This is a genomic window from Mycolicibacterium iranicum, from assembly GCF_002101705.1.
GTDB lineage: Bacteria > Actinomycetota > Actinomycetes > Mycobacteriales > Mycobacteriaceae > Mycobacterium > Mycobacterium iranicum.
Genome location: NZ_LQPC01000049.1, coordinates 55,882 through 113,388, shown reverse-complemented (window position 1 = coordinate 113,388; position 57,507 = coordinate 55,882). Strand labels below are relative to the sequence as shown.

Below are 57,507 nucleotides of genomic sequence, written 5' to 3'. Positions count from 1 at the left end.
CTCAAGAGGCACCGCACGCCAAAGTGATCCGACGGGAAAACTCGAGGGTGCTCAGGTGAAATCGGTTCGGTACCAAGCAGTGTGATGCTCTCGGGTCGCCACTGCTGGCCTTTGAGCAGGACGCGGTCGAAGCGGACATGGCGATTCTTGCCGGTGTTGTCGTACCGCATGTCGTTTATCGAGGTGTCCTCGGTGTAGCCGTCCTCGCCGGGCCGCAGAGTCGGCCAGACGTCGCGAAAAGGCCTTTCGATGAGGTGGTTTTCTCGGTCGCGCATGTTGAAGTCGCCGAGCACGACCGCATCGGAGTCCGCATCGAGTGCTCGGAAGATCCGGCCGAGCTGCCGTTCACGAAGCGGAGCCGACCGTTTGCCGCTGTCAAGGTGAACCGAGCACACCACGGTGCGGGCGTTGTTGACGAGGAGTGCAGCGCGCAAGAAGCCGCGGCGGGCATCGCTCGGCAGGCCTGTGTATCTCACTGCCGACACCGGCACCCGTGACAGCAGCAGCATGCCGTAGGTCCCAACTCCTGCACCGATGACCGACGCGCTCAGGTAGTGCTCGCGAATCCAGCGCTGAGCCAAAAAATTTTCGTGCGCGACGTCGGTGACCTCTTGGAACACCATGACATCCGGCGGATCCGCGGCCAGCAGGTCGGCAATTGCCTGGTACCTGCGATCGCTGAAAAACGGGTCGAACCAGACGTTGAACGTCGAGATGGACAGGTGGGACCGACGTACGTGGCGCGTCGGAGTTGCCGCCACCCACCCTGCGCTGGCGTCAAATCTGCGCACACGGATCCGACTGCTGCGCCGCCACGCACCGAGCTCTCGGATCAACTGCACGATCGCACGATGGTATCCGGCGTCCGTGTCTTGACGTGGTCCATGCTCAATCGCTTTGTCGTCGAGCGCATCTCGTCGCTGGGGGCGCTCAGGGAAGCGCGACGCGAAACCGTCGTTGCAAGGAAAACATCGGTCAAAGCGCGTGACGTCGATTACCGTGCTGCTGTGCCCGAATTCGACCGCCGTAGTGCATTGCTGATGATGGGGCTGGGTGTGGCCGCCGTGGCGACACCGCCCGCTGCCCACGCTCAGCCACCCGTCGTGCCCGTCGAGCCCGCGCCGGAACTCGCTCAACCAGCACCGGTGATGCTGTTTCAGGATGAGTTCAACGGACCAGCGGGGTCTCCGCCCGACCCGGCTCGGTGGTTCATCGTTCCCGCCCGCGAGACGATCCGGAACCCCGTCGAATGGGACAAGCCGTTCAATATGGGCCGCTACGTCACCGACCAGGAACACGTGTTTCAGGACGGCAACGGAAATCTCGTCATCCGTGCCACGCGTGGCGAGGGTGCCAACATCCAGGAGAAGTACGCCAGCGCGAAGATCATGGGGCTGTGGCGAGGCGGTATCGGCACGACGTGGGAGGCGCGGGTCAAACTGGACTGCCTAACCGACGGTGCGTGGCCGGCGTTCTGGCTCGTCAACGAGAATCCCGTCCGCGGTGGCGAAGTCGACCTCGTGGAGTGGTATGGCAACAACGATTGGCCGTCGGGGACGACGGTGCACGCACGGCTTGACGGCACGGCGTTCGCGACCAACCGCCATCCGGTCGACAGCGCGTGGCACACCTGGCGGATGACCTGGCAGCCCACCGGCATGTACTTCTGGAAGGACTATGAGCCGGGCATGGAGCCGTTTTTCACGGTCCCGGCCAACTCCCTCCCGGACTGGCCGTTCAACGACCCCGGTTTCACGATGGTCCCCGTCTTCAATATCGCAGTCGGCGGTTCCGGTGGACGCGAGCCCGCCGGGGGCACCTACCCCGCCGAGATGCGGGTCGATTGGATTCGGGTGTTCGCCAGCTAGCTCCGAGGCCGTCTTTCACATCGCAGATGGTGTGCGTCGGAAGGGTGCGGATGAGATCCATGCCCGATCAGAGGGGGATCCAGATTCCGTAAAACCAGAACCCCCAGGCGTTGAAGCCGGGATCGAAGACCGGCGTGACCCACTGCCCGAAGTAGTCGAACGGTGGCGGGGGCGGCCCCCAGGGTGGCGGCAGCGGTCCATGCGGCGGCGGTGGGGGAGGTGGTCCCCACCCCCACGGCGCCGGGCCCCCATCCCAGGGCGGCGGATGGCCTCGCCACCCCGGCCCGCCGGGTGGCCCAAGGTTCGGGGGCGGCCCTTGCCTGCCGGGACCGCCAGGACCGTCGGGCCCGCCAGGCGGAGGTGGGGGCGACCCGTTTCGACCAGGTCCACCGGGGCCGTCAGGGCCCGGACCACCGGGCGGCGGCGATTGCCACACGTGGCCAGGTCCGTGGCCGCCAGGCTGGGCGAGAGCCGGTGCTATTCCGATGCCGAGCGCGGCGGCGCCCACGCCCGCCGTGACGGCTGCGCCTGCGATCAACGATGTCAGCTTCATCAAGTGCTCCTAGTCTCGAGCTCCCCGACGCCTCCGCGACGGTAGTGGCCGAGATTGGCCAGGTGCTGCGGGATTGCTGCCGACCCGCTGGCATCCGCGGCGGACGGCCGCGAGCACTAGCTCACGCGGTGAGCCATTCGCGGATCTTGACGTAGATCTCGGGATGGTTGAGCAGATCGAAATGGTGCAGCCCGGTGAGCGTGAGTCCCGCGTCGTCGTCGAACGGGAGACGCCGACGACGGCCGCGTCCGGCGGCGCTGGACGGGCGTACGAGGTGGTCACCGAGTAGCACTCCCAACGCCGCCGGAGCCGCGGACGTCGCCACGAAGTGGTATGTGGCGGCGGGGAGGAAAGGAACCTCCGTGCAGCGGTCCCGCAGAAACTCGTCGGGGTCGATCGCGTCCCAGTCGTCGTCGAGGAGCGACCCGTACCGGAGGTCCTTGATCCCGTCGCTGCGGAGATTGAGCAGCTCGGCAACGGCACGGCTTTCGCCGAACTTGGCCATGACCCAGGTCGCGACGTTCACACCTTTTTCCAGGTCGGCGCCCAAGTGTGGAGATCCGAGACAGATGACCTGCCGTGTACTTCTGGTCCAGCGGCGGTTCTGCTCGTGGCCGTAATGACAGGCGCTGCGCACCACCAGACCGCCCATCGAGTGACCAATCAACGCGATCCGGCGCACGGGCACGGGCCATACCTCCACCAGCCGCGTCAGAATGGCATCGAGGCTGCGGCCATTGGTGGAGATGTGCAGGCCCGTGTTGTACCGGATGTCGATGGGGGTGAATCCGAGGTCCTCCGCGAGACGCTCACCGTAGTGACGCTCGTCGAAGTCGGCGGTCATCCGGGGTGGGCGGCGCCATGACGATTCCGTCTGGCACAGCCCGTGGACGAAGACTGCCAGCGCTTCAGTCGGTCTCGGGTAGGCCGCGGCGATCCCGTCGGGCGTGAGCGGGACCGGTCGTCCGTCTATCCGGATGGCCATCGGGGTCGCCAGGGGGCTGTCGCGCTCGGCGAGTTCGTCGCCGTAGATGCCGGTGAGTGCGGCGATGGCTTCGGCTACGCCTGGCCGTTCGTCCAATGCGGGGTCGTCGTCGAACGCCAGACCTGCGGCGGCCCACGTGCTGAGGGCAGGTGGGAGGTGGTGCCCAGCAAAATCGAGGGCGTCGTACACCGCGCCCGCGATCGCGTCGTGGACGAACTCGACGGGGCGCGCGGCCGGGCCGATCGACGTGAAGACGCGCCCCGCGATGCCGCGATGAGTGCCGCGGACCAGCGTGTTGAGGACGGTCAGGCCCTCGGCGGCAACATTCCCGAGCGCCTGCATGTCGGAGGTTCGCATGGCCATATCCCGGTTTCGGTGAACAAGTGTTCTCTGGAATATAGCCCGTAAGCGAGGTTTCCAATCTGGGCATTCTGTGACGTAGTGAACGGCGGGCCCGGCCGGCTTGTGCTCACGCTTGCGATGGTGGATCGCAGCGCTGGACCCAGCCCACCGATCATGCGGGCGCAGCCTCGACGGAGTCAGCGCCGGCGTCACCCCGGATCAACGCATCCACCTCGGCGCGCTGCTTGGGACCCCATGTCTCCTTGGTGGCCATCACACCCGCCAGCCCGATGAAGCCGACCGTGACGTAGAACAGCGCCGGCCCGATCCAGCCGAACTTGTCTGCCAACAGTACGGCGAGGAACGGGGCGAAGCCGGCGATGGAAGCGGCGACCTGATAGCCGATGGAAGCGCCGGAGGTGCGCGTACTGGTGTTGAACAGCTCGGCGAACCACGCGCCCTGGGTGCCGGTGAGCACCGCATGGATGAGACCGATGCCGATGATGAAGAGCAACACGATCAAGAACGGCTCGCCGGTGTTGGCCATCAGATACATCGGTATGCCGAATGCGATCGCCATGAGACACCCTCCCAGGTAGACCCGTCGCCGACCGATCCTGTCGGTGAGGCGACCTGCATAGAGCGTCGTGCCGACGGCGATGACGCTGGCGATGACGACGCCGGTGATGGCGATGGTTCGCGTCCCTTCGTTCTGTTTCGTGATGTACGACAGCAGGTACGTGGCGGTGAGGTAGTAGGCGCAGGATTCGACCACGCGAAGCGCAATGACACGCAGGATGTTTCGCCAATCGCGGCGCAGTGTGGTCAGGAACGGGTTCTTCACCACGTTGCCTTGAGCCTTGACCTGCTCGAACTCCGGCGACTCTGTGACCCGCAGCCGCACGTACAGACCGACGACGATGAGCAGGGCGCTGGCCAGGAACGGGACTCGCCAGGCCCAGTCACCGTCTAACGACACCGAAGCCAGGAAAGCTATGTTGGCCAACGCAATTCCGAGGGGGTTGCCGGCCTGTGGTATCGCGGCGAACCTTCCTCGCTGACGCCACGGTGCGTGTTCGAACGCCATCAGGACCGCGCCGCCCCACTCGGCGCCGAAGGCGAGACCTTGAATGACACGGATCGTCACCAGCAGGATCGGGGCGAGGATGCCGACCTGCGCGTAGGTCGGTAGACAACCGATCAGCACGGTGGCGATGCCCATCATGAGGAGGGCGCCGACGAGGACGGGTTTGCGGCCGTATCGGTCGGCGAGAAAGCCGCCAACGCTGCCGCCAATCGGGCGCATTAGGAAGCCCACTCCGAGCGTGGCGAACGACAACAGAGTTCCGGTCGTCGGGTCGGACTCGGGAAAGAAGACATCGCCGAAATAGAGCGCGGACGCAGTTCCATAGGCGACGAAGTCGTAGTTCTCCACGCACGTGCCGGCGGCAGAGCCCAGGGCGGTCTTGAGCTTTCCCGGTGATCCGTGTTCGGCTTGCCGCCGACGATCGTCCATAGCGGTGGTCATTGCGTTATCTCCTTTGATAATTCGCCGGCAAGTTGTCGCGCCGCGTTGCGTTCGAGTTCATGCAACTTGCGGACCCGGCGGACGGTGTCCTCGTCGTCGTCGAAGCGGGCGCCGAGAAACGACTCGATGACCTCGCCTGCAGTTGCCCGGCCAATCACCCACGCGCCCATCGCGAGTGCGTTGGCGTCGTCGTGCTCGACCGCCTGGTGCGCCGAATAGACATCGTGGGCGAGTGCGCACCTGATGCCGGGAATCTTGTTGGCCGCCATCACGGCACCCTGTCCCGTGCCGCACACCAACACTGCTCGGTCGGCGTCGCCTCTGAGAACCGGTTCGCAGGTGTCCCACGTGACGTCGGGGAAGTCGACGGGGTTGTCGTCCTGCGCGCCGGTATCGATCATTTCGTGCCCGAGATTTTCGAGTACCGCGCGGACATGTGCTTTCAGTGAGTAGCCCGCGTGGTCGTTTCCAAGTGCGATCCTCATCGCTCGTCTTCTCCTGTCGTTGCGCTGCATGTGAGTTCGCCGCCGTAGGGGATCGAGGAGATGGCTCCGCGGCGTGTCACGGCAACACCTGCAGCGAGCACCGCGGCGTCGACGGCATCAAGGAGGTCGTCGGTTCGAACCGCAAGCCAGGCCGCAAGATAACCGATGAAGGTGTCGCCGGCGGCGGTGGTGTCGATGGCATCCACATCGCACGCCGCGACGTGTTTGACACCTCCGCGGTGGGTAACGTCGACGCCGTCGGCGCCGAGAGTGCATATGACGGTGGAATTGGACTGTCGGGCAAGCGAAGTGATGTCGCCAGCGAGGTGACCGAGCTCGTGCTCGTTGACGACGAGGATATCGACGTCCTCAAACAGGCTGCCCGCGCTCTCGGGTACTGGCGTCGGGTTCATGATCACCGTGGCGCCGGCGTGTCCCGCGGCGCGAGCGGCGTGTCGAACGACGGATTCCGGCGTCTCGAGTTGGAGCAGTAGCAGATCGCCGGGCCCGATGTCGCTCAGTCCCTGGTCGATGTCGGTGTTCATCAGCTGGTTGTTGGCGCCGGCGACGACCACGATGGTGTTCTCGCCGTCATCGTCGACGGTGATGAGCGCGCGGCCGGTCGCCGCGTCCGGAACCAGCCGGACGCGCTGCGCATCGATGTCCTGTTCGGTGAGCGCGCGCTGGAGCAGCCTGCCGTCGGCATCATCTCCGACAGTTCCGATGATGGTTGTCGGTGCGCCTGCCCGTGCCGCCGCGACGGCCTGGTTGGCGCCCTTGCCTCCCGCGGTGACCGCCGCGTCTGTGGCCAGCACCGTTTCCCCCGCCGCCGGCAGACGGGTGACGTGGACTCGGTGGTCGGCGTTGAGGCTCCCGACGACGAACACCCGCGAACGGCGAGACTCCGTCACTGCACTACTCCCGCTGAGCGATCGATGAATGTGGTCGGCAGCACCACTGACTCGGGTTTGTCTCCGTTGATCACGCCTATCAGCAGTTCGACGGCGCACCTCCCGACCGCGGTTGCATCCTGTGCGATGACCGAGATGGGCGGGTCGAAATGTGCGAGCCACTCGATATCGTCGAAGGCGATCACCTCGATGTCGGCCCCCAGTCGTAAGCCGTGCATCCTGACTGCGGCGAGGGCGCCCAAAGCCATGAGGTTGTCCGCGGCGATGATGGCGGTCGGGCGGCTCGACATCGACAGAAGCTGATTGCCTGCCCGAACGCCGCTCTCCTCTTGGAAATCGCCGAAGGTGATCAGCGACGCGTCGTTGACAAGGCCATACCTGGGAAGCGCTTCGACGAAATCGTCATAGCGCTGCCTTCCGGTCGAGATCGACTGGGGGCCGCCGATATACGCGATTCTGGAATGCCCCGCGGCGACCAGATGTCGGATCGCCCCGTCGAGACCCGCCCGGCTGTCTGTGGTCACACTCGGCACGTCGATGCCCTCGACGGTGCGGTCGACGAAAACGAGGGGCATCCGGCTCTCGATGAGCGCGTCGAGGCTGCCCGAACCTCGACCCTGCGGTGCGAGCACTACTCCGTCGACGCGCTGGCTGAGGAACGTCTCGAGGTATCGATCCTGCTGTTCGACGTTCTCGTTGGCGTTGCCCAGAAGCGTGACGTAATCAGCTCCGAGTGCGGCCTGCTCGGCTGCGTGCGCGACATCGGCGAAGAAGGGGTTGCGGACATCCGAGAGGAGGAGGCCGACCGCTTGGGTGCGGGTGAGGCGCAATGAGCGCGCCTGCGCGTTCGGGCGGTAACCGAGCGCACTGACCGCCTCCCGGACTCGATCCCGGGCTTGCGGCGAGGTGGCCGGATGGCCAGAAAGGACCCTGGACGCCGTGCCGAGGGACACCCCCGCATACGCGGCGACGTCCCGGATCGTCACTCCTCGACCTGCCATTTCGCTCCTAGACCCCGTGGGAACGTTTCCATGGGAACGTTTCCAGGTAACCTAGGTCACAGTGAAGCGAGAGTCAACAGCCCGTACCCATCCATGACTCAGCCGGATCTCTCGAGCGGCGGTCGTTTATGGCCGGACTCGGTGACCGATGTCGCCGATCGCATCGCCCACTTAGCTGACCGGCACGATGTCGGCGGCGCCGAGGCGTGCGGCGTCGGCCGTCTCGTCGTCGGGCATCTCCTGGCTCTCCCGCTCGGCGGACACCCGTGCCTGGTAGTGCGCGATCTCGCGGGCCCGCTGCTCGTCAGACCACCCCAGCACCGGCGACATCAGATCCGCGACCTCCGGACAGGATTCGGTGCCCCGGTCGAATGTCTCGATCGAGATCCGGGTCCGGCGGCAGAGCACGTCGTCGAGATGCAGCGCTCCTTCGTGGGTCACCGCGTAGACGATCTCCGCCCGCAGGTAGTCGTCGGCCTCGGCCACGGGCGCGCCGAGCGTCGGATCGTCACCGATCAACTGCAGGATCTCGCCGATCATCGAGCCGTAGCGGTTCAACAGTGTCGAGATCCGCGCCTCGCTGAGGCCGGAGTCGGAGGCGAGCTGGCCGCGCGCATTCCACAGTGCGCGATAGCCCTCGGCGCCCAGCAGCGGGACATCGTCGGTGATACAGCCGGCGATCTTGCGGTCGAAGGTCTCGCCGAGACCGTGGACGGCCTCGTCGACGGCGTCCTTGGCCATCACCCGGTAGGTGGTGTACTTGCCACCCGCGATCACCACCAGACCCGGAACAGTATGTGCCACAGCATGTTCACGTGACAACGCCGAGGTGTCGGCGTTCTCCCCGGCCAGCAGCGGCCGCAGTCCGGCGAACACACCTTCGACGTCGGCCTCGGTGAGGGGGACGCGCAGCACCGTGTTCACCTGGTCGAGCAGGTAGGCGATGTCCTTGCGGCTGGCGGCGGGATGGGACTTGTCCAGTGACCAGTCCGTGTCGGTGGTACCGATGATCCAGTGTCGGCCCCAGGGGATGATGAAGAGCACGGATTTTTCGGTGCGCAGGATGATCCCGGTCGACGACCTGATCCTGTCGCGCGGGACGACGAGGTGGATCCCCTTGCTGGAGCGGACCTGAAACTGGCCGCGTTCGTTGGCCAGGCCCTGCGTGTCGTCGGTCCACACGCCGGTGGCGTTGATGACCTGGCGCGCGCGGATCGTGTGCTCGCGGCCGCTTTCCAGGTCGACGACGCGGGCACCGGTCACGCGCTCACCCTCGCGCAGCAGGTCGACGACGCGGGCGCGCGTGGCGACCCGTGCGCCGTACGCGGCTGCCGTGCGAGCGATCGTCATGGTGTGGCGGGCATCGTCGACCTGGGCGTCGTAATACTGCAGAGCCCCGACGAGTGCCTCCTTCTTCAGCGACGGCGCGGCCCGCAGCGCGCCGCGGCGCGTCAGGTGCCGGTGCAGCGGGACGCCGGCGCCGTGACCGGAGGCCTTCGACATCGCGTCGTACAGCGTGAGGCCGGCGCCGAGGTACAGGCGTTCCCAGCCGCGGTGCTTGAGCGGGTAGAGGAACTTCACCGGCCTGACAAGATGTGGCGCAAGCTTTTCCAGCATCAGTCCGCGCTCGGACAGCGCCTCGGCCACGAGACCGAAGTCCAGCATCTCCAGATACCGCAGTCCGCCGTGAATCAGCTTGCTGGAGCGACTTGAGGTGCCGGAAGCGAGGTCGCGGGCTTCGACCAGTCCCGTTCGCAGACCCCGTGTTGCGGCGTCGAGTGCCGCACCGGCACCGACCACACCCCCGCCGATGATCAAAATGTCCAGCGGTGCGTCGGCCATATCGGTGAGCGCGTCGTTGCGGGCTGCCGGGGAAAGGGGTTGAGCTCTCATGGTTTTCGCCTTTCGCGAATCGTGTTGTGGGTGAGCGCTTGTCAGCTGACATTGACCCAGTCGAGGGTGCGGGACACCGCCTTGGTCCATTGGGCGTGCCCGGTCTCGCGCTGCTCGTCGGTCCAGGCCGGTGTCCAGCGCCGGTCTTCCCGCCAGTTCTTGCGCAGTTCGTCGGTGTCCTTCCAGAAGCCGACGGCCAGACCAGCGGCGTAGGCAGCGCCGAGCGCAGTGGTCTCGGCGACCACGGGCTTGATCACGTCGACGCCGAGCACGTCGGCCTGGATCTGCATGCACAGTGCGTTGGCGGTGATTCCGCCGTCGACTTTCAAGACCTCCAAGTGCACACCGGAATCGGCTTCCATCGCATCGACGACGTCGCGGCTCTGGTAACAGATCGCCTCCAGCGTCGCCCGAGCGACGTGGGCATTGGTGTTGAACCGGGACAGGCCGACGATGGCGCCGCGGGCATCCGAGCGCCAGTGTGGGGCAAAGAGTCCGGAGAAGGCCGGCACGAAGTAGACCCCGCCGTTGTCCTCTACCTGTCGGGCGAGAACCTCTGATTGTGCTGCACCGCTGATGATTCCGAGCTGATCGCGCAGCCACTGGACCGCTGAGCCGGTGACGGCGATCGACCCCTCGAGCGCGTAGACGGCGTCGGCGTCACCCAGCTTGTAGGCGACCGTCGTGAGCAGTCCGGACTTCGAGCGGACGATGTCGGTTCCGGTGTTGATCAGCATGAAATTGCCCGTGCCGTAGGTGTTCTTGGCCTCTCCCGGGGAAAAACACACCTGCCCGACGGTCGCGGCTTGCTGGTCGCCGAGTGCACCGGTGAGCGGAACCTCGCCGCCGAGGGGACCGTCGGCGAGCGTCAGGCCGTAGGGCTCGGGGGAGGACGAGGGCACGATTTCGGGCAACATCTGCCGGGGGACCCCGAACAGGGCGAGCAGTTCGTCGTCCCAGTCCAGTGTCTCCAGGTTCATCAGCATGGTGCGGCTGGCGTTGGTGACGTCGGTGACGTGCACGCCGCCGTGGCTTCCGCCGGTGAGGCGCCACAGCAGCCAGCTGTCGGTGGTGCCGAAGAGCGCGTCACCGCGTTCGGCGGCTTCCCGGACACCGTCGACGTTGTCGAGGATCCATTTGATCTTGCCGCCGGCGAAGTACGTCGCGGGCGGCAGACCCGCCTTGTGTCTGATGGTCTCGCCGTGGCCCTGAGCTTCGAGTGCGCTGGCTATCCGGTCGGTGCGGGTGTCCTGCCAGACGATCGCGTTGTAATAGGGGCGGCCGGTGCGCTTGTTCCAAACCACAGTGGTCTCACGCTGGTTGGTGATGCCCAGCGCTGCGAGGTCGCTGCTGACGAGCCCGGCTTTCCCGAGAGCGGTCTGGATGACTGAGGAGGTGCGTTCCCAGATCTCCACGGGATTGTGCTCGACCCAGCCGGCGCGAGGCAGGATCTGCTCGTGTTCGAGTTGGTGTGCGGCGATGACGTTGCCGCCGTGGTCGAAGACCATGAAGCGGGTGCTGGTTGTTCCCTGGTCGACGGATCCGACGAAATCGGACATGGTTTCACTCCTTACGAGATGGTGGTGATGAATCGTCTGGTGGTGGAATGGCTCATCGGTCCTGAAGGGCGGCGCTCTCGGACACTCCGATCTCCTCGGGGGCGTCGGCCGGGGGCAGCAGCCGCTCGATGCCGTAGACGAAGAGCGCACCGCCGATCAGGCCGCCGACGATCGGCGCGACGATCGGTAGCCAGAAGTACAGTTCCGGGCCGTTTGCCGAGAACATGGCGTCGTGGTAGCCGGTCAGGTACGACGCCAGTCGCGGGCCGAAATCGCGGGCCGGATTGATCGCATACCCCGCATTGGTACCCCAGGCCATGCCGATCGCGACGACGAGAAGTCCGATCATCAGCGGTGCGGTGTTGGCCAGTGGTGGGTTGTTGATCGCGCTGGTGACGGCGAATATCACCATGACCAGCAGCGCCGTGCCGACGACCTGGTCGGCGAAGGCGGTGGCGATCGAGACGCCCTCGCCCGGTGAGGTCGAGAAGATGCCCTGTGTCGCCTTGCTGTGACCGGGATCGACGGCGGCGATCTGGTCCGCGTAGACCAGTCGGACGATGAACGCTCCCAGCATCGCTCCGACCATCTGAGCGCCTATGAACGGCAACACTTTCCGTCGATCGAAGCCGCGGAACGCCGCCAGCGCTATGGTGACCGCCGGGTTCAGGTGGGCGCCGCTGAGCCGGCCGGCGACGAATACGGCCATGGTCACGCCGAGGCCCCAGCCGAACGCGATCGAGTTGTGGTCGCCGGCGGAGACGGAGTCCGGGAACCCGCCGGTGATGACCTGGGCGACGACGCCGCACCCGAACAGGATCAGGACGGCGGTACCCAGCAGCTCGCCGGACAGTTCACCGAGTAGTGGATGTCTGGTCTTCATCGTTGGCCTTTCCGTGTCGTTGCGTCCCGCCGAACGGGCACTCGATTCCGATTGGTGACGTGTTGCGAACGTAAAGACCGAATGTGATCCACATCAATCGCCTACGTTCGACAATGTCGAACGGTGCGGAAAAGCTCTTGTCGGCGCCACAGTGAGGAGCACCATGCCGGGTTCCATTCAGGCGATCGTGCGCGCCACCGCGATCGTCGACCTGATCGCACGCAGTGATCGACCGATGCAGCTACGGGAAATCGCGGCGGACGTCGGCCTGTCCAAGACGACAGCACACGGTATTCTGCGCACCCTCGTCGATCTGGAGTACCTCGACCAGGACGACGAGGCCGGTAGGTACTCGCCGGGTGCGCGGCTCATGTCGCAGGAGGTGGTCGAACTCGATGGAAACGATCTGAGGTCGGCGGCCATGCCGTGGGCGGATGCGCTGGCGTCGGCCACGGGCTTGTCCGTGCTGATGACCACCCTCGAAGGGCAGGAAGCGCGGATCGTCCACCATGTCTTCCGTCCCGATGACACCCCGCAAACCCTGCGCGTCGGAGAACTGCTGCCGTTGCATGCCACCGGATGCGGAAAGTTGGTTCTGGCGTATTCGCCTCTGCGCGAACGACTTCTGCGGAACCTCACGCTGGAGCGCTTTACCCGTGGCACGTCGACCGACCGCGCCGGCCTGGCCGCCGCGATCGAACGGATCAGGGCTGAGGGGATCGCCACGGCCAATGCCGAGTGCGACCCCGATCTCGCCGACGTCGCCGTCCCCGTGCACGGAGGTCGCGCCAACGTCACAGCACTGGCCGTTCAGGGGCCGCCCGAAGAACTGCTGACCCGCCAGGGAGCGCCACCTGCCGATCTGCTCGCCGAATTGCGGCGCACCGCAGATGCCGTGCAGCAGTCGCTGGACGCGATCCGGTGAGCGATCAACGAGCCGTTGCCGCAATCGATCTCGGGACCACCTCGGCCCGATGCATGCTGTTCGACCAGCGTGGGCGGATGCTGTCGATCGCCCAGCGCGAGCAACGCCAGTCTTTTCCGCAGCCCGGGTGGGCAGAGCAAGATGCCCTCGAGCTGTGGCGCACGGTGGGCCGTGTGATCCCCGAGGCGCTGGCGAGCGCCGGACTCGACCCCTCCAACGTCGTCGCCCTGGGTATCGCCAACCAGCGGGAGACGACCGTGGTCTGGGATCGGCGTACGGGGCGCCCGGTGGCACCGGCCATCACCTGGCAGGACACCAGAACCGGGCCCATCGTGGAGCAGATCGGCGACCACGCCCAGGACTTCGACCGGATCGCGGGACTCTATCCCGGAACGTATTTCGCGGCCCCGCGCCTGCGCTGGCTTCTCGACAACGTGCGCGGTCTGGAGTCGAGAGCCCAGCGCGGCGAAGTCCTCTTCGGCACTCTGGAGTCCTGGCTGATCTGGAATCTCACCGGCGGACCCCGCGGCGGCGTCCACGTCAGCGATGTCACCAACGCCAGCAGGACGCTGCTGATGGATCTGCACTCGCTGCAATGGAGTTCGAAGCTGACGGGTGTCTTCGACATCCCGGAGGTGATGCTGCCCCGGATCGTGTCCAATGCGGAGGTGTACGGCCGGTGCACTACGGTGCTGCCCGGAGTGCCCATCGCCGCAGCACTCGGGGATCAGCAGGCGGCGCTGTTCGGGCAGATGTGCTTTGAGCCGCGAGAAGCCAAGTGCACGTATGGAACTGGAGCTTTTCTCCTGATGAATGTCGGGACGTCGATCGTGCGGTCGCGTCGCGGCCTGCTGTCCACGGTGGCCTACGCAGCACCGGGTGAAGAACCGATGTACGCGCTCGAGGGCCCGATCGCCGTCGCCGGTTCCCTGGTTCAGTGGTTCCGCGACACGCTCGGTGTCATCGGCACGGCTCCGCAGATCGAGACGCTTGCGAGCACCGTCGACGACAACGGCGGCTGCTACATCGTGCCCGCCTTCTCCGGAATGTTCTCTCCGCACTGGGATCCCGATGCTCGCGGCATCGTGGTCGGGCTGACGTCTTACATTACGAAAGGTCATCTGGCGCGGGCCGTGCTGGAGGCGACCGCCTGGCAGACCTGGGAGGTCGTCAACGCCATGACCGACGACTCCGGGGTGCCGCCGGCGCGACTGGCGGTTGACGGCGGTATGACCTCCAATCATCTGCTGATGCAGTTCCTCGCCGACGTGCTCGATATCCCGGTGGTGCGCCCGTTCGTCTCGGAGACGGTGTCACTGGGAGCCGCGTACGCCGCCGGCCTCGCGGTGGGCTACTGGCCGGATCGAGCCGCGCTGCGCGCCAATCGTCACGTCGCCGCGGCGTGGTACCCGAACATGGATGCCCGCGTCCGGCGCCGGGAGGCGGCCGGGTGGCGGTCCGCGGTCGCCCAGGCGTTGACCATCGAACCCGCCGGTGACCACTGAGGGTCCCGGTGGCTGCGGTTAGTTGAGCCTTGCGCCGAAGCGATCAGAGTTGTTGTGCCACAGAGGAGCTGAATCGGGAGACCAACTTGGATCGCTGAGTTGCCCCGAGGGGAGGATGGCGCGATGAACATAAGCGTCTGTCGAGCAACGGTTTCGGAATAGTCGGCACCAGGCGACAGACTCCCTTTCCGATTCTGCGTGTAATTGTTGACTGCGCAAGTTATTGTTGCGTCGTCAAATGAACGGACTCAGAGGGCGGGGATGACATGAAGAAGGCGATCGCGGCCGTTGCACTGGCGTTTGCGGGCTTGATGGGCGCAGCGGGAACGGCCAATGCCGTTGACTACCTGGAGACCGACTCCGACGGAACGCCCTGGTTCTGGCCCACCGAAGCCCAGTGCCAGTCGGACGCGCCACTGGTGTGGAACGATCCGAACTTCGATCGGGCCTACCCCTACTGGTACTGCGCCCCGGGTGACGGCGGCTTCTACCTGTTCAGCACCGACGGTCGGTAGGCGGGGACAGGTTTACCGCGGGGCGATCGTCTGGGTCGCGAAGGTCTCGGCAACAGTCGCCGAGACCACCCGCCGGGTTGAGTTGACGCCGTCGAACCTGCTGGCTCCACCTGGCTGGTTTCGATCAAACCGTCCGCGAATCTCGAACTACGCATGTCGATATCGGTAGTCGGCAATACTTGAGCGATGCACCGGCCGGAGTTGGCGAGCTTGCGCGAACGCAAAAAGATCAAAACGCGGGCAGCGATCCGTGAGGCCGCGTTGCAGTTGTTTCTCGCGCAGGGTTATGCCAGAACGACCATCGACCAGATCGTCGAGAAAGCCGACGTCTCCGCGCGCACGTTCTATCGCTATTTCGGCGTGAAAGAGGCGTTGCTGATCTGCGACCAGTTCGGGCCGATCGTCTCGGCGTTCATCGACGCACCGAGAGACCTGTCGCCGGCGGCCGCATACAGGCACGCTGTGAACGCGTACTTCGCCGACCTCACCGATGAAGAACGTCACGACGCGATCGTCACGCAGCACTTGCTCTACACCGTGCCAGAGGCTCGCGGATTGCTGTACTCGGCCTACGTCGATCTGATCGAGCGGCTCGCCGATGCCCTCGTGCGCCGCCTCGATCGGCCGTCCGACCTTGCCGAACGTCGGGTCATCTCCGGTGCGATCGTCGGAGTGTTGATTGCCGCATCGGACGGGGAGCCGCTCCCAGAGGAGGAGCTCGTACGCAGCTTCGAGATTCTGGAAGCCAAGATGGGTTGGTGACAACGGTATTCAGCCGTCCATGACGCCGGTCCTCGCGTCGTTGCCATCGCTGGTCGAGCGGCAAAACCTCAGTGCAGAAGCGGCAATTCGAGGACCTGGGCCTTCAGGAGATCGCGGCTCATCTCCCACGTAGCGGCCAGCTCGTCAAGCTGAGCATCGGCGCCCTCGCGGGTTCGGTGCGCGGTGACGATCTGGTTGCCGGCGTTGGGGTTGACAACGATCGCCACGTAGACGTGCTCGGGGCTTCCGATCGCGGTGGTGGGTTCGACGGATTCCGGTTCGGTGCTGCTCGTGACGTCGGTCATCTCCCCGATGGTATCGGCGGCCGGCGGGTCAAAGGCACCGGCTTTCCCGATCGCACTGACGGATCACCTGCGTCTGGGGTGGCTCTTCGCGAAATCCCATGCGATGGAGCTGGAGTCGGGTCCAGCCCGATCGGTGAACAATCCCTGACCAGCCGGGCCGGGGTGCGCGTGTCCCATCCCGTCGACGATGTAGGACTCGATAAGCGACTGACCCCGCGGGGTCACCAGAGCGGTCCTGGTGTAGGCGTGACGGCCTGAGTTCGCAGGCACGGTCTCGGTTTTCTCGACCAGTTCCGGACTGCCGTTCAGCAGTCCGTCGTCCACGAAGTCGATCACCGCCGCCCAGTGCGTCACCAGGCGCGTGGCGACGATGGGCGGCACCACGTCGTCCCCCTTGTTACCCCTGCTGGGGGTCCTTGTCGCCCACCAATCCTCGCTGTACTTGACTGCTACGCGCTCGCAGCGGCCGCAACACGTCGCGGCGACGGCAAGACACTCGGCATTGACGCGGTGTTCGGCGGCTACCCGCTCAACAAGATCACCCGCGAGTACATCCAGGCGTGGGTCAATCGTCTAACAAAGGCGGGCAAGAAGCCGTCCACCGTGCGGCACGCGTTCTGGACCGCCCGCATGGTCCTGGAGCAGGCCGTCGTGGATGGCCGGCTGGCGAAGAGCCCCGCCGAGTACATCAAGTTCCCCCACCGAGACCGGTACCAACGGCGGTCAGGTCGGGGTAGTGGTGGACCGGGCCATGTTCCTCACTCCCGCAAAGGTTTCTGCGCTCGTACATGCGACGCCCTGGCCCTACAACGTCCTGATCCACGTCGCGGCGTGGGCGGGGTTGCGCGCCGCGGAACTCGGCGGGCTCACCATCGCCAACGTCGAAGTGCCTGAGCGGTCGTTGAATCCGGACGCCGCGTGGCAATGAGCCCGACGCCCCGCTGTGGCCCGGTACGTCGCTGACGCGACCTCGGCCTACCGGAACGCGGACCGACAACGGCGCACCAGGAGCGGCGACTACGGGTGTGGAAGAAGCAGCACCGAGCGCGACGGCGAAGGACCGGGCGCGGCGGCAGGCCGACGCCCTCGCCGAATCTCACCGTGGAGGACGCGGAGAAGCGGTTGGTGCTCGACTGGACAACGCCATTACGCCACGCGACCTTCTACAAGGCGGTGTACCGACCGGCGGTGTTGCGCGCCAACAGGCTCACTCCGACCGCGAAGCTGGACCCCGAGCAGTCGTTCCACTCGCTCCGCCACACCTGCGCGAGCCTTTGCCTCGCGGCGGGTAATCGGCCCATCGACATCGCGGCGCTCATGGGGCACCGGGACGCAAAAGTTGATGCTGACCGTCTACGCCCACCTGATCAGCACTGACGACCACACGGGCAACATAGCCGCGATCGGCGTGTTGTCTGCCCCGGCGGCGAAGCCAAGCTATGGCTCGAATGTGATCCCGCTGCACGGATAGGTCACGGCGGGGCACCCGCCTCGCGGAGTGCATCGCAGACTGTGGACACCGCATCGCCGATGGCGACGTGCTCCCAAAGGCGAACGACAGTCCACCCCGCCTCGGTCAAGATCTGTGTCTGCTCAATATCTCTTTGAGCGTTCTTAGCCAGCTTCGGTAGCCAGTAGGAGTTGTTGGACTTCGGCGGGCGTCCGTGTTCGGGGCACCCGTGCCAGAAGCAGCCGTCGAGAAAGACGGCCACCCGGTACCGCGTGAACGCAACATCGGGTCTGATGATGCGACCCTCGGCGCGAACCGCGTAGTCCTTTCGGAACCTCAGCCCGCGCGCGTGGAGCGCGCTTCGCAGGAGTAGTTCGGGCCGGGTATCGGTGCGCCGGATCGCAGCCATATTCCGAGACCGTGCTGGTGACGGCGTTGCGAACTCCGGTTCAGCGCTCGGTCCCGGCGCGTCATTATCGGCTCCAACCGGCACAAGCCGTACGGTACTGCTTTAGAACTTGTCCCCGGTGTCGGCCACCTCACGTATCATCGAACACATGTTCGAAGGATGGGATTCAGCAGCGGGGTATGGAAGGAGCAAGTCGACCAATGGGACGTCGCAAGGCCACCGTGGGCAACGACGCGATCGAGGGCGCTCGACCGTACCGAGTCGCCAGCTTCTTCGCCGGTATCGGCGGATTCGATTTGGGTTTCGAGATGGCGGGGGTCGAGACCGTATGGCAATGCGAGAAGAAGTCGTTCTGCCTCGATATCCTCGCCAAGCATTGGCCCGACGTTCCTCGGACCGACGACATCACGAAGGTGGTTGCTGATGACATCCCCGAAGCGGAAATCTGGGCGGGCGGCTTCCCTTGCCAAGACGTCAGCCTCGCCCGAATGGGCCCTCGCAGTGGACTTCGAGGAAAGCAATCAGGGCTCTTCTACGACTTTGCGCAACTTATTGGCGCGCGTCGCCCCGAAATTGTCATCCTCGAAAACGTTGCGGCACTCTTGTCTTCCCACGACGGAAGAGATTTCGCAATCATCATTCGGACGTTGGCCGACTTCGGGTATGGCGTGGCGTGGCGAGTACTTGACAGTCGCTACTTCGGCATCCCCCAAAGTCGCTCTAGAGTCTTCATTGTCGGATCTCTTGGAAACCCGGAGACCGCCGGCTCGATACTTTTTGAGCCCGAATGCGGCGACCGGGATGATGAGGCGCGCCGACCGGATGGGACGAAACCTGTTTCCCCCTTTGCGGTCCGCGTTGGAAATCCTGAGCAAGGGTACGTAAAGAAGCTGGCGCATTGCCTGTACGCGGAGTCAGCCCGACACACCGGAACGGACTGGTCACGCAACTACGTGTCGTACCCTGAGGGCGCAGTCAGACGACTAACACCTTTGGAAACCGAACGGCTGCAGGGCTTCCCGGACAACTGGACGATGCCGACTCATGAGATGCCCAACCAAGACACGCTTGAGTCTGCGCGGTACCATGCCTGCGGAAACGCAGTTTCGGTGCCAGTTGCGGAGTGGCTCGGTCACCGAATCGTCGCCGCGCTGCGTGCTCAGCGTGCGGAATCTCAGACGTCCGACCTAAAGGTGACGCCGAGGTCTGCGTAAAGGCGCTGTAGGTAGGCAGCGCTGGGGCGGTGTTTCGGGTCGTCAGGCAACCACTCGTCGGGAATCCGTTCTCCATCAGCACCCAGGCGGGTCATGCTCATGGGATCAACTAAGTCGGCCAAGCTGGTAAATCGGACGTAGTAATCTTCGCCTTCCTTTGTGGGCATGAGAATTCCAGCGTCGAAGGCCCAATGATGGAGCTTGCAAAGTGCAATGCCGTTCTGCACTACGTCTAGATCGTGCTGGCTCCAAGCAAGGATATGAGCTGCGTCGATGCCTGACCGAACGCCGTGAATTCCTCCAAACAGCGCTCCGCAGAAGGCGCATCGATTCCGGTAAGCGGCGCGAACTTCGGCGCTGAATCTGCGACCCGACGCGCCCCGGATTTTGGCAAGGCGGTACTGGTGTGCGGATCGTGCGCTGACTTCTGGTGCGTCCTCACCTAGCTCGTCGGGCGGTGGAAGTGTTGGGCCTGATGGCGGCGCGATGCCAAGAAGGCTCTCCAGCGCTGGCAAAGGATCGAGACCCGCCTGATACGACGAGCCGGGAGAGGCGGCCAGGGTACTCATAAGGTTGTTGACCGTCGTCGTGAGTTGGCGTCCGATACCTTCGCCACTGGCGATGAAGTCCTTATGGCTTGTCACGAGGGGCGGAAGGCCGGAAGGCAGCAAGGCCGCTTGTTCGTAGACCGCCTCTATGCGACTCCACCGCGCGGCCACGCCGATGTCGTCAGCGTGTCCTTGATTCGCGACCGTGATGAAGGACGGGTCGAACGTCACGAGGTCGGCCACGCCACTGAACTCGCTCTCGGTGCCGAACCCGACGTCAGTGATGGTGTATTCCTTCGCCCGGATTATGGGCAGCGTGTCAGGAGTGCTGCGGAACGCTCGGGTGGGGTCCGGCAGGAGCAGCATGGGCGCGACGATGCGGGATATTTGAATCGGACTGTCGAGCATCGACCGGAGTCGCGGCTTGCCGCTCTCGGCGGGGTCGAGCCACAGACCGGTGTCCCGGACGATCCCATCGGGCCACCGCATGTTGAAGGTCCAGCCCTCCAGGCCGAGAGCGTTGAACCCTGAATGGTTCCCCACAACCTCGTACTCGCCTCGGCCCCCCGAGGTGCGGAAGCCAATGTGCAAGCCAACAGTCCTTGTGCCAGGTCCCGAACCGCTGCGCGTTCGCGATGAGATGCCAGTGTCTCACCTTGCATCGGCGTGACCAGGGATGTGCGTCGGCCGTGTCGACGTACGGGACCGTTGAGGGACCGAGCGGAAAGCCACTCTGCCGCCTTAAGGCGAATGCGCTGGTCAAACTGGAGCCGATGACGGGAATCGAACCCGCGTATTCAGCTTGGGAAGCTGATGTTCTGCCATTGAACTACATCGGCGGTGTGGCTAGAGAGACTAGCAGGGCCGGCCACGGCCCGAAGCGAGAGCCACCGGACGTAGCCCACTTTTTAGCGTGAGCGTCGGCTAGCCTTTGCTGCGATCACCTTCCCAGCAAGTTCACAGGAGCCGAGTATTCATGGCGCACAGGGTTTTTCGTCAGTCGCTCACCGCAGGAGTCGCACTGGCCGGCGCCGGCGCCATTGCCTTCTCGACCTTGCCCGTGCTGCCCACCCATGAGGCTGCCGTCGCACAGGCCGCGACGGTCGTCCAGCCCGTCGTCCCTCCTCGCGTGGTCACCGCTGAGGTCGAGTACGCCTCGCTGGTCCAGTCGCTGGAGATCCTTCTGGGCGGCGCTGCCGGCGCCGTCGGCCAGAGCTTCGCGGCCTTCAGCACGCAGATGCCCGCCATCTTCCGTCAGGTCCAGGAGCAGTGGGCCGACCCCGATCTCACGCCGTGGAACCACTCCCTGATCGCGTCGGCGTTCTTCACCCCGATCGCCCCGCTCGTTGTCGGACCTTTCACCGACGCCGTCGCCGAAGTGCTCGCGCAGACCTTCCCCTCCCGCGGCGATGAGATCCGCGAAAAGCTGCCCGCAGCAGTCGAATACGCCTTCGCGCGGCTCATCGGTCCGGTGATCAGCGCCATCGGCGCCACCGGGGCCGTGCACCAGCAGATCTACGCCGCCGGCATGGCTGGCGACCCGCCCGGGCAGTGGCTGGCGCTCCTACGCGCACCCGGCACCATCATCGACGGCTTCCTCAACGGCGGTTACGGCGACATCAGCGCGCTGCTCACCGGAGAGGTCGGCGGCGACCGCGTCGCCGCACCGGGCCTGCTCACGCCGTGGGGCGAATATCCGGAGGACCGCAGCGTCACCGACGACTGGGACGGCATCCCCTCCGAGCAGGCCGTGCAGCTGAGTGTGACGGCCGAGGTCGAGACGGTCGAGACGACGGACGAGATCGCCGACCCTTCTGAGGACGCGGCGGTGGCGCCGGTGTCCACCGACGAGGAAACCGACGAGACCGAGACCGCGGTGACCGACGACGCCGGGATCTCCGACGACGTCCAGACTTCCGACGACGCCGAGACCTCCGAAAAGGCCGACGCGACCGAGACCGCGGAGACAACCGAGCGGGAAGAACGGAAGACCTCCAAAGCCGACAGTGGCGAGAAGGTCGAGAAGGCCGAGAGCTCCGACAAGGACTCCAGGGGCGACAGGGCGCAGTAGCGCCGGGATACCCTCGTGCCGTGCTGCTCTCCGACCGCGACATCCGGGCCGAAATCCACAACGGCAGGCTCGGCGTCGACCCGTTCGACGACAGTATGGTCCAGCCGTCCAGCGTCGACGTCCGCCTCGACAACCTGTTCCGGGTCTTCAACAACACCCGCTATACGCACATCGACCCCGCGCAGCGCCAGGATGACCTGACCACGCTGGTCGAGCCCAAGGAGGGCGAGCCGTTCGTCCTGCATCCAGGCGAGTTCGTGCTCGGGGCGACGCTGGAACGCTGCACGCTTCCCGACGACCTCGCGGGCAGGCTCGAAGGCAAGTCGTCCCTGGGACGCCTCGGCCTGCTCACGCACTCGACGGCGGGCTTCATCGACCCCGGCTTCTCCGGACACATCACCCTCGAGCTGTCCAATGTCGCGAATCTTCCGATCACGCTGTGGCCCGGCATGAAGATCGGCCAGCTGTGCCTGCTACGGCTCACCAGCCCCGCACAGCACCCCTACGGCAGCGACAAGGTCGGCTCGAAGTATCAGAACCAGCGGGGGCCGACACCATCGAAGTCGTACCAGAATTTCCTCAGGTCCAGCTGACGGAAATTGACCACAGCGCAGGCCTAGGTCCGGCTTGTAATGTCATAAGAACCGGTGTCACCGGCGGTTCGTGCCGCGTGTTCCGGCCAGATCTTCGTCAACGCTCAGCTAACGGCGTGAGGTGTAACGCAGCAGCTGATCCCGCCGATGAAGTATCTAGTTGTCGGCTCGCCTTGCGCGTCCCAGCGGTGCCGACCACCAGGCTGCAGCAAATGTTTTGGAGGGGACAGTGGACATCGTATTAGGTGTGTCGATGACACCTACGACGGTGCGCATGGTGCTGGTTGAAGGCGAAAAGGCCGACGGGGTCACCGTCGACCACGACACCTTCGACGTGGGCTCCGCAGAGGGGTCGGCAAACGCCGCAGAGCACGTCGTCTCGGCGGTGCTCGGCACCAGGGAAAGCGCCGAGACCGGAGGACACCACCTCAAGGCGATCGGTGTCGCATGGAGTGATCACACCGAGGCCACCGCGCTGCGTGACGCCCTCGCCGCCCACGGCATCAGTGACGTCATGCTCGTTTCCGAAGGGCACGCGGCCGCGTCGCTGGCCCAGGCCGTCGGCCGCGCCGTCGACTACGACACCACCGCGCTGCTGTTCGTCGACCGCGACACCGCGACCCTGTCGGTTGTGCAAACCGACGACGGTTCGGTGGTCAAGGTGCTCAGCCGTTCGCTGCACAGCACCGACGCGATGGCCGTACTGACCGAGATGGCCGAGGCTGTCGCGGCCCAGGCATCGCCGCCCCAGGGCATCTTCGTCGTGGGCTCCGGCGTCGACATCAGCTCGGTCAAATCCCACCTCGAGCACCTCGTTTCGCTGCCGGTCCACGCGCCCGATGACGCCGAGCTCGCGCTCGCCCGTGGCGCCGCACTGGCATCGGCGTCGGCGCCCGCCTTCGAGGCGACGACTGTCGGGCTGGCCTACTCCCAGGACCCCGATGGCCCCACAGCCGGTTCGGTGCTGGCGGGGCTCGCCGCCGCCGACACCCAACTGGCTCCCGCGGGCGCCGATGACGTGGTCGACGAGTTCGCGCCGACGGAGATGCGGCCGGCCGACGAGGAGCGCAAGCCATTCCTGCTCGTCGGCAGTGCATTGACGTCGCTGTTCGTGGTCGGCGTCGTCGCACTGGTCATCTCGCTGGCCATCAGCATCCGCCCGACGGCCGACCAGCGGCCGAGTCCCGCCCAGGCGGTGATCGTGCCCAGCAGCCAGGTGCCCGCGCCCGACCCGGCACCCGCGCAGCAGGAAGCCGCCGTCGTTCCGCCCGCGCCGCAGACGGCCGAGACGATCAAGCCGCCGGTGCCCGTCGTCCAGGAAGCTCCGCAGCAGGCCCCCAGGACCGTATACGTCGAGCAGGCGCCCGCACCCGCTGCGCCGGCCCCCGCGCCGGCCCCTGCGGCTCCTCCGCCGGCTCCGGCCCCCGCCGCGCCACCCCCGGTGGTCGCACCGGTGGTGGTCCCGCCGCCCGTGATCGTCCTGCCGCGTCAGCCGCAGTGGACACCGCCCCGGTGGCAGTGGCCCAATCAGCAGCCCGACGAGCCAGACAACAACCCCTGGGACCCGCCGTGGGAGGACGATGATCCGCCCACTACGAGGCCCCCACAGACGACGAAGACGCCGCAGGTGCCGACGGTCCCGCCGGTGCCCCAGGTCCCTCAGCAGCCGCAATGGCCCGGCAGCGGATCGGGATCCGGGTCAGGTTCAGGATCCGGGTCGGGCTCGGGTTCCGGTTCCGGCCGCGGTGACAGCGGCGGCCGCGGTGACAGCGGCGGCTCGCGAGGCGGCTCTGGTACCGGTGTTCCCGGCGACATCAACGGCGACGGCTGTTTCCTGATCTTCTGCGGTACCGGGCGCAACTAGAGTTCGTCACCTTCCGTTGTCCTGACGCTTGGTGTCGCGTTGGCTTCAGCTCATCGTGGGTGGGTACTGAGGGCGGTATGCGCTGCACCGTCTTCGGCACCGGCTATCTGGGTGCGACCCACGCTGCGGGTATGGCCGAGATCGGCCACGAAGTCATTGGCGTCGACGTCGACGCCGGCAAGGTCGCGAAACTGTCCGGGGGTGAAGTCCCGTTCTACGAGCCCGGGTTGCGGGAGATGTTGCAGCGCAACATCGAAGCGGGACGACTGCGCTTCACCACCGACTATGCCGAGGCGGCCGACTTCGCCGATGTGCACTTCCTCGGGGTCGGAACACCGCAGAAGAAGGGCGAATACGCGGCGGATTTGCGCCACGTCTACGCCGTGATCGACACCCTGGTGCCAATGCTCACCCGTCCAGCGGTGATCATCGGCAAGTCGACGGTGCCGGTCGGCACCGCGGCGGAACTCGTCGAGCGTGCCGCAGGCCTCGCTCCGGAAGGCGTCACCGTCGAGGTGGCGTGGAACCCGGAGTTCCTGCGGGAAGGATTCGCCGTCGCCGACACCCTGCACCCCGACCGCATTGTGCTTGGGGTGCAAAAAGATTCACAGTCCGCGGAGAAGGTGGTGCGGGAGATGTACGCGCCGCTGCTCGCCGACGGCGTCCCGTTCCTGGTCGCCGATCTGCAGACCGCCGAACTGGTCAAGGTGTCCGCCAACGCTTTTCTGGCCACCAAGATCTCGTTCATCAACGCGATCTCGGAGGTCTGTGAGGCCGTTGACGCCGACGTCACGCTGCTGGCCGATGCGCTCGGCTACGACGCCCGCATCGGTCGCCGATTCCTGAACGCGGGCCTCGGATTCGGCGGAGGCTGCCTGCCCAAGGACATTCGGGCATTCATGGCCCGCGCAGGCGAGCTCGGCGCCAACCATGCGCTGACGTTCTTGCGTGAAGTCGACAGCATCAACATGCGCCGCCGCACCCGAATGGTCGAATTGGCCACCAGGGCATGCGGAGGGTCGCTGCTCGGCGCCAACGCTGCCGTCCTCGGCGCCGCGTTCAAGCCTGAGTCCGACGACGTCCGCGACTCTCCCGCACTCAACGTCGCCGGCATGCTGCAACTGCACGGTGCGACCGTCAACGTGTACGACCCGCAGGCGATCGAGAACTCCCGGCGGCTCTTTCCCACGCTGAACTACTCCACGTCGGTGCTGGAGGCGTGCGAGCGCGCCGACGCCGTGCTGGTCCTGACCGAGTGGCGCGAGTTCGTCGATATGGATCCCGACGCTCTGGCCGCGGTGGTCCGCGCGAAAGTGATTGTCGACGGCCGCAATTGCCTCGATGTCGGTAAGTGGCAGGCCGCGGGCTGGCGGGTGCACGCACTCGGTCGCAACCTCGAGCGAGCCATCCCGGCGTAACGTCGGTGCATGCCCGTCTACGCGCTGAACCTGTTCGACATCGCCGATCGCGACGAATACCTGGCCTATTCGAAGCGCTCTCCCGCCGAGGTCGCCAAGCACGGCGGTCGCGTCGTGGCACTCGGACAATTCCGGGAGTCCGTCTCCGGTGACATCGAGCCCCGCTCGGTGCTCATCCTGGTCGAGTGGGAATCGAAGGAGGCGTTCGACGGCTACTGCAACGATCCTGACCTGGCCGATCTGCACGCCCACCGCGAAGATGGGTCGTCCTCCTACATCTGGCACCTGTTCGACCGGTTGGACGACCTGCGACCCCTGCTTAAGGTGAACTGATGGCGGCCGAGCTTATGCGACAACGAATCCGGTGGATGGCGCTGCACGGGGTCATCCGTGGGTTGTCGAAAATCGGGGCACGCCGTGGCCGAGATCCGCAGGCCAGGCTGATCGCCGATCCCGAGGCGCGCGCCGATCCGGCCCGGTTCGCCGACGAACTGCGCGGTGACGCGGCGGTGATCCGGTGCCGTGCCGTGCTGTTGACGGTCGACCACCAGGCCGCCAACGAGATTCTGCGGTCCGACGACTTCCGGGTGACCTCCCTCGGCGCCGGATTGCCCAAGCCGCTGCAGTGGATCAACCGAAAAACCCATCCCGGCCTGCTGCACCCGATCGAACCGCCGTCGCTGCTGTCGATCGAGCCGCCCGACCACACGCGATGCCGCAAGCTCGTCTCGTCGGTGTTCACCACCCGCGCCGTCGCCGCGCTGCGTGACCGCGTGCAGCAGACCGCGGACGCCCTTCTCGACGAGCTGGACAGCGAAACCAGCGTCATCGACGTCGTTGAGCGGTACTGCTCCCAGCTGCCCGTCGCGGTGATCAGCGACATCCTCGGCGTCCCGGAGAGCGACCGGAAGCACATCCTGCACTTTGGCGAGCTCGGTGCGCCCAGCCTCGACATCGGGTTGTCCTGGCAGCAGTTCCAGCAGGTGCACGAGGGCCTCGTCGGCTTCAACGCATGGCTCAGCGGCCATCTGGAGGAGCTGCGCCGCAATCCTGGCGACGACCTGATGAGCCAGCTGATCCTGGCCAGCCAGGCCTCCGAGGAAGCCAATCGGTTGTCCGACCGCGAGTTGCAGGCGACGGCGGGCCTCGTGCTGGCCGCAGGCTTCGAGACCACCGTGAATCTGCTGGGCAACGGCATCCGGATGCTGCTGGACACTCCGGAGCACCTGCAGACGCTGGCGGCCCGCCCCGAGCTGTGGCCCAACACGGTCGAGGAGATCCTGCGGCTCGACTCGCCCGTGCAGCTGAGCGCCCGCTTCGCGCGCAGCGATGTCACCATCGCCGGAACGCCGATGCAGCGCGGCGAACTCGTCATCGTCCACCTGGCAGGCGCTAATCGCGACCCCAAGGTGTTCACTGATCCGCACCGCTTCGACATCGAACGCGACAACGCGGGCAAGCACCTGTCCTTTTCCGGCGGCAGACACTTCTGCCTCGGAGCGGCGCTGGCGCGCGCCGAAGGCGAAGTCGGGCTGCGCACATTCTTCGAGCGCTATCCGGGTGCCCGGCTGGCGGGCGAGGGCAGCCGTCGCGACACCCGCGTCCTACGGGGGTGGTCAACCTTGCCGATCACGCTTGGGAAGGCGCCCGCCGCGCTAAGTTCGTAGGGGTGGACTTCCGAGCAGCCCTGCTCGAGCAGACTCGAGCATTCGGTGAACTGATCCGATCGGGAGACCCGGCGACGCCGGTTCCCACGTGCGGCGAATGGACGCTCAAGCAGTTGTTCCGTCACGTGGGTCGCGGAAATCGTTGGGCCGCACAGATCATCAGTGAGCGACGCAACCAGCCTCTCGACCCGCGGGAGGTGCGCGACGGCAGACCGCCGGAGGACCTCGACGCTTCCATCGACTGGCTCAACGCCGGGGCGCAGGCGGTCATCGACGCCGTCAACCGTGTCGGCTCGGACGCTCGGGTGTGGACGTTCGTCGGGCCCAGACCGGCGGGCTGGTGGACCCGGCGGCGCGTCCACGAGGTCGCGGTGCACCGACTCGACGCGGCGCTGGCGCTCGGCGCCGAGCTGGAACTGCCCGCCGACCTTGCCGCCGACAGCCTCAGCGAGTGGATCGAGCTCACCACCGTCGACAAGAGTCGCCCCCCGGCGCTGGAGCGCGGGCAGTCGGTTCACCTGCACGCGACCGAGGAAAAGTTGGGTCCCACGGGGGAGTGGACCATCGTCCACGACGAAGACGGGCTGTCCTGGTCACACAGTCACGGCAAGGGCGCTGTGGCCTTGCGGGGGCCCGTCAACGCCCTGCTGCTGGCCACCGTGCGGCGCAAGACCGCGGCCGACGCCGGGGTCGAGGTTCTCGGCGACGCGGCGGTCTGGGAAGCATGGCTGGAGCGCACTCCGTTCTAGGCTCGAGGTATGACCACTTCGGAGCTGGCCACCGTTCTCGCCTGGCACGACGCGCTCAACGCCGCCGACCTCGACACGCTGCTGGCGCTGTCCAGCGATGACATCGAGATCGGTGACGCAGGTGGGGCGGCCCAGGGACACGCCGCGCTGCGGGACTGGGCCCAGGCGCTCGACGTCAAAGTCGAACCCGGCCGCATCTACGTCAACGACGGGGTCGTCGTCGTCGAACAGCAGACCGTGTCCGTCACCGGCGAACGGGGATCGGGTGCGTCGGCGTTCCGCGTCGTGCATGACCGCGTCACCTCGGTGTTCCGGCACGACTCGCTGGAGGCGGCGCTGGCCGCCACCGAGCTGACCGAAGCGGACCTGACGGGCTGATGCGCGGAATCATCCTGGCCGGCGGATCGGGATCCCGACTCCATCCGATCACTTTGGGCGTCAGCAAGCAGCTGGTGCCCGTCTACGACAAACCGCTGATCTACTACCCGCTGTCCACGCTCATTCTGGCCGGTATCCGCGACATCCTCGTGATCACCACCGCGGTGGACGCGCCCGACTTCCACCGATTGCTGGGCGACGGTTCGCATTTCGGAGTCAACCTGACCTACGCCGTGCAGGACGAACCGGAAGGACTCGCGCAGGCCTTCGTGATCGGAGCCTCACACATCGGGACCGAGCCGGTGGCATTGGTCTTGGGGGACAACATCTTCTACGGCCCCGGCCTCGGCACCAGCCTGCAACGCTTCCAGAAAGTCTCCGGCGGAGCCATTTTCGCGTACTGGGTGGCCGATCCGTCCGCCTACGGGGTGATCGAGCTCGACGCCGACGGCAGGGCGGTCTCTTTGGAGGAGAAGCCGTCGATACCCAAGTCGCACTATGCGGTGCCCGGGCTGTACTTCTACGACAACGATGTCATCGACATCGCGCGAGGGCTCGCCAAGTCCGACCGCGGCGAGTACGAGATCACCGAGATCAACCACACCTACCTCAAGCAGGGCAGGCTCAGCGTCGAAGTGCTGGCGCGCGGAACGGCATGGCTGGATGCCGGGACATTCGACTCGCTGCTCGACGCCGGCGATTACGTCCGGACCATCGAGCAGCGCCAGGGACTCAAGATCAGCGTGCCGGAGGAAGTGGCCTGGCGCGTCGGGTTTATCGACGACGACGCGCTGGAGAAACGGGCCCGCACCCTGCTGAAGTCCGGCTACGGCACATATCTGCTGGAGTTGCTGGGCCGCCAGAGCTCTGAGTGATGGCCACGAAACGCCGGTGTCAGTGGCGGTCGGCCTGCGGCGTCGCCAGCAGTGCGGCGATCCCCGTCGTCAGCGGTACCGACAGCGCCAACGCGATTCCGCCGACCGCGGAGCGCGCCACCTCGATGGCCACGCTCTCGCTGGTCAGCACATCACCGAGGGATCGATTGGCGACGCTGAACAGCAACAGCAGAGGCAGTGCGCTGCCCGCGTATGCCAGCACCAGCGTGTAGACGGTTGAGGCGATGTGGTCGCGGCCAACCCTCATGGCCCCGACGAAGACCTGGCGGCGGGTTGCGCCGTCGCCGAGGGCAGCCAATTCGAACGCGGTCGACGCCTGGGTGACGGTGACGTCGTTGAGCACACCCAGTGAGCCGATGATGAACCCCGCCAGCAGCATGCCGGTGATCGACACATTGCCCAGGTAGGCGGCCACCTCGTTGTTCTGGTCCTCCGACAGTCCGGTGAGGTGGGTGAGTTCGATTGCGGCCCAGGACAACACCGCCGCCAGCAGCAGCGACGCCAACGTGCCCAGCAGTGCGGCACTGGTCCGCAGGCTTACGCCGTGGGCCAGATAGATCACCGCGTACAGGATGGCTGCCGAGGCCACGAGTGCCACAGGAACCGCTGGACCGCCGTCTCGCAAAGCGGGGAGCAGGAACACGACGAGGACGCCGAACGCGACGACGATGCCGATCAGCGCTCGCAGGCCGCGCCAGCGGGCCACCGCGACGATCACGATCGCGAAAACCAGCGCGAAGGCGACCAGCGGCCACGACCGCTCGAAGTCGTAGAAGGCGTAGGTGGTGGTCCCGGCGTCGTCGACCTGTCGGCTGAGACGGATGTCGTCGCCGACCGCGAGGCTCGGCTGGCCGGGTCCGACACCGATCTCCAGCAGAGTGTTGGCGCCCTGGTTCGGTCCGGAGTCGATCGAGACGAGAGACTGCACACACGGCGCTCCTGCACCCTCGGCAGGTAGCGGCGCCGAGGTGAGGACCGATCCGGCCGACGGGCTGCCGCAGGAGGCCTCGGTACTGGACAGCACGTGCCCTGACTCGGTGGTGACGGCTCCGCCTGCGGCGTTCTGGAATGGCAGGGGAATGTCGGCCTTCTCCCCGCTGGGCCACAGCAGCGCCGCGCCGATCAGGACCGCCACCCCGATGGCGACGAGCAGGCCGACGACGACCTTGGCGGCCAGCGGGCCCAGCGGAGACGGACCGCTCAGCGAGTGCGAGTGTGCGTGCGCCACCCGGACAGGGTAGTGGTCGCCGCTTCGCGACTGGTGTCGCCCGGGCAGGTCGTCGGCGGGCCCGCCGCGAACGGAAACGACGAATCTGAAGTCGTGGTCGCGGATCGGTCCGAAAACGGGACATAAGCTCAAATTCGGCGGGAGGTGATTTTTGGTGCGCGGACACCCGTCACGCCCGACTTAGCCTGAGGACATGGTCACAAGAGCCGAGCGATCGGCATTGAAGCGAGCATACGAATCGGTTCTGTCAGACGCGGTCCGTCCGGCGCTCGGTGAGCACGGGTTCACCAGGTCCCACAACACCTTTCGCAGATCCCGGGGACCGCTGTACGACGTCATCAACTTCCAGCCCAACTGGAACAACAGCGTCACACCCTGGTACGGGTTCTTCGTCAATGTCGGAGTCGGATCCGTGGAGATCGACAGGGCGTGTCCAGGCCACGATCCGCAGCTGCACGCTCGCGAAGGATTTCTGTTGGACCGCCGCTGGGAGCATCTCGTGCCCGGTGCGCCGTATGAATTGCGATTCGACCTGACCACAAACCTCTCTGCGTTCTCCGCGCTGTTGTGCGACAACCTGCGACGGGTGCTCGTGGCGGTCGAAGAGCTGCACTCGACGCGCGATCTCGTCGAGTATGCCGTCGCCAACAACCTGTTGATCGCCTATGAGAAGACGTGCTGCTACCTGGCGGCGACCGAAGACACCGACACCCTGAACGGCTACGTCGCGAGGCTGCACGAAAACTTCGGACACCAGGAGCGCTGGGCGATCTTCATCAGCAGGATCACCGCAGCGGCGGGAACCGCGGTTATTGGCGGTAGCTGACCAGGAAGTTGCCGAGCCGCTCAATCGCGTTGGCCAAGTCCCGCGCCCACGGCAGGGTCACGATGCGAAGGTGATCCGGTGTGGGCCAATTGAATCCGGTGCCCTGTGTGACGAGGATCTTCTCCTGCAACAGCAGATCGAGCACCAATTGCTCGTCATCGGCGACGTCGTAGACCTCGGGGTCCAGGCGCGGGAACGCATACAGGGCGCCCTCGGGTTTCACGCAGGACACCCCGGGGATCTCGTTGAGCTTCTCCCACGCGACATCGCGCTGCTCGAGCAACCGGCCGCCGGGCAGGACCAGGTCGTCGATACTCTGGTGCCCTCCGAGAGCCACCTGAATCGCATGCTGGGCAGGCACGTTCGGGCACAACCGCATATTGGCCAGCAGGCTGATGCCCTCGATGAAGCTGGTGGCGTGTTCCTTGGGGCCGGTGATCACGAGCCAGCCGGATCGGTAGCCGGCCACGCGATACGCCTTGGAGAGCCCATTGAAGGTCAGTGTCAACAGATCCGGCGCCAGGGATGCCAGGGCGATGTGCTTGGCATCGTCGTAGAGGATCTTGTCGTAGATCTCGTCGGCCAGCAGGAGCAGCTGATGCTTGCGCGCCAATTCGACGATCTGCGTGAGGTTTTCGCGGGTGTACACCGCGCCGGTTGGGTTGTTCGGGTTGATCACGACGATCGCTTTGGTGCGGTCGGTGATCTTGGACTCCAAGTCCGCGATATCCGGCTGCCAACCCTGCGTTTCATCACACAGGTAGTGCACGGGGGTGCCGCCCGCCAGCGACGTCGAGGCGGTCCACAGCGGATAGTCCGGCGCGGGGATCAGCACCTGGTCGCCGTTGTCCAGCAGCGCCTGCAGCGTCATCGTGATCAACTCGGACACGCCGTTGCCGAGGAAGACGTCGTCGATGTCGAAGCGGGGGAACCCGTCGACGAGTTCGTAGCGGGTGAACACCGCACGCCGGGCACTGACGATGCCCTTCGAATCCGAGTAGCCCTGGGCGTACGGGAGCGCCTGGATGATGTCACGCATGATGACGTCGGGCGCCTCGAAGCCGAACGGCGCAGGATTGCCGATGTTGAGCTTGAGGATTCGGTGACCCTCGGCTTCCAAGCGCGAGGCGTGCTCGTGTACGGGACCGCGGATCTCGTACAGGACGTCCTGCAGCTTGCTGGACTGCGCGAATTCGCGCTGGCGCCCGTGCTGGCCACTGCTCGTGTGCCACGGCGCCTGGTGCGTGCTCATGACGAGAATTCTCCCACGATTGTCGAGGTGTTTTTTCGCCCCTGGTGACGACCGTTACGCATACGTCGCCGAAAGGTTCGTCAATTCGACCCATCTGCGCTGAAAATCGGCAGGAGTCAACACCGTTTCGAGGTGCCCACCGACCGTCCGGAACGCGGTGGGATCGATCAGCGCGAGGGCTGCCGACTGATCCCAGAACAGCGAGCGTCCGCCGTAACCCGAGCGCTCCCAGGTGTCGAGAGCCCACGACTGCGGGTGGTTGAGCATGATCTGCTTCAGCGTGTACGGGAGCCCGGCGGGCCCCAGCGCCTCGGCCATCGCCAGCGTCGGGCCGTAAACCGTTCCGGCGCAACCGGCTTTGTTCGGCGTCAGGTCGCATTCGGTGTGCGGTACGTCGACGAAGCTCGGGTTCAAGCCCGAAAGTTGTTGGTGGAAGGCAGTTTCGCAGGCGGGCCGGTCGAATCCGCAGTTGAAGGATTCGACGGCTTCGAGCTCGGTGTCGCCGACCGGAGAACGACCCTGAACGACAACCCTGCCGATCTTCGACCGGAGCGCAGGACTGTAGCCGATGAAGGAGGTCAATGGCCCGATGACGAGCACGTCCACCTGTTGGCAGCCGTCCACGGCGTCGAGAACCCGGTGTACGAAATCACCCGCGGGTGCGGTCGGCGGCAGGGCAGTGGGGAAGAAGTTGTTCAATCGGGACATCAGCTCGCGGAAGACCGGCACGAAGTCCCCGAAGGTCGCCGCGACCTCTGCCTCGGACCGACCGGGTCCCGCGCCGACGACAACCGGAATGGTGCGCTGCTCCGGCTCGGCCAGCAGTCGGCTGACCGCCGAGGCACCCGGTCCTGGAAGCGTGAAACCCTCTGTCGTCACCACCGCCGCGACGTGGCGAGAACCGACAACCATCGGGATCGACATCATGTCGTCGATGTCGACGTCGGTGTCGATCACGACGCATGAACCGTTCGGCGAAGCGCCGGCGGTACCGTGCGAAAGCAGCACCGCCGCAACCAGAACCGTGGCGGCCAGCAGCAGCTTCGGCAGGCGCGCCACGGCTGGAGGTTGGGCTTACTTCCGGCCGGGGCGACGAGCGCCCTTGGCGATGCCTAGGCCCTTCACCGGCGGTTCGTCACCGACGACGCGAGCGTCACCGTTGCTCGAGCCGTTGGACGAGGACGCGGATTCGGCTTCGGCTGCCGGTTCGGGCTCCGGGGCCGAATCGGCCGCCGATTCTGCCGCGGGCTCCGGTTCGGCCTTCGGCGCGGCGGGCGCGGCCGCCTTCTTGGCGCCCGGCCTGCGCGCACCCGGCGCGATACCGAGGCCCCTGACCTCAGGTTCGGGCTTGGGCGCCTCGTCGAGACCGCGGTCGGAGTCAGCGGTGTCTTCCTTGGCTCCAGGCTCGGCCTTGTCGGGGTCGACGTTCGGCGGCTGCGTGACCGTCGACTCGCCCTCGTTCGGAGCCGCCTTGGGCGCCGCGGCCTTCTTCGCACCGGGTCGGCGAGCCCCGGACGCGATGCCGAGGCCCTTGACCTCCGGCTCGGGCTTGGCAGGCGCTTCGGCAGCAGGTGCTTCGGCCGCGGGTGCGGGCTCAGCAGCGGGCGCGGCCTTTTTGGCTCCCGGACGCTTGGCGCCGCCGGCGATACCCAGCCCCTTGACCTCGGGCTCGGCCTTGGCGGGTGCTTCGGCCGCAGGTGCCGACTCTGCTGCGGGCGCGGCCTTCTTGGCTCCGGGACGCTTGGCGCCGCCGGCAATTCCGAGCCCCTTCGCCGGGGCGGCTGCCGCGGGCTTGTCCGCCGGCTCGGCCGCCGCGGTCTTCTTGCCCGGCTTCTTCGCCCCGCCTGCCACTCCGAGCCCCGTGACGGGCTTGGTCTCTGTTGCCGTCGATGCCTTGGCTTCGGCCGGCGCGGCTTCTGCTTCGACCTCTTCGACCGTTTCGGTCTCTTCGGCCTCGGCGGGAGCCTCGGCCGCGATCTTGGCCGCGCGCTCCTCGGCTTCCTTTGCCGCCGTGCCCTTTTCGGGCAGCGCGAACGAGCTCTTGTCGAGCGAACCGAGCAGCAGCTGAGCCACGTCGAGGACCTCGGGGGCCTTCTCCAGGCTGCGGGTGGACGTGACGTCGTCGACGCCGTCGGTCATCATCACGCGGCAGAACGGGCAGCCCGTCGCGATCGCCGAAGCGCCCGTGTCGACGGCCTCTTCGGACCGTTCGACGTTGACGCGCTTGCCGATGTGCTCTTCCATCCACATCCGCGCGCCACCGGCACCGCAGCACAGGCCGCGGTCGGCGTGGCGCGGCATCTCGGTCAGCTTGGCGCCCGAAGCGCCGATCAGCTCGCGAGGAGCGGAGTATTCCTTGTTGTGCCGGCCCAGGTAGCACGGGTCGTGGTAGGTGATGTCCATCCCGGACTCCGACGCCGACTTGACCGGGATCAGCTTCTTGTCGCGGACCAGCCGGTTCAGCAGCTGGGTGTGGTGGAGCACCGTGTAGTTGCCGCCGAGCTGCGGATACTCGCGACCCAGGGTGTTGAAGCAATGCGGGCAGGTGACGACGACCTTGCGGTCGACTCGCTCGACACCTTCGAACAGGTCGTTGAGGGTCTCGACGTTCTGTGAGGCGAGCTGCTGGAACAGGAACTCGTTGCCCGAGCGGCGAGCCGAGTCGCCGTTGCAGGTCTCGCCCTCGCCCAGCACGAGGTACTTCACCCCCGCGGCGGCAAGCAGTTCCGCGACGGCCTTGGTCGTCTTCTTCGCACGGTCTTCGAACGCACCGGCGCAGCCGACCCAGAACAGGTACTCGTAGCCCTCGAACGAGTCGACGTCCTTGCCGAAGACCGGCACGTCGAAGTCGACCTCGTCGATCCAGTTGGTGCGGTCCTTGGCGTTCTGGCCCCAGGGATTGCCCTTGTTCTCCAGGTTCTTGTAGAGCACACCGAGCTCACCGGGGAACTCGGATTCCATCATCACCTGGTAGCGGCGCATGTCGACGATGTGGTCGATGTGCTCGATGTCGACCGGGCACTGCTCGACGCAGGCACCGCAGGTGGTGCAGGACCACAGCACGTCGGGGTCGATGACGCCGCCCTGTTCGAGAGTGCCAACCAGCGGGCGTAAGGCCTGGTCTGGGCCTGAGCCCATGATGCGCTCGAACCCGGACTCGGGGACGTGCTCGTGCGCGTGCTCTTCGCTCTTCTTCTCGCCGCGCAGTTCTTCGCCGAGACCGCCTTCGGGGGTGTTCTCCAGCGGGGTTTCCTTGTCACCAAGGATGTACGGCGCCTTCGCGAACATGTGGTCGCGCAGGTTCATGATCACGAGCTTCGGCGACAGCGGCTTGCCGGTGTTCCATGCCGGGCACTGCGACTGACAACGCCCGCACTCGGTGCAGGTCGTCATGTCGAGGTAGCCCTTCCAGGTGAAGTCCTCGATCTTGCCTCGGCCGAGCACTGCGTCCTCGGCGGGATCTTCGAAGTCGACCAGCTCGCCCTTCGACTCGACGGGGAGCAGCGGACCCAGGCCGTTGGGCATGCGCTTGAAGGTGACGTTGATCGGTGCCAGACCGATGTGCAGGTGCTTGGAGTGCAGCACGATCAGCAGGAAGACCAACATGATCGCAATGTGTGCGAGCAGCGCCAGTGTCTCGATCCACTCGTTGGCGGGCTCGCCGAGCGGGTGCAGGATCGCGCCCATGAGCTGCGAGAAGAACGCCCCGTTGCCGTACGGAAGGGCGCCGGTGTTGACGGCAGCGCCACGCACCAGCGCGTAGGTCCAGATGACGTTGAAGATCATGAAGAGGATCAGCCAGGCGCCACCGGTATGCGATCCGTAGAACCGGGAGTCACGGCCGTGCTTCTTGGGCTCGCGGACGATGCGGATGATCGCGAAGGTGATGATGCCGAGCAGCACCGCGACGGCGAAGAAGTCCTGCAGGAAGCCGAGCGCGTCCCAGCGACCGACGATCGGGATGTGGAAGTCGTGGTCGACGAGCTGTCCGAAAGCCTCGACATAGACCGAGCCGAGGATGAAGAAGCCCCACATCGTGAAAAAGTGCGCGATGCCCGGCACAGACCAGCGCAGAAGCCTGGTTTGCCCGAAGACCTCTTCGAATTGCGTGGTGATCCGCTTGCCGAGGTTGTCCTTGCGGTTGTTGCCCTCGCTCAACGGTTGCCCGGAGCGAATGAGCTTGGTCAGCCAGAGCACGCGTTTGACGGCCAGTGCGCCGACGACGGCGATCATCAGGACCCCAACGACGATCCTGATCAGCATCTGCGTATCCACGCGGGCCTCCGGATTTCTTGTTACCCAAGGGTAACTTAGTCGATGTTACTTGAGAGTAACTTAAGCGCGGTGCCTGCTCATAGTTACATCAGCCGGAGAATGAGCGCTACGAAGGCTGACCTAACTAACTCGGTGAGACGTGTCAGTTCCCCGTCGAGGGCTCAAGTTGGGCGCGCAGCATCGACAGCATTTCCGACCTGGATTCCGCACCCAGTCGCCGCCGGATGCGTGCGACGTGATGCTCCACGGTCTTTGCCGAGATGAAGAGTTGGGAGCCGATCTCGCGATACGGCATGCCCTGCAGAAGGAGCTCGGCGACCTCGCGCTCGCGATCCGACAGGTGTGCCGCACCGCGCTGCCCGACCGCGCGTGACGGTGCCGCGTCGGGTCGTTCCGGAACGGGAGCCGTGAGTGCCGGTTCCGGCGCCACCGCCGCCTGCTTGAGGTCACGCGCGAGCTGCAGCATCGCCTGCGACACCCGCGGATCCGTGGTCTGCAGCGCGGCCTGACCCGCCAGCCGGGTCGCGTCCCAGGTATGCCCGTACTGCGCGAGGCCCCGCGCCGCGAGCGTGACGTCGGCGACGTCGACGTGGTTGGCCAGCACTCGCAACCACGTCCGACCGGCCGTGGCCAGGGCTTTCGCGAACGGACTGCCGACGGCTGCGGCCGTCAACGCCTGGCCGTGCGGCGCGACGGCGTCGGGTGCGTTGGCGAGGATGCCGGCGTGCACGCCTGCCCAGTGCAGCGGCACCGCCCACAGCACGGGATCGCCCAGCGCGGCCAGCAGCGCGAATGCGCTGTCGAGCGAATGGCGCAGCTGATCGACCTGCCGCATCCGGGCCGCAGCGACCCACAGTTCACTCAGCGGAAGGAGCGCGAAAGTATCGAGAGACGTCTCGGCCAGGACTTCCATCGCCGAATACCAGTGCTTCTGCATGGCGCCGCTGTCGCCCGCCCGGCGGGCGATGCCTGTGTGCAACGCCGCGGCCCACAGCGCGTCCCGCCCGTGCAACTCGGCGGCGTCCTCTACCGGTGCCGTCGCCGCAGCGGCGGTCAGCTGCCCGTCCTGCATGTGCGCCCATGCCAGCAGGAGACGGTGCCGGTGCGTGACGAAGATCGCATCGACCCGGTCGGGTTGCCCGTCGGTCTGCACGGAGCGTGCGATCACGCTTCTCGCCCGCAACGGGTCGCCGCTGTGCAGCGCGGCGAGGGTGACCAGCGCAGCCGGCGTATCGGGAAGGACGCCGCTGTAAACACCTTCGGCGGATAGCGATTGGCTCAGCCGTGTCACCGCCACCGGATAGGGCTGCTCCAGCGTCATCACCAGTCCCTCGGTGACGCTACGGGCGGCCCGAGCGACGGATGTCGGCGGTCCGGCGGGCCGGTCCTCGGCGGTGGCCCGGGCAGCGGCGGCATCACCTGTGGCCAGCGCGGTGATCGTCGCGGCAGCGGCGACGACCGCATCGGAGGTCGGACCGAGCCAGCGGAACAGGTCCGCGGCTTGGGAAGCGCTGCCGTCGTGCATCGCGATGCTCGCCGCGATTCGTACTGCGGCGGCGCGCTCGTCGGGATCCTGCGAGGTGAGCAGATCGTCGCAGAGCCGACCGGCCGTCGCGCAGTCGCCGGTCAGTGCCAGTGCGTCCGCGAGTTGCGCACTCAGCGTTGTGGCGCCGGCGTCCGCGGCGGCGCGGTACAGGCGCGCGACACGAGCCGGGTCCCCGCGGGAATCGCCGGCCAGGTCGGTCAGCGCAACGGCGAGCCGGTCGTCGCGCAGGCCGTGCTCGGCCAATCGGAGGGCGAGCTCTGCGGTCAGCGTCGAAAGCTCGAGCTGCGAATGTAGGACCGAAAGTTCGATCTCGTGATGCCTTGCTGCACCGGCAATTTGGGCGATCCCGTCATGGACGGTGCGCAGGAAATGGGGCGGATGCGAAGGCTCGATCAGTGCGCTCGCACGCGCCCTGTCGACCGCCGCGAGGGCGGCATCCGAGGGCATCCGCAGCGCCGCGGCGACGTCGTCGGGCCCGAGGCTGGTGCTCAGCGACGTGACGAGCAGGGTGTCGAGCAGTTCTCCGTCCATGCGACGCAGTCGTTCGATCAGAGCGAACCGCGCGGTCTGCCGCACCGCTGCCGCGCCGTCGGCGACCGCCGAAAGCGCGGAGCTCAGCAGAAAGGGCAGGCCGCCCGTCGCGGAATGGAGGATTCGCACCAACTCGGGCCCGACGGGAGTGCCGAGAACCGACGCGGCGACGCGACCGATCTCTGCCGGGGGGAGCGGCGCGAGTGTGACGGCGGAATTCTCCCGCTCCAGTGCCGTGACGAGACGTCGCAGGCTGAGCCGGTGCGCGAGCGGTTGGGCGGCGACGATCACTGTCGCCCCCGGCTCGGCGACAAGCGTTGCGAGGCCGTCCAATTCGGCGTCGTCGAGCAGGTCGGCATCATCGACGACGATGGCGGCCCGTGCCGAGGTGTCCGGGCGGGTGGCGACGGGACGGCCTGCCGCCCGCAGCGATGCCCGCAGCGCCGTCAGCACTGTCGACTTGCCCGTGCCGACGCCGCCGGTCACCACCAGCTTGGTCGGTGCGTCCGGATCGTTGTCGACGGCCGCGAGCGCCTCACGGGCGGCCGGCAGCACATCCATCGCGGGAGGGTCAGGCGCCGGCGTCGGGGATGACGGTGGTGACGACCGGATCCGGGGCTTCGGTGGGCTCGGGCTCGGGCTCCGGTGCGGCTGTGGTCGTCGGCGGCTGCGTCGTGGTGGGCGGTTGCGTCGTCGTCGGCTGTGTGGTCGTGGTCCGCGTCGTCGTGGTCGTCGGCGTGGTGGTCGTCGTGGTGGTGGTGGTGGTCGTCGTCGACGTGGCAGACGACGTGGTCGACGGGGTGGTCGTCGTCGACGAGGGTGGAGGAGGCGGCGGCTGGCTGACGGTGGTGGTCGCGATGCCGTCGGGTCCCACGGTGACGGTCGTGACCGGCGGCGGCAATTCGACCGGCGTCGTCTCTGCCGGCGTGGTGGAGGCCGTTTCCGTGACGGTCTCCGAGCTTCCGTCTGAACTCGTGAGCGTGATCGCGAGACCGCCCACGGCGAGCAGCGCCGCCGCCGCGGCCAGGCCGAACAGCAGCGGCGGCCGCTTGTACCAGGGCAGTGGAGCGAACTCGTCGCGGTAGTTGTCGTCCTCCGGCGCGAACGCGACAGGGGGCCGCGCGGCGGTCGAGCTCGGATCCGTGTACGCGGCAGAGGCCGTGTAGTCGGCTCCGGTGTAGGGCGTCGGGTCCGCGGCGGCGTCGTCGTCCTGGGACCAGGCCAGCGCTCCGCCCGCGACCGGTGCCGCAGGGCCCAGCGCGGTCGGGGCATCCGCCGCGGGTCCCATCGCGGTGGGCACGTCGGCCGCGGCCGCCATCCCGGTCGGGGCCATGCCCGTCGGAGCGTCGCCCTCAAGGCTCTGGTTGGCGACCAGCGCGGCGCCCGCGGCGATGTTCAGCAGCGCCTGGGGGGTGGTGACGACGGGTGCGCGCAGCTGCTCGGACAGCCGCTGCGTCACCAGTGGAATCGCCGCTCCGCCGCCGACCGTGGCGATCGCTGAAATATGTTGTGCGGCAACACCGTTGCTCTCCAACGTGTCGCCGATGAGGTTGAGCAAGCCGTCGAGAGGTTCGGAGATGAGCTGCTCCAACTCGGGCCGCGTCACCCGGACGTCGGAGCGGAATCCGGGCAGGTCGACCGGAATCGCCGTGGCGGTCTCGGCCGACAGTCGTTCCTTGGCGGCGCGGCACTCGTCCCGCAACCTCGCGAGCGGACCGACCGCCGCCGTCCCCGAGGTGTCGGCGGCGTTGCTGTCCGAAACCCCGGCCAATACATGATCGAGCAGTGCGCGGTCGATGCCGTCGCCGGAGAACTCGGCATAGCGCACCGTCTGACCGACCGTGACGAGGTTGGCGCCCGCGTCGGCCAAGGTGACGCTGGATCCCCCTGCGCCGAGATCGACGAGGACGACCACGCCGCTGCTGGGCAGCCCCGGTGCGATCTTCAGGGACGCGAGCGCCGCGGTGGAGTCGGGGATCAGCGTGGCGGGAACACCGTTGGGCGACAGGCTCGGCACGCTGCGCAGGGCTCCGCGCAGGGCGCCGACCGTGCCGGGACCCCAGTGTGACGGCACGGCGACGGTCACCGGCGAGCCGCCGTCGACCAGGCGAGCCATCGCGTCGAGGGCCGCGGCGAGCACCTGCTCGCCGCGGTGCGACGTCCCGTCGGCCGCGACGAGCGGTACCGGGTCTCCGACCCGTTCGACGAAGCCGCTGAGCACAATCCCGGCCCCGCTGTGGTCGGGGATCTCACCGGGTCCGCCGACCTCCGGAGCCTGGCCAGGGACCAGGGTGAGGATGGATCGGCGCGTCACGGGCGGGCGGCCGACGCGGGCTGCGACGAGATTGGTCGTCCCGATCGACAACCCCAGGGGTTCGGTCATGGCGGCGTCTCCTGTCTGGACCGCCACAACCTTAGTGGCTAGCGGCTCGCGGTCCAGGAATTCCCCCTAGCGTGGCGAAGCCCCTAACGTCTGATCCCCTAATGCCGGTGTGCGATGACTGGGCTGAGCACCGATCCCCCCTGCTGTCCGCGTCGATAGCATCGTGGCCAAGAGGGCAGGACGCGAGAGCCCGGGAAAGGTTTGGCCGTGGCGAATTCGCTTTTGGACTTCGTGATGTCGCTGCTGCGCGATCCCGACGCCGCCGCGCGCTACGAGGCCGACCCCGCCCAGGCGATCGCCGACGCCGGCCTCGACAACCTGACCAGCGCTGACGTCGAGAATCTGGTACCGCTGGTGTCTGATTCCATGTCGATGTCCGGGCCCACCCCGCAGGCCGACAACATCTGGGCGAGCGGCGCCGCGACGTCGGCCTTCGATGCCTTCGATGCGGTCGGCCCGCTTGACGAGTCCACCGCCGACCCGACGGTCTCTCACCCGTCGTTGATCGACACGGGCGTCGCAGAGCCGATCAGCGACGGCTTCGACGAAGCCTTCAGCAGCGGCTTCGGCACCGTCGATCTCAATAACGGTGCTCTTATGATCGACAGCGCGGCGGATGCCCCGGGCGCGCCGCCTGCCGGCCTCGACGGTCTGGCGGAGGCCGATGTCGAAGCCGTGGTCGATGCGGATCCGACCGACGACAGCTTCGACATCTTCAGCTGATTCCGTGTGGGTGTAGGGAATCACCCGATTTATTGGCGACCATCCTCGTCATAGCGTGTATGCGTGCGCGTCCATCGCAGGTCAGCATGCATCGAGGTGTGAAACTCGTTCCCAGTTCGTGCCTGTTCGAGAAGAGGTGACGTCTACCCAGCGAGACCCCCTAATCCCCTAATGGGGCTGACCTGGGACCCCCCAAAGACGCCCGACAGGGAGGGGTTTGCGCCCCGTTTCGTGCAGCACCGAATCCTCATAGCGTTGCCACCAGTTCACCGGAACAACCCGGGAGACCGAATTCAACCCAGACACTTCGCACAGAAGGACACGACCATGGCGAACCTCATCGACTACATCCTGGATCTTTTCCGTAACCCGGAGGCGGCGGCAGCCTACGTCGCCGACCCCGAAGGCGCGATGCGCGACGCAGGCGTGCCACCGGTGAGCCCGGCACAGTTCCAGGCAGTCGCGGCGGCTGCCGCACCTGCCGGGGTGGTGATGGGCGGCGGTGACCCGGTCGTCGGCCTGCAGCGCGCGGTCGCCGATCACCATCAGGTGGCGCAGAACTTTGCCTCTCCCTTCTCTCCGCAGACCAACTTCGCGCCCGCCACGGAGGTTGCCAGTCGCAACAACACCGATGTGGCCAGCCATAACCCCATCGCGAGCAACAACGACACGTCCTTCATGAGCCCCCCGCAGTCGTCGGGCGCGAATTCACAACAGGGCGGGTTCAACCTCGGCTTGGGCGACATCACCTTCGGTGACAAGACGACACAGACCGCCACCGACGGCGGCGTCGTGGTCGGCGGCGACACCACCGGCGGGATCGCCAGTGGTGAGGGAGCGGTGGCCTCCGGGGCCGGCAGCGTCACCGGCGACGTGCTGACGGGAGACCGGTCGGTGCAGGGCGACAACAACTCTGGCACCAGCACCGGTGACGTCAGTACCGGCGCGGGCTCTAACGTCAACATCGGCGAGGGCGACATCGATGATCGCGGGACCACCGTCACCGGTGGCGGCGACAACATCCAGGGCAACGAGGGTCCGGTCATCAATGACAACGACATGAGCGGCGGCGGTGGCGGCAACGCCAGCGGCGGCGACGGCGGTGGCGGCGGCCTGCTTGGCATCGGCAACGGTGGTGGCTCCGGCGGTAACGCCGGTGGAGGCTCCGGTGGCAGCATCATCTTGACCGACAACTCCGATAACTCGGTCGGCGGCAACCAGAACACCACCACGGTTGAGGGGAGCGTTTCCGGTAGCGGGGGCATCGACAACTCGGACAACTCGGGCCAGGACAACTCGGACAACCGGGACATGTCGGACAACCGGGACATGTCGGACAACCGGGACATGTCGGACAACCGGGACATGTCCGAGCACGATCAAGTTCAGGTCGATACCGAGGTCGATGCAAGCCTGCTCTTCTGATCGACGACGGGAATCGATGAAGCTGCTGGCGGGGACCGGAGGAGTCGGGTCCCCGCCAGGTGGCTATTGAAAACAGGACAAGGAAGGCGCGATGACACAGCCAACGGCGAGCGACCCCCGTAAGGTCAAGGTCATCGTCGAACTCATCGACCACACCAGCAAGATCGCGGAAGCCTACGAGCGGGGCGACCTGGTGGATCGGATGGCCAGGGCTAAGGCGCGCATCACCGACCCCCAGATCCGGGTTGTCATCGCCGGCCAGCTCAAACAGGGGAAGAGTCAGCTGCTCAATTCGTTGCTCAATGTCCCTGTCGCCCGGGTCGGCGACGACGAATCGACCGTGCTGCCGACCGTTGTCAGCTACGGGGAACAGGCGGCGGCGACCCTGATCGTCGCAAGGCCAGACGGCGGCGAACCGGAGAAGGTCGACATCCCACCGTCGGACGTAACGAAGGACCTGCGCCGCGCGCCCCAGGCTGGCGGCAGGCCGGTGCTTCGACTCGAGATCAACGCGCCCAGTCCGCTGCTCAAGGGTGGACTCGCCTTCGTCGACACTCCGGGTGTCGGCGGCCACGGCCAGCCACACCTGTCGGCGACGCTCGGTTTGCTGCCCGACGCAGACGCCATGCTGATGGTGAGCGACCTCAGTCAGGAGTTCACCGCGCCTGAAATGACGTTCATGCGCCAGGCTCTCGAGATCTGCCCTGTCGCACGAATCGTCGTCACCAAGACCGACCTATACCGGCACTGGCGACAGGTCGTCGAGGCTGACGAAGCGCACCTGCGACGCGCAGGTATCGCCACGCCGATGGTGCCTGTGTCGTCCTTCCTTCGTAGCCAGGCCATCGCACTCAACGACAAAGAACTCAACGAGGAATCCAATTTCCCGGCGATCGTCGATTTCCTCAGGGAGAAAGTGCTCTCCCGGGAGAACGACCGGGTGCGTGATGCTGTTGTGGCCGAAATTCGTTCTGCAGCAGAGCATCTAACCCTTTCGGTCAGTGCTGAGCTGGCAGCTCTGACCGATCCGGATGCCCGGGCGCGCCTGACCGCAGATCTGGAAGCGCGAAAGCAGGAGGCCCAGGATGCGTTGCAGCACACCGCGTTGTGGCAGCAGGTGCTCAATGACGGCATCTCCGACCTGACCGCCGACGTCGAACACGACCTGCGCGGCCGCTTCCGGGCGATCACCCAACACAACGAGAAGGTGATCGACTCGTGCGATCCGACGAGAACGTGGGCCGAGATCGGCAACGAATTGGAGGAGGCGGTCGCGACTGCGGTGGGGGACAACTTCGTCTGGGCATATCAGCGTGCCGAGGCGCTCGCCCAAGAGGTCGCACGGACCTTCGTCGAGGCGGGCCTGAAAGCGGTGGAGATGCCCATGATCGATGCCAGGGACATGGGTGCGGCGTTTGAGAACATCAAGTCCTTGGACAAGCTGGAGGCCAAGCCCGTCAGCAAGGGTCGCAAGGCCAGCATCGGCCTGCAGGGCTCCTACGGCGGGGTGCTGATGTTCGGCATGCTGACGTCGGTGGCCGGGCTGGGCATGTTCAACCCTCTCTCGTTGGGTGCCGGTGCACTGATGGGGCGGGCGGCATACAAGGAAAACATGGAAAATCGCATGTTGCGGGCCCGCAACGAAGCCAAGATGAACATGCGGCGATTCGTCGACGAGGTGTCGTTCGTCGTCGGGAAGGAATCCCGCGACCGGCTCAAGGGAATTCAGCGCCAGTTGCGCGACCACTACCGCGCGATCGCGAACCAGACGACCCGCTCGCTCAACGAATCGCTACAGGCGTCGATCGCTGCGGCGAAGCTTGAGGAGAGCGAATCGAACGCCCGGATCAAGGAACTCGAGCGTCAGCTCAACATCCTCAAACAGGTCACCCAGCACGCCTCAAGCCTCGCGCCGATCGAATCAGCCAACGCGAGGTAGGACGCCATGCCCGCCGTCGATTCCACCACCGTCCCCGAAGGTGGCTCTCGCATTCGCCGGCAGCCCGGAGCGGCGGCAGCCCGGGATTCCTCGCACGTGGGGGTGCTATTCGAGCAAACGGTCGGCATCGCTCCGCGCGACTCCGATGCGTACTACATTCACAAATTGATGGGGGAGTCGCGTAGTCGACTACGCGGGCATCGACACCGCCGGTCAAGCACAATTTGATGACATCGGTAGAGAGAAGCGAGCGATGACAGAGTCACTGGGGATCTCGGTCGGATCGGCCAATCTGGTCGCGTCGGCGGCAAGCGGGCCGCCGACGGTCCGCCGGTCGGTGGTGACGTTGTTCCGGCACCGTCCGCCCGAAGTCGGGGTGCCGTCGGAGAATCCTCGCCTCGATGAGCGCGGTCTCGTGCTCGGCGACTTCGTCGCGCGGGTCGGAGACCCGGTACCGATAGTGGCGTCGGACGGTTCGACACACCGGGGTGACCGGGTGCTCGCCGAAGCGCTGAAAGCATTGGCACGCTCGGTGAGCGTTGCCGCACCTGCCACAACCACCATCGCGGTGCCGGCGTACTGGCCCTCCCACATCGTCGATGCGCTGCGCCCGCTGGTCGACGGCACGGTGGTGTCGGACGCCGTCGCGGCACTCACCGCCCTGCAGGCTCACCCGGGGCTACCCGCGGCCCGCGGCATCGTGCTGCTGTGCGATCTCGGTGCCGCCGGAACCTCGATCACGCTCGCCGACGCGGGCAAAGGTTTCAGCACTGTCTGCCCGACGTTGCGCTACGAGGATTTCTCCGGCGACCTCATCGACCAGGCCGTCCTGCGGCATGTGCTGACCGACCTCGAAATGGACCCGTACGGCACGTCGGCGATGACAGCGCTGGGCCAATTGCGTGATCAATGCCAGCGGGCCAAGGAACGGCTCTCGGCCGAAACGGCGACGGGTCTGACAGGTCCGCTGCCCGGAGCGAAGACGACCGTCCGCCTGACCCGTCCCGAACTCGAGGCGCTCCTGCAGGAACCCCTCGAGGGCCTGCTTGCCGCTGCGGACGACATGTTGATGCACCAGGGCATCGCACACACCGATCTGGTGGCCGCAGCGGTCGTCGGCGGCGGTGCCCGGATGCCGTATGTCATCCAGCGGCTGTCCGAGGCATTGCGCATACCGGTGACCACGACGCACGAGCCGCAGATCGTCTCCGCGCGCGGGGCAGCGCTGATGGGAACCTGCCGGCGTGATGACCACACCAGGACCGCGATGGCGCTGCCTGCGGCGTCAGCGGCCGCCCCGGTCGGCGAGGCCGACGTAACGCTCGCGGCCTCGGCCGAACCGGCGCCGCAGCTCGCCTGGTCGGAAGCCGCCCCCGAGGTCGACATGACGCCGTACGCCGACACCGACGTGCTCGGCGAAGCGAGGCCTGCGGTGCAGTTCCAGCACGATGACTCCTCCTACGACGCACCCGGTCGGCTGAAGTGGTACCGACGACCTGGAGTGTTGTTCGGCGCCGCGGCTGCGGCGTTCCTGGCCGCCTGCGGCGGGTTGGCGCTGACCTCGCAGCTGACCGGCCTGGACCTGATCCCCATCGGCACGTCGGGGACGCCGAGCACGAGCGCTGTCGTCCCCCCGGCCGAAGCGCCGGCATCCAAGGCAGAGGCGCCGGTGCCGGCGGCGCCGGCGCCTGTTTCGCCGGTGGCTGAGCTACCCGCGCCGGCCCCGCGCCAGGTGCCCGCCCCGGCCCGCAACCAGGTGTCGTCGCCGCCGGTCTGGCGGCAGGCGCCCGCGTCGGCAGCACCGGCACCAGCTCCGGCGGCACCCGCGCCGGTCCCAGCGGCACCCGCGCCCGCCCCGGAAGCGCCGGTGCCGGAACATGGGGAGATTGCGCCGGTAGCAGAAGAGCCGCCGTCCGCCCCGCAAGAGCCGACGTCGCTGATCCCGGAGTTCCTCGAGCCGTTCCTGCCGGGCGCTCAGCAGCCCGAAGGCGCGACGACCGGTGGGGGTGCCGCAACCGGCGGAGCCGCGACCCCTGAAACGGGCGGGGGTGCTCCCGCCACCGGAGGGACTGACGCCGGGGCCGCCACCGGGGACGGAGGAGTTCTGCCGCCGGGCGCCGTGTGTGTGACTGCCCCGTGCGAGTGACTGTCCAGATCCGCTGACTCCGTCGGCGGGCTTCGGCAGCAGTGCCTAAGCTGGTTGACCGGTCCACACAGGCCGGGGAGGGCAGCCAGGTAAGCGCCGATGAGCACCAGTGATCAAGTGCGCGCGATCCTGGGCGGCACCATGCGGGCCTACCAAGCCGATCCGTCCTATCGCCACAGGCCTGACATTCACAACGAATTGCGGCGCATTGGTGCCCGGTTGAATCAGCCAATTCGAATCGCACTTGCCGGGACTCTCAAAGCCGGGAAGTCCACGCTGGTGAATGCGCTCGTCGGAGAGGACATCGCTCCGACCGACGCCACTGAAGCCACCCGTATCGTCACATGGTTCCGACATGGGGCGGCCCCGAAAGTCACCGCCAACCACCGGGGGGGCCGGCGATCACACGTCCCGATCGACCGTGACGGCGGACTGAGTTTCGACTTCGCGCACCTGGACCCCGAGGATGTCCTCGACCTCGACGTGGAATGGCCCGCGGCCGAACTGGTGAACTGCACGATCATCGACACCCCGGGCACTTCGTCGCTGTCACGCGAGGTCTCCGAGCGGACCCTGCGCCTGCTGGTGCCCGAGGACGGGGTACCACGGGTCGACGCGGTAGTTTTCTTGCTGCGCACACTCAATGCCGCCGACATTGCACTGCTGCGCCAGATCGGAGAACTCGTCGGTGGATCGGCGGGTGCGCTCGGCGTCATCGGCGTCGCGTCGCGGGCCGACGAGATCGGTGCGGGGCGCATCGACGCGATGATGTCGGCCAAGGACGTCGCGCAGCGGTTCACCCGCGAGATGGAAAAAACCGGCATCTGCCAGGCGGTGGTGCCGGTGTCGGGTCTGCTCGCGCTCACCGCGAGAACACTGCGGCAAAGTGAATTCGTCGCCCTGGAGAAGTTGGCCGCAGTCGATGCTGCCGAGTTGACTAAGACAATGCTGTCCGCCGATCGGTTCACCCGCGAAGACAGCACACTCCCCGTGGACGCAGCCACCCGTGCCGCCCTGCTGGACAGGTTCGGGATGTTCGGCATCCGGATCTCCGTGGCAATTCTGCGCGCCGGCGTCGGTGATTCGGTGGCGTTGGCCGACGAGTTGCTGACCCGCAGCGGCCTGGTCGCGCTGCGCGACGTCATCGACCAGCAGTTCGCGCAGCGCTCCGATCTGCTCAAGGCGCACACCGCACTGTTGTCGCTGAGGCGCTTCGTGGAGCTCAACCCGATCCACGCCACGCGCTACATCGTCGCCGACATCGATCCGCTTCTGGCGGACACGCACGCTTTCGAGGAATTGCGCTTGCTGAGCCAATTACGTTCGCGCGAAACAACACTCAGCGAAGACGAAATCGTTTCATTGCGACGCGTACTCGGCGCGACGGGCACCGACGCCGCCAGCCGCCTCGGGCTGACTTCCGGGGACGACATTGACGGGCCGCGCGCCGCCTTCGCTGCAGCTCAGCGGTGGCGCCGGCGCGCCGAGCACCCCCTGAACGACCCGTTCACCGCCCGCGCCTGCCGGGCCGCGGTACGCAGCGCCGAGGCGATCGTCGCGGAGTACGCGCGTCTGGGGCGGTGACGCTTAACGTTTCGGGGTCGCCGAGCGACATAAAGGCATGCGCAGTTCACTAGGCATCTCGCTGGGCACAGCGAATCTGATTGCGGTCGCCGATGGGCGGCCCACGGCGCGGCCGTCGGTCGTGACCACGATGTCCGGTCTGACGGTGACCGGCTTCGTCGAGCGCATCGGCGACCCCGTCCCGTTGGTGCTCGCCGACCACTCGGTGCATCGCGCCGAAACGCTGGCCGCGGCGGCGATCGAGGACCTGACTCGAACGGCCCGCCCGCAGCGGCGGCCCGATGTCTGTGCCGTCGCCGTTCCCGCGTACTGGCCGGATCCGGTCGTAGCGGCGCTGCGCGCCGCCGTTCCGCATCTGACCGTGGTCTCGGATGCGGCTGCGGCGCTGACTGCGTTGCACGCCAATCCCGGACTGCCCGCGCACGGGGTGGTAGCACTGTGCGACTTCGGTGCGGCGGCAAGCAGTATCACCCTCGTCGATGCCTCGGCCGGCTTCGCCGCCATCGGGGAAACGATCCGGGTGGAGGGCTTCTCCGGAGATCTCGCCGACCGCGCCGTGCTGCAGCATGTGCTCGCCGGTATCGATGCTGAGCCCGCGGGCACGGCGGAGGTCGCGGCGCTGCATGATCTTCGCGATCAGTCCCGGGCGGCCAAGGAGCGGTTGTCGTTCGATACCGCAACCAGTTTCGTCAGTGGCGGTACCACCGTGCGGCTCACACGACCCGAGATCGTCGAACTGATCGCCGGTCCGCTCGACCACTTCATCGAGGTGTTGGTGAGCACGCTCTACCGCCACGGAGTAGCCCCCGCGCAGCTCTCGGCGATCGCGACGGTCGGCGGAGGTGCTCGCATACCGCTTGTCACGCAACGGCTTTCCGAGGCGCTGCGGCGTCCGGTCGTCACCGTTCCGCATGCTGCGGCCGTGGCGGCGATCGGTGCGGAGTTGATGGCGGCGCGCGCTGGCGAGCACGAGGCACACACTATGTTGGCCCCTGCTGGTGCTCCGCTCACGACGGCTCAGGCGACGATGGCGGCGGCTGTGCCGCAGCTCGCGTGGTCGCAGGAGACTGTCGACCTGGCGGCGCCCGAGGCGGACCTCGTGTACGACACGTCGTACGCGCGACCCGATGTCCACTTCGAACCCGAGGCCGATGCCGTCGACCTGGAGCCCTTGGCGTGGTATCGGCGGCCTGGCGTATTGTTCGGCATTGCAGCATGTTTCGCCGCGTTGGCGACAACTGGACTGGTTTTGACGTCTCATGTCGGGCCGGCAGGACCGGCGGAAGCGGGCGCGTCGAATCTGGCGACGCCGGTCGTGACCAAGCCGGTGGAGGCGCCGGTCGAGGTGTCTACGCCGCCGCCCGCGGTCGTCACCGAGACTGTCGTCGCGGATGCCCCGGCACCGCGCGTGGTCCAGGCGGCTCCCCAGGCGCCGCCGCCGCAGCGGGTGGTGACAAAGCAGGCCGCGCCGCAGCCCGTTCCGTTGCCGGCAGCACCGCCGCCCGCCGCTCCGTCGCCCTCGCCGACTCCGACGCCTTCGCCGACTCCGAGCCCCTCGCCGTCGCCGAGCCCGTCGCCCACTCCAGAACCCGAGCCCGAACCGGAACCTCAGCCCGAACCGGAACCCGAGCCCGAGCCTCAGCCCGAGCCCCAGCCGGATCCGGAGCCGCAACCTCAACCGGAACCCGAGCCGCAACCTCAGCCCGAGCCCGAACCGCAGCCGGAACCGCAGCCCGAGCCGTCTGAAGCGCAGCAGCCGAACCCGGCGCCCGAAGATGCGCCTCAGCCCGAGGTGGTCGAGCCTGCCGCTCCTGTCGAGGAGTGTGTGCCGACGCCCGACGTCACCTGCTGATCAGGGCGTCTGATCAGGGCGTCGCCTCGGCCGGCGGCGGCTCTGTGACCGTTTCGGTCTGAGTCTCCGTCTGCGTCACGGTGCTCGTACTGGTGCTGACCGAGGTACTCGGCGTCGTGGTTGTGGTCGTCGTTGTCGTCGTGGTGGTCGTCGGCGGCGGCGTTGTGGTGGTGGTCGTGGTGGTCGGTTCCGTCGTCGACGGGGTGGTCTCGCTCGCTGTTTCGGTGTCGGTCACCGGCGCCGGAGGCACCGCCGACGCGGATGTCGTCGTCAGCGGGGTCAGCGGGGTTGTCGACGTGGTCTCGGAGCCCGAGTCGCCGGTGATGGCCTTGGCCAGTCCGAACACCACGAGCGCTATCAGGACCGCGCCGATGGCGCCGAACGCCACCAGCGAGGCGGGTTTGCGGAACCAGGGTGTCTCCGGCTCGGCCGCCGGCGGCTCGTCGTACCCGTAGTTGCTGAGCTGAGTCGGCTCGTCTTCGGAGTAATAGTTCTGGTCGTCGGAATCGCCGTATCGCGCCACGGGGACCGAGACTACGCGCCCTGTTGCTACGTTCCGGGGTACAGCGTGCGTGTCACGTTGGTGCGCGGCCGGCTGCGCGTCGTCGTCTCATCCTCGTCGTCACCCTCATCGCCCTCGTTGGCGTCCGTCTCACGAGTGCGCGGCGGACGCGTGCTGGGCCTCGTCGTCGACTCCGACGTCGTCGTGGTCTCGCCGGGGTTGATGTCGCTGGTCATCGGCGGGCTGGTGCTGGTGATGGTCCCGGTCGTCGTCGACGTCGCGGACCGCGTCCCGCCGGCCGACGACGCCGGCGGCGGGATGTAGTTCAGCGGGGCCTGTTCGGGTTCGCTGAACTGCCGTGCCACATAGGAGATCAGCATGACGACCAACGCGATCGCCAGAAGTCCAGCCACACTCGCCCCGAGCAGGGTCGACGTCTTGTTGTGCCACTCGACGGGTGGCTCTTCCCGAGCCTCATCGTCGTCCCGTCGGTTCACGGGCACCGATAGTAGCCGCGACCTGGGCCGGCGCGCCCGATCAGTTGACCTGCGGGACGATCTGCTCGGCGAAGAACTCGACGTGGTCCAGGTCGGACTGGTCCAGAACCTGCAGGTAGATGCGCTGAACACCGGCTTGCAGGAACGGGCCGAGCTTGTCGACGACCTCGGCGGGGGTGCCGACTGCCGGGGAATTGGACCGCAGCTCCTCGACCTCTCGGCCGATGGCCTCGGCACGCCGCGCGATCTCGCTGTCGTTGCGGCCGACGCACACGACGAACGCGGCCGAGTAGGTCATTGAGTCCCTCGCGCGGCCCGCCTTCTCGACCGCTGCGGCCACCCGGGTGTACTGCTCGGTGAGCGTGTCCAGCGGCACGAACGGGATGTTGAACTCGTCGGCGAATCGGGCTGCCAGCGCCGGTGTCCGCTTGGCGCCGCCGCCGCCGATGATGATGGGTGGGTGCGGGTGTTGTGCCGGCTTCGGCAACGCGGGCGAGTCGGTGATCTCGTAGTGCTTGCCGGAATAGTCGAACGTCTTGCCCGCAGGGGTGGTCCACAGCCCGGTCAGAATCTCCAGCTGCTCGGTGAGCCGGTCGAAGCGTTCACCCAGCGGCGGGAACGGGATCGCGTACGCCTTGTGCTCGGCTTCGAACCATCCGGCACCCAGGCCGAATTCGACTCGGCCACAACTCATTTCATCCACCTGTGCCACCGAGATGGCAAGTGGTCCCGGGTAGCGGAACGTCGCCGACGTCACCATCGTGCCGAGCCGGATCGACGACGTCTCGCGCGCCAGACCGGCCAGCGTCACCCACGAGTCGGTGGGGCCTGGCAGGCCGTCACCGGCCATCGCGACGTAGTGGTCCGAGCGGAAGAACGCCGAATAGCCCGCCCTTTCCGCCGTCTGCGCGACGGCGAGCTGGTCGGCGTACGAAGCGCCCTGCTGGGGTTCGACGAAGACGCGGAAATCTGTCGGTGATGTAGCAGCCACGTCCGCCAACTCTAAGCTCACAGCCCGCCGCGGGCGTTTTTGAGACGCTCGACGACATCCGGGGATCCGTCCAACGACACCCACGCCTTGTCGCGACCTGCGGCGTACATCAGTAGCTCGCCGACGTCGCCGGTGATCACCACCTCGGGACCTTTGCCGGCGGTGGCCAGCGTTTCGCCCTGCGGCGTGCGGAAGACGGCCTTCACCGGCGCCTTGCGAAGCGTCAGACGCGCCATCATCGCGATCGGCCGGCGCAGCGCGGAGGCGGTCTGATCGTCGAGCGGCCGCGGTTCCCAGTCGCCGACGGCCCGACGAACGTCCTCGTGGTGGATGAACATCTCTGCCGGATTGGCGACCGGATCCAAGATCTTGAACGGCGAATAGATCGGCGGGCCCTCGGCCACCTGATCGAGCAGGACGTCCCAATCGGTTGACGCGGCGACGTGGTTCTGAACTCGCTCGGTGTAACCGGCGAATGCGGGAATGAGGATTCCCGGGCCCGTGTCGAGCCGCCGCTCTCGCACGACGAGGTGCGCCGCGAGGTCCCGCGCGTCCCAGCCCTCGCACAGGGTCGGGGCGTCCGGTGAGGTGTCGCGTAGCGTCGCGACCAAGGCGGCTCGCTCGCGCTGTGCAACGGTCATGGTGTGCCTTTCGATTCAGCCGAGCGCACGGTCCAGGTTGATGGCGGCGCTGATCAGGGACAGGTGGGTGAACGCCTGGGGGAAGTTGCCCACTTGATCACCGGTCGCGCTGACCTGCTCAGCGTAAAGGCCGACGTGGTTGGCATAGGTGAACATCTTTTCCAGCGCCAGTTGAGCGTCACGCAAGCGGCCCGTGCGTGTCAGTGCCTCGACGTACCAGAACGTGCACAGCGAGAACGTGCCCTCGTCGCCGTCGAGGCCATCGGTGGCCGGTTCGTACCGGAACACCAGGCTGTCGGTGACGAGCTCCCGTTCGATCGCGTCCAGCGTCGACAGGAATCGCGGGTCGGCCGGAGAGATGAACTTGACCATGGGCATCAGCAGCACGCCGGCGTCCAGTTGATCGCCGCCCTCGACCTGGGTGAATGCCTGAAGGTCTGTATTCCAGGATTTGCTCATGATGCGGTGGTAGATGTCGTCGCGCGCGCCGGTCCAGGTGACCAGATCCGCGGGCAATCCGCGGCGGCGAGCGATGCGGATGGCGCGTTCGATCGCCACCCAGCACATCAGCCGGGACGTGGTGTAAGGCCTCGACTCGCCTCGGACCTCCCACATGCCGGCATCGTCGCGGTCCCAGTTGTCCACCAGCCAGTCGATCACGTAGACGACGTCGGACCACGCGTCGTGGCTGATGCCTGCACCGTATTTGTCGAACAGATAGACCGAGTCGATCAGGTCGCCGTAGATGTCGAGCTGTAACTGCTGCACCGCCGCGTTGCCGACCCGTACCGGCTTGGAGTCCAGATGTCCACGGAGATGGTCGAGTTCGTACTCCTGGACGGGTTCGTCGCCGTCGATGTTGTAGAGCACGCGCAGTGGGCCGAGACCGTCGTGCTCGCGTTCGCCACGGCCGAGCCGCTTGGACAGCCACTCGATGAACGCGTTGGCTTCGGCGTTGAATCCCAGGCGTAGCAGGGCGTAGAGGCTGAATCCGGCGTCGCGCATCCAGACATAGCGGTAATCCCAGTTGCGTTCGCCACCAATGTGTTCCGGCAGGCTGGTGGTTGCCGCGGCGACGACCGCGCCCGACGGTTCATGGGTCAGCAGCTTGAGCGTGATGGCCGAGCGTTCCACCATCTCGCGCCAACGTCCGCGGTAACGGGACTGGGCCAGCCAGTTGCGCCAGAACCCGGCGGTCGACTCGAAGAGTTCGTCGACGTCGCACGTCTCTGGTTCCGGGTGCGCAGGGTCGAGCACCTCCAGCACGAACTCGGCGGTCTGCCCGGTTTTCAGCGTGAGCTCGGAGCTGACGACACCGTTGTCGACAGACAGATCCGCTGACGAGGTCAACCGCATCGCGAGGATGTCGGCACGGAAATCGACGGTGCGTCCACGCTGTGTCGTCTCGAAACGTGCTCGGCCGTAATCGGGTCGGGCGTCGAGCCGCATCCCGACCGTGACCTGGCCCCGGACCGCGATGAGCCGACGGACCAGCCGCTGCCGATGTCCGGCGTCAGCTGATCCGGTGATCGGCATGAAGTCGTGCATCTCGACCACGCCGTCGTTGGTCAGGAAGCGCGTGATCAGTGTCGCCGACTCGGGGAAGTAGAACTGGTGGGTGTGGCTGCTGTCGCACACGGTCGAAATGCGCCAGCTGCCGGCATTGTCGGGGTCGAGAATCGCCCCGAACACGCTGGGCGAGTCGAAGCGTGGCGCGCAGAACCAGTCGATCGTTCCGTCGGTTCCGACAAGGGCGCAGGTCCGAAGATCTCCGATCAGGCCGTGGTCGGCGATGGCGGGGCCACTAGTCATCCGGCAACCGCCAGCCCACGGCGCCGGGCAGCTGTACCGCCGATTCCGGCCCCCACGAACCTTTTTCGTAACTCTGCACCGAGGGCGGCGTGTCGAGCACGGGCTGGCACACCTGCCACAGCCGATCTACCTCGTCAGCGCGTGCGAACAGTGTCTGGTCGCCCCGCATGACGTCGAGCAGGAGCCGCTCGTAGGCGTCGAGCCCGTCCTGCTCGTGCTCGCCGGGGGCCAGACGCAGGTCCGAATCGACCCGCTCAGCAGCCAACTGGGGGCCCGGCTTCTTGACGTTGAGCTCGAGGGTCGCCGTCGGCGTGCCGGTCAGGTCGAGCACCAGCTGGTCGCGGGAGGCCTCGCCGAACAGTGCCGGGGTCGGCGTCCGGAACGTCAGGGTGACCGTGCGCCGGTTGTCGCCCATGGCTTTTCCGGTGCGCAGGTAGAACGGAACACCGCGCCACCTGTCGTTGTCGACGAACGCCTCCAGTGCCACCAGCGTCTCGACGTCCGACTCGTCGTCGACGCCGTCTTCGCCCCGATACCCGTCGTACTGTCCGAACACCACCCGCGCCGGGTCGAGGGGGCGCATGTCGTCGAAGACCCGGGCCTTGGCGTCGCGGAGACCGCTCGCATCCAACGTCACCGGAGTCTCCATCGCGACGAATCCCAGCACCTGACACAGGTGGGTGGACACCATGTCGCGGAAGCATCCGGTGGACTCGTAGAAACTGCCGCGGCCCTCCAGGGCGATGTCCTCCGGAACATCGATCTGAACCGACTCGATGTGGCTTCTGTTCCACGAGGGTTCGAGGAGTCCGTTGGCGAAACGCAACGCAAGGATGTTCTGGACGGCTTCCTTGCCGAGGAAGTGATCGATCCGGTAGACGTGCTCCTCATCGGCGACGGCTTCGGTGGCCGCGGCCAGGTCCCGTGAGCTGTTCAGGTCTGTGCCGAACGGCTTCTCGACGATGAGCCTCGCTCCGTCGGCAAGGCCTTCCCGGCCCAGCATCTCGACCATCGGTTTCATCGCCGCGGGCGGCACGGACAGGTAGATCAGGGTCTGTGTGCCGTCGCCGAGATCATCTTTGGCCTGGCGGACTTTCGCGGCGAGCTCGGCGCCGTCTTCGTCGTTGGCAGACTGGAACGTCAACCTGCCCAGCAACTCGTCGGCGACAGCAGCGTCGAGCTGGTCGAACGATTCCGCCAGTCCGTCGCGCACTGAATCGCGGAACGCGTCGAGGCTGTCCGGCGATGACCGGCCGGAACCGATGATCCGGTAGTCCTCGGGCAGTCTGCCCGCGCGGGCGAGACGGTACAGGCTCGGGAAGAGCATGCGACGCGCGAGATCACCGCGGGCACCGAAGAGCACCAGGACGACGGGGTCGGTGGCATCGGCGGTCATGAGTCGGACTTCCCGAGATTCAGGAGAGCGTTCTCGACGACCTCGGTCAGTGCGGGGTGGGTCCAGTACGGTTCGGCTGCCAGATCGTGGGCTTTGATTCCGAAGTTCATTGCGACGACGAAGATCTGGATCAGTGACGCGGCCTGTGCGCCGATGATGTGGGCGCCGAGGATGGTCCCGTCACGGTCGGCGAGGACCTTGCACATTCCCGAGCTGTCCTGCATCGCCCATCCGTAGGCCACGTCGGCGAACTCGGTGATGCCGACGCGGTAGTCGAGATTGCCCTCGCGGCAGTCCTTTTCGGTACGACCGATGGATGCGATCTGCGGATTCGTGAACACCGCGGACGGCACGAGATCGTGGCTGATGACGTGCAGGTCATCGGGATGCAACAGGTTGTGCTTGACGACCCGGGCCTCCCGATTGGCGACGTGCTTGAGCGGGACGGCGGTGCTGACGTCGCCGAGCGCGAAGACGCCGTCGGCAGTGGTGCGGCAGTGTTTGTCGACGACGATGCGTCCGTCGTCGTGTGTCTCGATGCCGCCCTTCTCGACGTCGAGGCGGTCACTGTTGGAGCGTCGGCCCGCCGCGATCAGCAGGGTGTCCGCGCGCACCGTAGAGCCGTCGTCCAGAGCGAGCACGAGATCGCCTGGTGCGCCGGATAACTCAACCAACTCGGTG

51 protein-coding genes and 1 tRNA gene (2 of these 52 cut by a window edge) are annotated in these 57,507 nt (G+C 66.6%); 24 read left to right on the top strand and 28 right to left on the bottom strand.

Features of this window, described 5'->3' with window-relative positions:
- A protein-coding gene (locus AWC12_RS24620; RefSeq protein ID WP_234814148.1) for an endonuclease/exonuclease/phosphatase family protein crosses the window boundary here: on the bottom strand, positions 1 to 842 show its 5' portion. Its footprint begins 25 nt before the window's first position; the window shows 842 of its 867 coding nt (coding positions 1-842); the start codon lies at positions 840 to 842; its stop codon lies off the left edge, out of view.
- A gap of 198 nt (positions 843 to 1,040) precedes the next feature.
- On the opposite strand from AWC12_RS24620, the gene AWC12_RS24615 reads away from it, so the two are divergent.
- A complete protein-coding gene (locus AWC12_RS24615) occupies positions 1,041 to 1,868 on the top strand; it encodes a glycoside hydrolase family 16 protein (RefSeq protein WP_085177630.1) in 828 nt (275 codons plus the stop codon).
- 67 nt (positions 1,869 to 1,935) lie between these two features.
- Here the strand turns inward: AWC12_RS24615 and AWC12_RS30900 are convergent, their stop codons facing one another.
- The 9 genes from AWC12_RS30900 to AWC12_RS24570 all read right to left on the bottom strand — a co-directional run bounded on the left by AWC12_RS30900 (position 1,936) and on the right by AWC12_RS24570 (position 12,008).
- A complete protein-coding gene (locus AWC12_RS30900; RefSeq protein WP_085177610.1) occupies positions 1,936 to 2,421 on the bottom strand; it encodes a hypothetical protein in 486 nt (161 codons plus the stop codon).
- 121 nt (positions 2,422 to 2,542) lie between these two features.
- On the bottom strand, positions 2,543 to 3,763 hold the full coding sequence (locus AWC12_RS24605) for an esterase/lipase family protein (RefSeq protein ID WP_085177628.1): 1,221 nt from the start codon (positions 3,761 to 3,763) through the stop codon (positions 2,543 to 2,545).
- A 157-nt stretch (positions 3,764 to 3,920) separates the two neighbouring features.
- Positions 3,921 to 5,276: an MFS transporter gene (locus tag AWC12_RS24600; RefSeq protein WP_085177609.1), complete on the bottom strand. Its 1,356-nt coding sequence runs from the start codon at positions 5,274 to 5,276 to the stop codon at positions 3,921 to 3,923.
- Entirely contained in the window at positions 5,273 to 5,761 is a 489-nt protein-coding gene (locus AWC12_RS24595; RefSeq protein WP_085177607.1) for an RpiB/LacA/LacB family sugar-phosphate isomerase, read from the bottom strand. Before AWC12_RS24595 ends, AWC12_RS24600 begins: the two co-directional genes overlap by 4 nt.
- Entirely contained in the window at positions 5,758 to 6,672 is a 915-nt protein-coding gene (locus tag AWC12_RS24590; protein ID WP_165762854.1) for a ribokinase, read from the bottom strand. The genes AWC12_RS24595 and AWC12_RS24590 overlap by 4 nt, the downstream gene beginning before the upstream one ends.
- Positions 6,669 to 7,673 carry a LacI family DNA-binding transcriptional regulator gene (locus AWC12_RS24585; protein WP_085177603.1) on the bottom strand — a complete coding sequence of 335 codons (1,005 nt, stop codon included), beginning with the start codon at positions 7,671 to 7,673 and terminating at the stop codon, positions 6,669 to 6,671. The genes AWC12_RS24590 and AWC12_RS24585 overlap by 4 nt, the downstream gene beginning before the upstream one ends.
- Positions 7,674 to 7,844: 171 nt before the next feature.
- Positions 7,845 to 9,566: a glycerol-3-phosphate dehydrogenase/oxidase gene (locus AWC12_RS24580; protein WP_085177601.1), complete on the bottom strand. Its 1,722-nt coding sequence runs from the start codon at positions 9,564 to 9,566 to the stop codon at positions 7,845 to 7,847.
- 41 nt (positions 9,567 to 9,607) lie between these two features.
- Positions 9,608 to 11,125, bottom strand: a complete 1,518-nt coding sequence (glpK, locus tag AWC12_RS24575; protein ID WP_085177599.1) for a glycerol kinase GlpK — start codon at positions 11,123 to 11,125, stop codon at positions 9,608 to 9,610.
- 52 nt (positions 11,126 to 11,177) lie between these two features.
- The gene (locus AWC12_RS24570; RefSeq protein ID WP_085177597.1) at positions 11,178 to 12,008 is read right to left on the bottom strand and encodes an MIP/aquaporin family protein; all 831 of its coding nucleotides are present in this window, start codon (positions 12,006 to 12,008) and stop codon (positions 11,178 to 11,180) included.
- A gap of 163 nt (positions 12,009 to 12,171) precedes the next feature.
- Between AWC12_RS24570 and AWC12_RS24565 the strand changes: the two genes are divergently transcribed.
- From AWC12_RS24565 to AWC12_RS24550, 4 genes are all read left to right on the top strand, one after another.
- The gene (locus AWC12_RS24565) at positions 12,172 to 12,933 is read left to right on the top strand and encodes an IclR family transcriptional regulator (RefSeq protein WP_085177595.1); all 762 of its coding nucleotides are present in this window, start codon (positions 12,172 to 12,174) and stop codon (positions 12,931 to 12,933) included.
- The gene (gene glpK, locus AWC12_RS24560) at positions 12,930 to 14,438 is read left to right on the top strand and encodes a glycerol kinase GlpK (RefSeq protein WP_085177593.1); all 1,509 of its coding nucleotides are present in this window, start codon (positions 12,930 to 12,932) and stop codon (positions 14,436 to 14,438) included. The genes AWC12_RS24565 and glpK (AWC12_RS24560) overlap by 4 nt, the downstream gene beginning before the upstream one ends.
- Before the next feature lie 266 nt (positions 14,439 to 14,704).
- Positions 14,705 to 14,953: a hypothetical protein gene (locus tag AWC12_RS24555; protein WP_085177591.1), complete on the top strand. Its 249-nt coding sequence runs from the start codon at positions 14,705 to 14,707 to the stop codon at positions 14,951 to 14,953.
- Between the two features lie 186 nt (positions 14,954 to 15,139).
- Positions 15,140 to 15,715: a TetR/AcrR family transcriptional regulator gene (locus tag AWC12_RS24550; RefSeq protein WP_024445645.1), complete on the top strand. Its 576-nt coding sequence runs from the start codon at positions 15,140 to 15,142 to the stop codon at positions 15,713 to 15,715.
- Positions 15,716 to 15,783: 68 nt separating this feature from the next.
- Here AWC12_RS24550 and AWC12_RS24545 read toward each other — a convergent pair whose 3' ends face one another.
- Positions 15,784 to 16,020 (bottom strand): hypothetical protein, encoded by a 237-nt coding sequence (locus AWC12_RS24545; protein ID WP_024445644.1) that lies wholly within the window; start codon positions 16,018 to 16,020, stop codon positions 15,784 to 15,786.
- Between the two features lie 63 nt (positions 16,021 to 16,083).
- Entirely contained in the window at positions 16,084 to 16,404 is a 321-nt protein-coding gene (locus tag AWC12_RS24540; protein WP_085177589.1) for an alpha/beta hydrolase family protein, read from the bottom strand.
- Between the two features lie 367 nt (positions 16,405 to 16,771).
- Here AWC12_RS24540 and AWC12_RS31400 point away from each other — a divergent pair, with 367 nt between their 5' ends.
- Positions 16,772 to 16,948, top strand: a complete 177-nt coding sequence (locus AWC12_RS31400; protein WP_207576475.1) for a hypothetical protein — start codon at positions 16,772 to 16,774, stop codon at positions 16,946 to 16,948.
- A 173-nt stretch (positions 16,949 to 17,121) separates the two neighbouring features.
- Positions 17,122 to 17,397, top strand: coding sequence for a site-specific integrase (locus AWC12_RS31745; RefSeq protein ID WP_234814147.1), 276 nt, complete (start codon positions 17,122 to 17,124; stop codon positions 17,395 to 17,397).
- A 95-nt stretch (positions 17,398 to 17,492) separates the two neighbouring features.
- Here the strand turns inward: AWC12_RS31745 and AWC12_RS24525 are convergent, their stop codons facing one another.
- Complete coding sequence (locus AWC12_RS24525) at positions 17,493 to 17,963, bottom strand: very short patch repair endonuclease (RefSeq protein ID WP_272937896.1); 471 nt, start codon at positions 17,961 to 17,963, stop codon at positions 17,493 to 17,495.
- 116 nt (positions 17,964 to 18,079) lie between these two features.
- On the opposite strand from AWC12_RS24525, the gene AWC12_RS24520 reads away from it, so the two are divergent.
- Positions 18,080 to 19,093 carry a DNA cytosine methyltransferase gene (locus tag AWC12_RS24520; RefSeq protein WP_085177583.1) on the top strand — a complete coding sequence of 338 codons (1,014 nt, stop codon included), beginning with the start codon at positions 18,080 to 18,082 and terminating at the stop codon, positions 19,091 to 19,093.
- Here the strand turns inward: AWC12_RS24520 and AWC12_RS24515 are convergent.
- A complete protein-coding gene (locus AWC12_RS24515) occupies positions 19,054 to 20,049 on the bottom strand; it encodes an HNH endonuclease (RefSeq protein WP_165762853.1) in 996 nt (331 codons plus the stop codon). The genes AWC12_RS24520 and AWC12_RS24515 overlap by 40 nt on opposite strands.
- Before the next feature lie 357 nt (positions 20,050 to 20,406).
- Positions 20,407 to 20,480 (bottom strand) — tRNA-Gly (locus AWC12_RS24510).
- Between the two features lie 137 nt (positions 20,481 to 20,617).
- On the opposite strand from AWC12_RS24510, the gene AWC12_RS24505 reads away from it, so the two are divergent.
- The 9 genes from AWC12_RS24505 to rfbA all read left to right on the top strand — a co-directional run bounded on the left by AWC12_RS24505 (position 20,618) and on the right by rfbA (position 29,256).
- Positions 20,618 to 21,712, top strand: a complete 1,095-nt coding sequence (locus tag AWC12_RS24505) for a hypothetical protein (protein WP_085177579.1) — start codon at positions 20,618 to 20,620, stop codon at positions 21,710 to 21,712.
- Positions 21,713 to 21,732: 20 nt separating this feature from the next.
- Positions 21,733 to 22,305 carry a dCTP deaminase gene (gene dcd, locus AWC12_RS24500; RefSeq protein WP_024445626.1) on the top strand — a complete coding sequence of 191 codons (573 nt, stop codon included), beginning with the start codon at positions 21,733 to 21,735 and terminating at the stop codon, positions 22,303 to 22,305.
- Between the two features lie 229 nt (positions 22,306 to 22,534).
- Positions 22,535 to 24,169, top strand: a complete 1,635-nt coding sequence (locus AWC12_RS24495) for a DUF7159 family protein (protein WP_085177577.1) — start codon at positions 22,535 to 22,537, stop codon at positions 24,167 to 24,169.
- A gap of 77 nt (positions 24,170 to 24,246) precedes the next feature.
- The gene (locus AWC12_RS24490) at positions 24,247 to 25,587 is read left to right on the top strand and encodes a UDP-glucose dehydrogenase family protein (protein ID WP_085177575.1); all 1,341 of its coding nucleotides are present in this window, start codon (positions 24,247 to 24,249) and stop codon (positions 25,585 to 25,587) included.
- A gap of 9 nt (positions 25,588 to 25,596) precedes the next feature.
- The gene (locus AWC12_RS24485) at positions 25,597 to 25,920 is read left to right on the top strand and encodes a DUF1330 domain-containing protein (RefSeq protein WP_085177574.1); all 324 of its coding nucleotides are present in this window, start codon (positions 25,597 to 25,599) and stop codon (positions 25,918 to 25,920) included.
- Complete coding sequence (locus AWC12_RS24480; RefSeq protein WP_085177572.1) at positions 25,920 to 27,254, top strand: cytochrome P450; 1,335 nt, start codon at positions 25,920 to 25,922, stop codon at positions 27,252 to 27,254. The genes AWC12_RS24485 and AWC12_RS24480 overlap by 1 nt, the downstream gene beginning before the upstream one ends.
- A gap of 2 nt (positions 27,255 to 27,256) precedes the next feature.
- On the top strand, positions 27,257 to 28,003 hold the full coding sequence (locus AWC12_RS24475) for a maleylpyruvate isomerase family mycothiol-dependent enzyme (RefSeq protein WP_085177570.1): 747 nt from the start codon (positions 27,257 to 27,259) through the stop codon (positions 28,001 to 28,003).
- A gap of 9 nt (positions 28,004 to 28,012) precedes the next feature.
- The gene (locus AWC12_RS24470) at positions 28,013 to 28,381 is read left to right on the top strand and encodes a nuclear transport factor 2 family protein (protein ID WP_024445620.1); all 369 of its coding nucleotides are present in this window, start codon (positions 28,013 to 28,015) and stop codon (positions 28,379 to 28,381) included.
- Complete coding sequence (rfbA, locus tag AWC12_RS24465) at positions 28,381 to 29,256, top strand: glucose-1-phosphate thymidylyltransferase RfbA (protein WP_024445619.1); 876 nt, start codon at positions 28,381 to 28,383, stop codon at positions 29,254 to 29,256. Before AWC12_RS24470 ends, rfbA begins: the two co-directional genes overlap by 1 nt.
- 19 nt (positions 29,257 to 29,275) lie before the next feature.
- Here rfbA and AWC12_RS24460 read toward each other — a convergent pair whose 3' ends face one another.
- Positions 29,276 to 30,505, bottom strand: coding sequence for a YibE/F family protein (locus tag AWC12_RS24460; RefSeq protein WP_207576474.1), 1,230 nt, complete (start codon positions 30,503 to 30,505; stop codon positions 29,276 to 29,278).
- 193 nt (positions 30,506 to 30,698) lie between these two features.
- Between AWC12_RS24460 and AWC12_RS24455 the strand changes: the two genes are divergently transcribed.
- Positions 30,699 to 31,331: a DUF4304 domain-containing protein gene (locus AWC12_RS24455; RefSeq protein ID WP_085177568.1), complete on the top strand. Its 633-nt coding sequence runs from the start codon at positions 30,699 to 30,701 to the stop codon at positions 31,329 to 31,331.
- Here AWC12_RS24455 and AWC12_RS24450 read toward each other — a convergent pair.
- The 5 genes from AWC12_RS24450 to AWC12_RS24430 all read right to left on the bottom strand — a co-directional run bounded on the left by AWC12_RS24450 (position 31,315) and on the right by AWC12_RS24430 (position 41,318).
- Positions 31,315 to 32,583: a pyridoxal phosphate-dependent aminotransferase gene (locus AWC12_RS24450; RefSeq protein WP_085177566.1), complete on the bottom strand. Its 1,269-nt coding sequence runs from the start codon at positions 32,581 to 32,583 to the stop codon at positions 31,315 to 31,317. The two genes, AWC12_RS24455 and AWC12_RS24450, sit on opposite strands and share 17 nt — an antisense overlap.
- 54 nt (positions 32,584 to 32,637) lie before the next feature.
- Positions 32,638 to 33,642 (bottom strand): nucleoside hydrolase, encoded by a 1,005-nt coding sequence (locus tag AWC12_RS24445; protein ID WP_085177564.1) that lies wholly within the window; start codon positions 33,640 to 33,642, stop codon positions 32,638 to 32,640.
- 15 nt (positions 33,643 to 33,657) lie between these two features.
- A complete protein-coding gene (locus tag AWC12_RS24440) occupies positions 33,658 to 36,858 on the bottom strand; it encodes a (Fe-S)-binding protein (protein WP_085177562.1) in 3,201 nt (1,066 codons plus the stop codon).
- 142 nt (positions 36,859 to 37,000) lie between these two features.
- Positions 37,001 to 39,496, bottom strand: a complete 2,496-nt coding sequence (gene iniR / locus AWC12_RS24435) for an isoniazid response ATPase/transcriptional regulator IniR (protein WP_085177560.1) — start codon at positions 39,494 to 39,496, stop codon at positions 37,001 to 37,003.
- A 10-nt stretch (positions 39,497 to 39,506) separates the two neighbouring features.
- Positions 39,507 to 41,318 (bottom strand): Hsp70 family protein, encoded by a 1,812-nt coding sequence (locus AWC12_RS24430; protein WP_085177624.1) that lies wholly within the window; start codon positions 41,316 to 41,318, stop codon positions 39,507 to 39,509.
- Between the two features lie 207 nt (positions 41,319 to 41,525).
- On the opposite strand from AWC12_RS24430, the gene AWC12_RS24425 reads away from it, so the two are divergent.
- The 6 genes from AWC12_RS24425 (at position 41,526) to AWC12_RS24400 (ending at position 50,987) form a co-directional block, all read left to right on the top strand.
- The gene (locus tag AWC12_RS24425) at positions 41,526 to 42,041 is read left to right on the top strand and encodes an Rv0340 family IniB-related protein (protein ID WP_085177558.1); all 516 of its coding nucleotides are present in this window, start codon (positions 41,526 to 41,528) and stop codon (positions 42,039 to 42,041) included.
- Positions 42,042 to 42,368: 327 nt separating this feature from the next.
- Positions 42,369 to 43,466, top strand: a complete 1,098-nt coding sequence (locus tag AWC12_RS30895) for an IniB N-terminal domain-containing protein (RefSeq protein WP_085177556.1) — start codon at positions 42,369 to 42,371, stop codon at positions 43,464 to 43,466.
- Positions 43,467 to 43,557: 91 nt separating this feature from the next.
- Complete coding sequence (locus tag AWC12_RS24415; protein WP_024445609.1) at positions 43,558 to 45,405, top strand: dynamin-like GTPase family protein; 1,848 nt, start codon at positions 43,558 to 43,560, stop codon at positions 45,403 to 45,405.
- 253 nt (positions 45,406 to 45,658) lie between these two features.
- On the top strand, positions 45,659 to 47,551 hold the full coding sequence (locus AWC12_RS31940) for an Hsp70 family protein (RefSeq protein WP_085177554.1): 1,893 nt from the start codon (positions 45,659 to 45,661) through the stop codon (positions 47,549 to 47,551).
- 99 nt (positions 47,552 to 47,650) lie between these two features.
- On the top strand, positions 47,651 to 49,135 hold the full coding sequence (locus tag AWC12_RS24405; protein WP_085177552.1) for a dynamin family protein: 1,485 nt from the start codon (positions 47,651 to 47,653) through the stop codon (positions 49,133 to 49,135).
- Between the two features lie 37 nt (positions 49,136 to 49,172).
- Complete coding sequence (locus AWC12_RS24400; RefSeq protein ID WP_085177550.1) at positions 49,173 to 50,987, top strand: Hsp70 family protein; 1,815 nt, start codon at positions 49,173 to 49,175, stop codon at positions 50,985 to 50,987.
- A 13-nt stretch (positions 50,988 to 51,000) separates the two neighbouring features.
- On the opposite strand, the gene AWC12_RS24395 is transcribed toward AWC12_RS24400, so the two are convergent.
- The 7 genes in view from AWC12_RS24395 to AWC12_RS24365 are tightly spaced (at most 40 nt apart) and all read right to left on the bottom strand, a layout consistent with a single transcriptional unit that may run on beyond the window.
- Positions 51,001 to 51,510, bottom strand: a complete 510-nt coding sequence (locus tag AWC12_RS24395) for a hypothetical protein (RefSeq protein WP_085177548.1) — start codon at positions 51,508 to 51,510, stop codon at positions 51,001 to 51,003.
- A 26-nt stretch (positions 51,511 to 51,536) separates the two neighbouring features.
- Entirely contained in the window at positions 51,537 to 51,986 is a 450-nt protein-coding gene (locus AWC12_RS24390) for a hypothetical protein (protein ID WP_327084537.1), read from the bottom strand.
- A gap of 40 nt (positions 51,987 to 52,026) precedes the next feature.
- On the bottom strand, positions 52,027 to 52,986 hold the full coding sequence (locus AWC12_RS24385) for an LLM class F420-dependent oxidoreductase (RefSeq protein ID WP_207576477.1): 960 nt from the start codon (positions 52,984 to 52,986) through the stop codon (positions 52,027 to 52,029).
- An 8-nt stretch (positions 52,987 to 52,994) separates the two neighbouring features.
- Positions 52,995 to 53,618, bottom strand: coding sequence for a TIGR03085 family metal-binding protein (locus AWC12_RS24380; protein WP_085177546.1), 624 nt, complete (start codon positions 53,616 to 53,618; stop codon positions 52,995 to 52,997).
- A 15-nt stretch (positions 53,619 to 53,633) separates the two neighbouring features.
- Entirely contained in the window at positions 53,634 to 55,430 is a 1,797-nt protein-coding gene (locus AWC12_RS24375) for a glycoside hydrolase family 15 protein (RefSeq protein ID WP_085177544.1), read from the bottom strand.
- The gene (gene zwf / locus AWC12_RS24370; RefSeq protein WP_085177542.1) at positions 55,423 to 56,826 is read right to left on the bottom strand and encodes a glucose-6-phosphate dehydrogenase; all 1,404 of its coding nucleotides are present in this window, start codon (positions 56,824 to 56,826) and stop codon (positions 55,423 to 55,425) included. The genes AWC12_RS24375 and zwf overlap by 8 nt, the downstream gene beginning before the upstream one ends.
- A protein-coding gene (locus AWC12_RS24365) for a mycothione reductase (protein WP_085177540.1) crosses the window boundary here: on the bottom strand, positions 56,823 to 57,507 show its 3' portion. 692 nt of this gene lie beyond the right edge of the window; only the last 685 of its 1,377 coding nucleotides appear in the window; its start codon lies beyond the right edge, outside the window — the gene reads right to left on this strand; the stop codon is at positions 56,823 to 56,825. Before AWC12_RS24365 ends, zwf begins: the two co-directional genes overlap by 4 nt.

Excerpts from the sequence above, each read along its gene's own strand:
- AWC12_RS24615 (WP_085177630.1), top strand. The coding sequence starts at position 1,041 with ATGATGGGGCTGGGTGTGGCCGCCGTGGCGACACCGCCCGCTGCCCAC.
- AWC12_RS30900 (WP_085177610.1), bottom strand. The coding sequence starts at position 2,421 with ATGAAGCTGACATCGTTGATCGCAGGCGCAGCCGTCACGGCGGGCGTG.
- AWC12_RS24605 (WP_085177628.1), bottom strand. The coding sequence starts at position 3,763 with ATGCGAACCTCCGACATGCAGGCGCTCGGGAATGTTGCCGCCGAGGGC.
- AWC12_RS24600 (WP_085177609.1), bottom strand. The coding sequence starts at position 5,276 with ATGACCACCGCTATGGACGATCGTCGGCGGCAAGCCGAACACGGATCA.
- AWC12_RS24595 (WP_085177607.1), bottom strand. The coding sequence starts at position 5,761 with ATGAGGATCGCACTTGGAAACGACCACGCGGGCTACTCACTGAAAGCA.
- AWC12_RS24585 (WP_085177603.1), bottom strand. The coding sequence starts at position 7,673 with ATGGCAGGTCGAGGAGTGACGATCCGGGACGTCGCCGCGTATGCGGGG.
- AWC12_RS24580 (WP_085177601.1), bottom strand. The coding sequence starts at position 9,566 with ATGAGAGCTCAACCCCTTTCCCCGGCAGCCCGCAACGACGCGCTCACC.
- glpK (WP_085177599.1), bottom strand. The coding sequence starts at position 11,125 with ATGTCCGATTTCGTCGGATCCGTCGACCAGGGAACAACCAGCACCCGC.
- AWC12_RS24570 (WP_085177597.1), bottom strand. The coding sequence starts at position 12,008 with ATGAAGACCAGACATCCACTACTCGGTGAACTGTCCGGCGAGCTGCTG.
- AWC12_RS24565 (WP_085177595.1), top strand. The coding sequence starts at position 12,172 with ATGCCGGGTTCCATTCAGGCGATCGTGCGCGCCACCGCGATCGTCGAC.
- AWC12_RS24555 (WP_085177591.1), top strand. The coding sequence starts at position 14,705 with ATGAAGAAGGCGATCGCGGCCGTTGCACTGGCGTTTGCGGGCTTGATG.
- AWC12_RS24550 (WP_024445645.1), top strand. The coding sequence starts at position 15,140 with ATGCACCGGCCGGAGTTGGCGAGCTTGCGCGAACGCAAAAAGATCAAA.
- AWC12_RS24545 (WP_024445644.1), bottom strand. The coding sequence starts at position 16,020 with ATGACCGACGTCACGAGCAGCACCGAACCGGAATCCGTCGAACCCACC.
- AWC12_RS31400 (WP_207576475.1), top strand. The coding sequence starts at position 16,772 with ATGTTCCTCACTCCCGCAAAGGTTTCTGCGCTCGTACATGCGACGCCC.
- AWC12_RS24520 (WP_085177583.1), top strand. The coding sequence starts at position 18,080 with ATGGGACGTCGCAAGGCCACCGTGGGCAACGACGCGATCGAGGGCGCT.
- AWC12_RS24515 (WP_165762853.1), bottom strand. The coding sequence starts at position 20,049 with ATGCTCGACAGTCCGATTCAAATATCCCGCATCGTCGCGCCCATGCTG.
- AWC12_RS24505 (WP_085177579.1), top strand. The coding sequence starts at position 20,618 with ATGGCGCACAGGGTTTTTCGTCAGTCGCTCACCGCAGGAGTCGCACTG.
- AWC12_RS24490 (WP_085177575.1), top strand. The coding sequence starts at position 24,247 with ATGCGCTGCACCGTCTTCGGCACCGGCTATCTGGGTGCGACCCACGCT.
- AWC12_RS24485 (WP_085177574.1), top strand. The coding sequence starts at position 25,597 with ATGCCCGTCTACGCGCTGAACCTGTTCGACATCGCCGATCGCGACGAA.
- AWC12_RS24480 (WP_085177572.1), top strand. The coding sequence starts at position 25,920 with ATGGCGGCCGAGCTTATGCGACAACGAATCCGGTGGATGGCGCTGCAC.
- AWC12_RS24470 (WP_024445620.1), top strand. The coding sequence starts at position 28,013 with ATGACCACTTCGGAGCTGGCCACCGTTCTCGCCTGGCACGACGCGCTC.
- rfbA (WP_024445619.1), top strand. The coding sequence starts at position 28,381 with ATGCGCGGAATCATCCTGGCCGGCGGATCGGGATCCCGACTCCATCCG.
- AWC12_RS24455 (WP_085177568.1), top strand. The coding sequence starts at position 30,699 with ATGGTCACAAGAGCCGAGCGATCGGCATTGAAGCGAGCATACGAATCG.
- AWC12_RS24450 (WP_085177566.1), bottom strand. The coding sequence starts at position 32,583 with ATGAGCACGCACCAGGCGCCGTGGCACACGAGCAGTGGCCAGCACGGG.
- iniR (WP_085177560.1), bottom strand. The coding sequence starts at position 39,496 with ATGGATGTGCTGCCGGCCGCCCGTGAGGCGCTCGCGGCCGTCGACAAC.
- AWC12_RS24430 (WP_085177624.1), bottom strand. The coding sequence starts at position 41,318 with ATGACCGAACCCCTGGGGTTGTCGATCGGGACGACCAATCTCGTCGCA.
- AWC12_RS30895 (WP_085177556.1), top strand. The coding sequence starts at position 42,369 with ATGGCGAACCTCATCGACTACATCCTGGATCTTTTCCGTAACCCGGAG.
- AWC12_RS24415 (WP_024445609.1), top strand. The coding sequence starts at position 43,558 with ATGACACAGCCAACGGCGAGCGACCCCCGTAAGGTCAAGGTCATCGTC.
- AWC12_RS31940 (WP_085177554.1), top strand. The coding sequence starts at position 45,659 with ATGACAGAGTCACTGGGGATCTCGGTCGGATCGGCCAATCTGGTCGCG.
- AWC12_RS24405 (WP_085177552.1), top strand. The coding sequence starts at position 47,651 with ATGAGCACCAGTGATCAAGTGCGCGCGATCCTGGGCGGCACCATGCGG.
- AWC12_RS24400 (WP_085177550.1), top strand. The coding sequence starts at position 49,173 with ATGCGCAGTTCACTAGGCATCTCGCTGGGCACAGCGAATCTGATTGCG.
- AWC12_RS24380 (WP_085177546.1), bottom strand. The coding sequence starts at position 53,618 with ATGACCGTTGCACAGCGCGAGCGAGCCGCCTTGGTCGCGACGCTACGC.
- AWC12_RS24375 (WP_085177544.1), bottom strand. The coding sequence starts at position 55,430 with ATGACTAGTGGCCCCGCCATCGCCGACCACGGCCTGATCGGAGATCTT.
- zwf (WP_085177542.1), bottom strand. The coding sequence starts at position 56,826 with ATGACCGCCGATGCCACCGACCCCGTCGTCCTGGTGCTCTTCGGTGCC.